The 57,671-nt window shown below is 40.4% G+C and carries 57 protein-coding genes and 1 other annotated feature (1 of these 58 running past the window's edge); of the genes, 14 read left to right on the top strand and 43 right to left on the bottom strand.

The window, feature by feature from the left end; all coding sequences use genetic code 11:
• Positions 1–267 carry the 5' portion of a DNA topoisomerase III gene (locus ACFVSW_RS15220; RefSeq protein WP_387317516.1) on the bottom strand. Its footprint begins 1,923 nt before the window's first position, so 267 of the gene's 2,190 nt are visible here — the first part of the coding sequence; it begins with the start codon at positions 265–267; its stop codon lies beyond the left edge, outside the window.
• 671 nt (positions 268–938) lie between these two features.
• Here ACFVSW_RS15220 and ACFVSW_RS15215 point away from each other — a divergent pair.
• The 4 genes from ACFVSW_RS15215 to ACFVSW_RS15200 all read left to right on the top strand — a co-directional run bounded on the left by ACFVSW_RS15215 (position 939) and on the right by ACFVSW_RS15200 (position 5,074).
• The gene (locus tag ACFVSW_RS15215) at positions 939–2,210 is read left to right on the top strand and encodes an MDR family MFS transporter (RefSeq protein WP_387317515.1); all 1,272 of its coding nucleotides are present in this window, start codon (positions 939–941) and stop codon (positions 2,208–2,210) included.
• A 381-nt stretch (positions 2,211–2,591) separates the two neighbouring features.
• A complete protein-coding gene (locus ACFVSW_RS15210; protein ID WP_387317514.1) occupies positions 2,592–3,824 on the top strand; it encodes an aminopeptidase in 1,233 nt (410 codons plus the stop codon).
• 175 nt (positions 3,825–3,999) lie between these two features.
• Positions 4,000–4,386 (top strand): large-conductance mechanosensitive channel protein MscL, encoded by a 387-nt coding sequence (gene mscL, locus ACFVSW_RS15205; protein ID WP_387317513.1) that lies wholly within the window; start codon positions 4,000–4,002, stop codon positions 4,384–4,386.
• Between the two features lie 49 nt (positions 4,387–4,435).
• Entirely contained in the window at positions 4,436–5,074 is a 639-nt protein-coding gene (locus ACFVSW_RS15200) for a Bax inhibitor-1/YccA family protein (RefSeq protein ID WP_387317512.1), read from the top strand.
• Positions 5,075–5,116: 42 nt separating this feature from the next.
• Here the strand turns inward: ACFVSW_RS15200 and ACFVSW_RS15195 are convergent, their stop codons facing one another.
• From ACFVSW_RS15195 to safA, 12 genes are all read right to left on the bottom strand, one after another.
• Positions 5,117–6,853: an aromatic amino acid hydroxylase gene (locus tag ACFVSW_RS15195; protein WP_387317511.1), complete on the bottom strand. Its 1,737-nt coding sequence runs from the start codon at positions 6,851–6,853 to the stop codon at positions 5,117–5,119.
• Positions 6,854–6,892: 39 nt separating this feature from the next.
• Complete coding sequence (locus ACFVSW_RS15190; protein ID WP_387317510.1) at positions 6,893–7,417, bottom strand: RNA polymerase sigma factor; 525 nt, start codon at positions 7,415–7,417, stop codon at positions 6,893–6,895.
• A gap of 82 nt (positions 7,418–7,499) precedes the next feature.
• Positions 7,500–8,834, bottom strand: a complete 1,335-nt coding sequence (locus ACFVSW_RS15185; protein WP_387317509.1) for a polysaccharide biosynthesis protein — start codon at positions 8,832–8,834, stop codon at positions 7,500–7,502.
• Between the two features lie 109 nt (positions 8,835–8,943).
• Positions 8,944–10,710 carry an FTR1 family iron permease gene (locus ACFVSW_RS15180; protein ID WP_387317508.1) on the bottom strand — a complete coding sequence of 589 codons (1,767 nt, stop codon included), beginning with the start codon at positions 10,708–10,710 and terminating at the stop codon, positions 8,944–8,946.
• Between the two features lie 27 nt (positions 10,711–10,737).
• On the bottom strand, positions 10,738–12,024 hold the full coding sequence (gene efeB, locus ACFVSW_RS15175) for an iron uptake transporter deferrochelatase/peroxidase subunit (RefSeq protein ID WP_387317628.1): 1,287 nt from the start codon (positions 12,022–12,024) through the stop codon (positions 10,738–10,740).
• Positions 12,025–12,030: 6 nt separating this feature from the next.
• Positions 12,031–12,879: an iron uptake system protein EfeO gene (efeO, locus tag ACFVSW_RS15170; protein WP_387317507.1), complete on the bottom strand. Its 849-nt coding sequence runs from the start codon at positions 12,877–12,879 to the stop codon at positions 12,031–12,033.
• Positions 12,880–13,086: 207 nt separating this feature from the next.
• Positions 13,087–13,719, bottom strand: a complete 633-nt coding sequence (locus ACFVSW_RS15165; RefSeq protein ID WP_387317506.1) for a response regulator transcription factor — start codon at positions 13,717–13,719, stop codon at positions 13,087–13,089.
• Positions 13,712–14,758, bottom strand: a complete 1,047-nt coding sequence (locus ACFVSW_RS15160; RefSeq protein WP_387317505.1) for a sensor histidine kinase — start codon at positions 14,756–14,758, stop codon at positions 13,712–13,714. The genes ACFVSW_RS15165 and ACFVSW_RS15160 overlap by 8 nt, the downstream gene beginning before the upstream one ends.
• The gene (gene liaF / locus ACFVSW_RS15155; protein ID WP_387317504.1) at positions 14,755–15,489 is read right to left on the bottom strand and encodes a cell wall-active antibiotics response protein LiaF; all 735 of its coding nucleotides are present in this window, start codon (positions 15,487–15,489) and stop codon (positions 14,755–14,757) included. The genes ACFVSW_RS15160 and liaF overlap by 4 nt, the downstream gene beginning before the upstream one ends.
• 139 nt (positions 15,490–15,628) lie before the next feature.
• Positions 15,629–16,273: a PspA/IM30 family protein gene (locus tag ACFVSW_RS15150; protein WP_387317503.1), complete on the bottom strand. Its 645-nt coding sequence runs from the start codon at positions 16,271–16,273 to the stop codon at positions 15,629–15,631.
• A 20-nt stretch (positions 16,274–16,293) separates the two neighbouring features.
• Complete coding sequence (locus tag ACFVSW_RS15145; RefSeq protein ID WP_387317502.1) at positions 16,294–16,647, bottom strand: lmo0954 family membrane protein; 354 nt, start codon at positions 16,645–16,647, stop codon at positions 16,294–16,296.
• 142 nt (positions 16,648–16,789) lie between these two features.
• Positions 16,790–17,404 carry a SafA/ExsA family spore coat assembly protein gene (safA, locus tag ACFVSW_RS15140; RefSeq protein ID WP_387317501.1) on the bottom strand — a complete coding sequence of 205 codons (615 nt, stop codon included), beginning with the start codon at positions 17,402–17,404 and terminating at the stop codon, positions 16,790–16,792.
• A gap of 106 nt (positions 17,405–17,510) precedes the next feature.
• On the opposite strand from safA, the gene ACFVSW_RS15135 reads away from it, so the two are divergent.
• The 3 genes from ACFVSW_RS15135 to ACFVSW_RS15125 all read left to right on the top strand — a co-directional run bounded on the left by ACFVSW_RS15135 (position 17,511) and on the right by ACFVSW_RS15125 (position 19,779).
• On the top strand, positions 17,511–17,885 hold the full coding sequence (locus ACFVSW_RS15135; RefSeq protein ID WP_387317500.1) for a DUF1360 domain-containing protein: 375 nt from the start codon (positions 17,511–17,513) through the stop codon (positions 17,883–17,885).
• Between the two features lie 83 nt (positions 17,886–17,968).
• The gene (locus ACFVSW_RS15130; RefSeq protein WP_387317498.1) at positions 17,969–18,115 is read left to right on the top strand and encodes a hypothetical protein; all 147 of its coding nucleotides are present in this window, start codon (positions 17,969–17,971) and stop codon (positions 18,113–18,115) included.
• A gap of 134 nt (positions 18,116–18,249) precedes the next feature.
• Positions 18,250–19,779: an FAD-dependent oxidoreductase gene (locus ACFVSW_RS15125; protein ID WP_387317496.1), complete on the top strand. Its 1,530-nt coding sequence runs from the start codon at positions 18,250–18,252 to the stop codon at positions 19,777–19,779.
• A 69-nt stretch (positions 19,780–19,848) separates the two neighbouring features.
• Here the strand turns inward: ACFVSW_RS15125 and ACFVSW_RS15120 are convergent, their stop codons facing one another.
• The 4 genes from ACFVSW_RS15120 to ACFVSW_RS15105 all read right to left on the bottom strand — a co-directional run bounded on the left by ACFVSW_RS15120 (position 19,849) and on the right by ACFVSW_RS15105 (position 23,204).
• A complete protein-coding gene (locus tag ACFVSW_RS15120; protein ID WP_268874914.1) occupies positions 19,849–19,983 on the bottom strand; it encodes a hypothetical protein in 135 nt (44 codons plus the stop codon).
• 58 nt (positions 19,984–20,041) lie between these two features.
• Positions 20,042–21,505, bottom strand: a complete 1,464-nt coding sequence (locus ACFVSW_RS15115) for an amidase family protein (RefSeq protein WP_387317495.1) — start codon at positions 21,503–21,505, stop codon at positions 20,042–20,044.
• A gap of 143 nt (positions 21,506–21,648) precedes the next feature.
• Complete coding sequence (locus tag ACFVSW_RS15110) at positions 21,649–22,794, bottom strand: DEAD/DEAH box helicase (protein ID WP_387317493.1); 1,146 nt, start codon at positions 22,792–22,794, stop codon at positions 21,649–21,651.
• Positions 22,795–22,904: 110 nt separating this feature from the next.
• The gene (locus ACFVSW_RS15105; protein ID WP_387317491.1) at positions 22,905–23,204 is read right to left on the bottom strand and encodes a DUF5658 family protein; all 300 of its coding nucleotides are present in this window, start codon (positions 23,202–23,204) and stop codon (positions 22,905–22,907) included.
• Positions 23,205–23,643: 439 nt separating this feature from the next.
• Between ACFVSW_RS15105 and ACFVSW_RS15100 the strand changes: the two genes are divergently transcribed.
• The gene (locus ACFVSW_RS15100) at positions 23,644–23,874 is read left to right on the top strand and encodes a hypothetical protein (RefSeq protein ID WP_387317489.1); all 231 of its coding nucleotides are present in this window, start codon (positions 23,644–23,646) and stop codon (positions 23,872–23,874) included.
• Between the two features lie 159 nt (positions 23,875–24,033).
• Here ACFVSW_RS15100 and kynB read toward each other — a convergent pair whose 3' ends face one another.
• From kynB to ACFVSW_RS15060, 8 genes are all read right to left on the bottom strand, one after another.
• Positions 24,034–24,657 (bottom strand): arylformamidase, encoded by a 624-nt coding sequence (gene kynB / locus ACFVSW_RS15095; protein WP_387317487.1) that lies wholly within the window; start codon positions 24,655–24,657, stop codon positions 24,034–24,036.
• Positions 24,658–24,743: 86 nt separating this feature from the next.
• Positions 24,744–25,709: an ABC transporter ATP-binding protein gene (locus tag ACFVSW_RS15090; RefSeq protein ID WP_387317485.1), complete on the bottom strand. Its 966-nt coding sequence runs from the start codon at positions 25,707–25,709 to the stop codon at positions 24,744–24,746.
• Positions 25,706–26,686, bottom strand: coding sequence for an ABC transporter ATP-binding protein (locus tag ACFVSW_RS15085; RefSeq protein ID WP_387317483.1), 981 nt, complete (start codon positions 26,684–26,686; stop codon positions 25,706–25,708). Before ACFVSW_RS15085 ends, ACFVSW_RS15090 begins: the two co-directional genes overlap by 4 nt.
• A 9-nt stretch (positions 26,687–26,695) precedes the next feature.
• Complete coding sequence (opp4C, locus tag ACFVSW_RS15080; protein ID WP_066083580.1) at positions 26,696–27,616, bottom strand: oligopeptide ABC transporter permease; 921 nt, start codon at positions 27,614–27,616, stop codon at positions 26,696–26,698.
• 13 nt (positions 27,617–27,629) lie between these two features.
• The gene (locus tag ACFVSW_RS15075; protein WP_387317481.1) at positions 27,630–28,586 is read right to left on the bottom strand and encodes an ABC transporter permease; all 957 of its coding nucleotides are present in this window, start codon (positions 28,584–28,586) and stop codon (positions 27,630–27,632) included.
• Positions 28,587–28,644: 58 nt separating this feature from the next.
• Entirely contained in the window at positions 28,645–30,324 is a 1,680-nt protein-coding gene (locus ACFVSW_RS15070) for an ABC transporter substrate-binding protein (protein ID WP_387317627.1), read from the bottom strand.
• Between the two features lie 284 nt (positions 30,325–30,608).
• Positions 30,609–30,974, bottom strand: coding sequence for an SCP2 sterol-binding domain-containing protein (locus ACFVSW_RS15065; RefSeq protein WP_387317479.1), 366 nt, complete (start codon positions 30,972–30,974; stop codon positions 30,609–30,611).
• 99 nt (positions 30,975–31,073) lie between these two features.
• A complete protein-coding gene (locus ACFVSW_RS15060; RefSeq protein WP_387317477.1) occupies positions 31,074–32,090 on the bottom strand; it encodes a 4Fe-4S binding protein in 1,017 nt (338 codons plus the stop codon).
• Positions 32,091–32,330: 240 nt separating this feature from the next.
• Positions 32,331–32,619, top strand: a binding site (T-box leader).
• 51 nt (positions 32,620–32,670) lie between these two features.
• Here ACFVSW_RS15060 and brnQ point away from each other — a divergent pair.
• A complete protein-coding gene (gene brnQ / locus ACFVSW_RS15055) occupies positions 32,671–34,011 on the top strand; it encodes a branched-chain amino acid transport system II carrier protein (RefSeq protein WP_387317475.1) in 1,341 nt (446 codons plus the stop codon).
• Positions 34,012–34,050: 39 nt separating this feature from the next.
• Here the strand turns inward: brnQ and ACFVSW_RS15050 are convergent, their stop codons facing one another.
• Positions 34,051–35,037: a Gfo/Idh/MocA family protein gene (locus ACFVSW_RS15050; RefSeq protein WP_387317473.1), complete on the bottom strand. Its 987-nt coding sequence runs from the start codon at positions 35,035–35,037 to the stop codon at positions 34,051–34,053.
• A gap of 457 nt (positions 35,038–35,494) precedes the next feature.
• On the opposite strand from ACFVSW_RS15050, the gene ACFVSW_RS15045 reads away from it, so the two are divergent.
• From ACFVSW_RS15045 to ACFVSW_RS15025, 5 genes are all read left to right on the top strand, one after another.
• Positions 35,495–37,153 (top strand): glutamine--tRNA ligase/YqeY domain fusion protein, encoded by a 1,659-nt coding sequence (locus ACFVSW_RS15045; protein ID WP_387317471.1) that lies wholly within the window; start codon positions 35,495–35,497, stop codon positions 37,151–37,153.
• 241 nt (positions 37,154–37,394) lie between these two features.
• On the top strand, positions 37,395–38,429 hold the full coding sequence (locus tag ACFVSW_RS15040; protein WP_387317469.1) for an ABC transporter permease: 1,035 nt from the start codon (positions 37,395–37,397) through the stop codon (positions 38,427–38,429).
• A 1-nt stretch (position 38,430) separates the two neighbouring features.
• Positions 38,431–39,108 (top strand): ABC transporter ATP-binding protein, encoded by a 678-nt coding sequence (locus ACFVSW_RS15035; RefSeq protein ID WP_387317467.1) that lies wholly within the window; start codon positions 38,431–38,433, stop codon positions 39,106–39,108.
• Between the two features lie 34 nt (positions 39,109–39,142).
• Positions 39,143–39,823, top strand: a complete 681-nt coding sequence (locus ACFVSW_RS15030) for a response regulator transcription factor (protein WP_387317465.1) — start codon at positions 39,143–39,145, stop codon at positions 39,821–39,823.
• Positions 39,820–41,199 carry a sensor histidine kinase gene (locus ACFVSW_RS15025; RefSeq protein WP_387317464.1) on the top strand — a complete coding sequence of 460 codons (1,380 nt, stop codon included), beginning with the start codon at positions 39,820–39,822 and terminating at the stop codon, positions 41,197–41,199. Before ACFVSW_RS15030 ends, ACFVSW_RS15025 begins: the two co-directional genes overlap by 4 nt.
• Positions 41,200–41,373: 174 nt before the next feature.
• Here ACFVSW_RS15025 and ACFVSW_RS15020 read toward each other — a convergent pair whose 3' ends face one another.
• The 17 genes from ACFVSW_RS15020 to ACFVSW_RS14940 all read right to left on the bottom strand — a co-directional run bounded on the left by ACFVSW_RS15020 (position 41,374) and on the right by ACFVSW_RS14940 (position 57,420).
• Positions 41,374–42,393: a PAS domain-containing sensor histidine kinase gene (locus tag ACFVSW_RS15020; RefSeq protein ID WP_387317462.1), complete on the bottom strand. Its 1,020-nt coding sequence runs from the start codon at positions 42,391–42,393 to the stop codon at positions 41,374–41,376.
• A 14-nt stretch (positions 42,394–42,407) separates the two neighbouring features.
• On the bottom strand, positions 42,408–42,884 hold the full coding sequence (locus tag ACFVSW_RS15015; protein WP_387317460.1) for a GAF domain-containing protein: 477 nt from the start codon (positions 42,882–42,884) through the stop codon (positions 42,408–42,410).
• Positions 42,874–43,527, bottom strand: a complete 654-nt coding sequence (locus tag ACFVSW_RS15010; protein ID WP_387317458.1) for a response regulator — start codon at positions 43,525–43,527, stop codon at positions 42,874–42,876. The genes ACFVSW_RS15015 and ACFVSW_RS15010 overlap by 11 nt, the downstream gene beginning before the upstream one ends.
• Before the next feature lie 20 nt (positions 43,528–43,547).
• The gene (locus ACFVSW_RS15005; RefSeq protein ID WP_387317456.1) at positions 43,548–44,201 is read right to left on the bottom strand and encodes a sensor histidine kinase; all 654 of its coding nucleotides are present in this window, start codon (positions 44,199–44,201) and stop codon (positions 43,548–43,550) included.
• A gap of 168 nt (positions 44,202–44,369) precedes the next feature.
• Positions 44,370–44,651 (bottom strand): hypothetical protein, encoded by a 282-nt coding sequence (locus ACFVSW_RS15000; RefSeq protein WP_387317454.1) that lies wholly within the window; start codon positions 44,649–44,651, stop codon positions 44,370–44,372.
• The gene (locus ACFVSW_RS14995; protein ID WP_387317453.1) at positions 44,638–44,949 is read right to left on the bottom strand and encodes a hypothetical protein; all 312 of its coding nucleotides are present in this window, start codon (positions 44,947–44,949) and stop codon (positions 44,638–44,640) included. Before ACFVSW_RS14995 ends, ACFVSW_RS15000 begins: the two co-directional genes overlap by 14 nt.
• Complete coding sequence (locus ACFVSW_RS14990; RefSeq protein WP_387317451.1) at positions 44,942–45,133, bottom strand: hypothetical protein; 192 nt, start codon at positions 45,131–45,133, stop codon at positions 44,942–44,944. Before ACFVSW_RS14990 ends, ACFVSW_RS14995 begins: the two co-directional genes overlap by 8 nt.
• A complete protein-coding gene (locus ACFVSW_RS14985; RefSeq protein WP_387317449.1) occupies positions 45,123–45,647 on the bottom strand; it encodes a QcrA and Rieske domain-containing protein in 525 nt (174 codons plus the stop codon). The genes ACFVSW_RS14990 and ACFVSW_RS14985 overlap by 11 nt, the downstream gene beginning before the upstream one ends.
• Positions 45,648–45,658: 11 nt before the next feature.
• Positions 45,659–46,219, bottom strand: coding sequence for a 4Fe-4S dicluster domain-containing protein (locus ACFVSW_RS14980; RefSeq protein ID WP_387317448.1), 561 nt, complete (start codon positions 46,217–46,219; stop codon positions 45,659–45,661).
• Positions 46,220–48,409 (bottom strand): molybdopterin oxidoreductase family protein, encoded by a 2,190-nt coding sequence (locus ACFVSW_RS14975; RefSeq protein WP_387317446.1) that lies wholly within the window; start codon positions 48,407–48,409, stop codon positions 46,220–46,222.
• Positions 48,396–49,478, bottom strand: coding sequence for a hypothetical protein (locus tag ACFVSW_RS14970; RefSeq protein ID WP_387317444.1), 1,083 nt, complete (start codon positions 49,476–49,478; stop codon positions 48,396–48,398). The genes ACFVSW_RS14975 and ACFVSW_RS14970 overlap by 14 nt, the downstream gene beginning before the upstream one ends.
• Positions 49,479–49,629: 151 nt before the next feature.
• Positions 49,630–50,811, bottom strand: a complete 1,182-nt coding sequence (locus ACFVSW_RS14965) for a hypothetical protein (RefSeq protein WP_387317442.1) — start codon at positions 50,809–50,811, stop codon at positions 49,630–49,632.
• A 144-nt stretch (positions 50,812–50,955) separates the two neighbouring features.
• The gene (locus ACFVSW_RS14960; protein WP_387317440.1) at positions 50,956–52,119 is read right to left on the bottom strand and encodes an HD-GYP domain-containing protein; all 1,164 of its coding nucleotides are present in this window, start codon (positions 52,117–52,119) and stop codon (positions 50,956–50,958) included.
• Positions 52,120–52,342: 223 nt separating this feature from the next.
• Positions 52,343–53,587: an ATP-binding protein gene (locus ACFVSW_RS14955; RefSeq protein ID WP_387317438.1), complete on the bottom strand. Its 1,245-nt coding sequence runs from the start codon at positions 53,585–53,587 to the stop codon at positions 52,343–52,345.
• 186 nt (positions 53,588–53,773) lie between these two features.
• Entirely contained in the window at positions 53,774–55,045 is a 1,272-nt protein-coding gene (locus tag ACFVSW_RS14950) for an ATP-binding protein (protein ID WP_387317436.1), read from the bottom strand.
• Between the two features lie 152 nt (positions 55,046–55,197).
• On the bottom strand, positions 55,198–56,016 hold the full coding sequence (locus ACFVSW_RS14945; protein ID WP_387317434.1) for a DODA-type extradiol aromatic ring-opening family dioxygenase: 819 nt from the start codon (positions 56,014–56,016) through the stop codon (positions 55,198–55,200).
• 642 nt (positions 56,017–56,658) lie between these two features.
• A complete protein-coding gene (locus ACFVSW_RS14940) occupies positions 56,659–57,420 on the bottom strand; it encodes a C39 family peptidase (protein WP_387317431.1) in 762 nt (253 codons plus the stop codon).
• Positions 57,421–57,671 lie beyond the last annotated feature (251 nt).

The raw sequence follows: 57,671 nt of genomic DNA, 5'->3' as shown, positions 1-57,671 counted from the left end.
TTTAACAGTATTAAACTGTTTTCCAGTCTGCTTAATGACGGTCAATTTCAAACGCTCAGGCAGCATAGGGAGATCTTCTAAATTCCATGTTTTATATTTCGCATCGTAACTTTCTGGGTCAGCAAGCGTGACTAGGTGGCCAAGTGCCCACGTAACGATATATTTATCGCCTTCAAGATAGCCATTTCCTTTTTTATTACAATTCAATACTCGTGCTATATCTCGAGCGACAGAAGGTTTTTCGGCTATAACTACACTTTTTTTCACTGTATTTAAACATCCTTTCAGTAAACCATTGAACTATAATATAGCATGAATATCCCCATAGCTAAAGCAAGTGTTTTCGAAAGAATAGGCTAAAAAGTCCCATTGTCTTTACGTGGGCTACCACAGGTCCCGCTAATACATCTGGCCGTAGCCTTCAGCTTTGCTTTTTTCTTCTGTTTTGCTTTTTATCACGAACTTATGTTCTTGTTATATCAAATAGGTTGAAAGAATACAAAGTATTTTCCCATATCAAAATGAGTTTCTCTTGGATTTTTGAGATAAAACTCACTCACTTTTAAATAAGATGTCTTGTCCTTAATCGAGTAACCAGCAAAAGTAAAATAAGCGGAGATTTTCCGGTTTAATGCTGAATGGAGCTCGTTTCGGGGTAAATAAGGGGAGATTTTCCGATTATGTCAAGCAAAATCCCCCCTTTTTGAATTTTTCAAGTCAATAGGCGGAATCTCTCCGTCTATTTAAGCTCTTTTTTATAATAATTACTCATTAAGCGGAATTTTTCCGTCTATTTATCAGCTCGGGTGCATAGCCTGATCCCCCAACCGATAAGTGAACCCTTTAAAATAAGGTGAGTCTGCTTTTTTCCTTGTTTTTTTTTCCATTAGGATAGTATGATAAAAAAGCATGAAAATAGAGAAACGGAGATTTTTTACATGAGGATAAGGGATTGGGATTCAAATTTAAAGGTTCGCTTGTTTGGGGAAGCGATGATGAATATTACCTTTTGGATGTTTTTTCCGTTCTTAACGATTTATTTTGCGGAAGAGTTCGGTAAAAATAAAGCAGGGTTGTTATTAGTTTTTTCACAGGTTTTTTCCGTGATTGCTAACCTGATGGGCGGATATTGTGCCGATCGTTTTGGGCGAAAACGGATGATGGTTCTTTCTTCCATCGGGCAAGGACTTTCCTTCTTAGCCTTTGCCATCGCCAGTTCACCATGGCTTCAATCCCCTTGGATGGGCTTTGTTTCGTTTGCATTTGCCGGTGTGTTCGGTTCTTTTTACTGGCCTGCGAGCCAAGCAATGGTAGCCGATGTTGTGCCCGAAAAGGAACGAAGCAATGTGTTTGCCATTTTTTATACATCTATCAATATTGCGGTGGTAGTCGGACCAATACTAGGGGCGATTTTTTATGTTCACTATCGCTTTCAGCTGTTGCTGGTAGCAGGTGCAGTGTGCATATTACTGGGTCTAATCCTGGCGAAATGGACGCGGGAAACCGCACCCATTCAAAAAACAGCTACAGTTTCCAACGGCGGAAGGTGGTATTACTTCTTAGTAAACCAGCTGCGAGATTATGGGCTCATTATTAAGGATAAAACCTTCCTGTTGTTTATCCTAGCGGGGGTTTTAGCAGGACAGACATTTATGCAATTGGACTTATTAATTCCAGTTTATATTAAGGATTTTGTAAAAAATCAAACCCTCTTTTCCATTGGGAATTGGTCGTTCACGCTAAAGGGTGAGCAGGCATTTGGAATTGTCCTTGCTGAAAATGGCTTCCTTGTTGCCCTATTTACTGTTTTTGTAACGAAGTGGATGGGAAAATATTATGAAAGAAACGTGTTTGTTCTCTCCTCGGTCGTCTACGCGATTTCAATTGTCATTTTCAGTCAAACGCATTGGATTTGGGGGTTAATAATCGCGATGGCGGTATTCACGTTTGCTGAATTAATGGGGGCAGGGCTGCAGCAAAGCTTCGTTTCTAGGCTTGCTCCTGAACATATGAGGGGACAATATTTTGCAGCCGCAAGCTTGCGCTATACACTGGGGCGCACAATTGCCCCACTTTCCATCCCAATGACGGTTTGGATTGGCTATGGCTGGACATTTTTCGTCCTCACCGTTCTTGCTCTGGTCAGTGCGGGATTATATTGGGTAATGTTTTATTCATTTGAAAAACAAAAAGTAGGAACGCAAATGTAAAAAAGCACTCAAAGTGCTTTTTTATTTTTCTTTAAAGATATTTTTCAGGTCAATTTGAAAATTGTCAAAAAATTGTACTAATTTATTCACATTTACCCCTTTTAATATTATAATTACCTTGTAAAGGTTTCTATTATAAGGACGGTGGAATTAATGGAATTATCACAGTTCATGACTCCAACTTCATTGTCAGGCATTATTACATTTTTAGTTCTATTTTCAGCAGGTGTTTATTTTAATATAAAAGTATATGGAAGTAAGCTACGGTAGAGATGAAAATCTTTACTTTTTTTTATCTCTTTTAAGACATTAGCTCCCTGTTTCTTTTTCCAATTAAAAACGCTACAATATAGGAAGATTCTGAAAAAGGAGATTATACATATGAGTGAATTTCAAAAAAACCTTGAAAAATATGCTGAGCTGGCCGTAAAGGTAGGCGTTAATGTTCAGCCAGGTCAAACGTTAGCCATCAATGCCTCCATCGATGCTGCAGAATTTGTCCGTTTAATTGTAAAAAAAGCCTATGAAACAGGGGCGCAGAATGTCGTTGTCAACTGGAACGACGATACGGTTACAAGAACAAAATATGATTTAGCACCAGATGAGGCCTTCCAAGAGTACCCAGTTTGGCGTGCCAAAGAAATGGAAGAGCTTGCTGACAATGGGGCCGCCTTTATGTCAGTCGTATCTTCGAGTCCTGATTTATTAAAAGGCGTCAATCCTGAACGTATTTCAAACTTCAATAAAGCGGCTGGCACGGCGTTAAAAAAATACCGAAAAGCAACGATGTCAGATAAAGTCAGCTGGACCGTTATTGCCGCAGCTTCACCGGCATGGGCTGCTAAGGTATTCCCGGATGAACCTGCTGAAACCCAAGTAAGCAAGCTTTGGGATGCGATTATCAAAGCTACTCGTGTCGACGTTGATAATCCAGTTGAGGCATGGAGAAAACACGATGAAACCCTTCATGCAAAGGTTCACTATTTAAATGAAAAACGCTATCAGAAGCTTCATTATACAGCCCCTGGTACCGACTTAACGATTGAGCTTCCGGAAAAACATCTTTGGGTTGGAGCCGGCAGTGTGAATGAAAAAGGTTTTGAGTTTATGGCCAACATGCCGACTGAGGAAGTCTTCACTGTGCCATTGAAAACAGGTGTAAACGGTACGGTGGCAAGTACAAAACCGTTAAGTTATGGCGGCAATATTATTGACCGCTTTTCAATTACCTTTGAAAATGGAAAAATTGTTGGCGTAAAAGCAGAGGAAGGCGAAGAGATTTTGAAGCGTCTGGTGGACACAGATGAAGGCTCACATTATCTTGGTGAGGTAGCGCTTGTTCCTTTCGACTCACCTATTTCACAGTCCAACGTTCTTTTCTTCAATACCTTGTTTGATGAAAACGCCTCTAACCATTTAGCAATCGGAAGCGCCTATGCCTTCTGTATTGAGGGCGGCAAGACAATGTCAGCTGAAGAATTGGAGAAGAATGGTCTTAACGAAAGTCTCACCCATGTTGATTTCATGATTGGATCAGCGGATATGAACATCGACGGAATTACCGCTGATGGAAAGATTGAACCCGTATTTAGAGCAGGTAATTGGGCGTTTTAGTTCGCAGTCTCATTAAGAGCAGTGCAAATGGTCGTTTCAGTTTACAGCCTAATAAAAGAGCAGGAATTCTGCTCTTTTTTCTATTGTTGGAAAAACATAGCGCTTGTATTTTTATCTCGGTTAAAGCTACAATATACTTTTAAGAAAATAAGAACAATTTTGGGGGGATTCCTTCTTGTGGAATGAATTTAAACAATTTGCCATGAAAGGCAATGTCATCGATTTAGCGGTCGGGGTTGTTATTGGCGGCGCATTTGGCAAAATCGTTTCTTCCCTTGTCGCCGATGTTATTATGCCGTTGGTTGGAATGATCATCGGGGTCGTAGATTTTAGTGATCTAGCCTATGGGAAATTAAAATACGGCCAATTTATCCAAACGGTTGTTGATTTCTTAATTATTTCTTTCTCCATTTTCCTTTTTGTGAAGTTTCTTAATCGTTTTAAGAAGAAAGAGGAACCTGCTCAATCCGATGCAAAAGTGGATCGTAGTGAAGAGCTTTTAGCCGAGATTCGCGATTTATTAAAAGAAGGAGATATTTTAAGAAAAAATGAAACATCTTGACCACTTCTTCGTATAACTTATATAAGAAAATATTTTTGAGGTGAGTAAATTGTATTCACAAACAACATCGACTCAATTTTTACCTTCTGTTTTACGGACGTTTGCTCTATCCCTTGCGATTGCCTTCTTGGGCACAATGATAGGCACGAAGGTACCTGAAGGTTTATTTATGCCGTTAGCTATCCTAGAATTTGTCATGCTATTAACTGCTTTTTTCTTTAGACGTAAAAAAGCAATGTCCTATTCATTCCTTTACATTTTCACGTTTATCTCAGGGATTACCTTGTATCCGATTGTAGCTTATTACTCAGCTACGGCAGGTGCCAATATAGTTGCCATGGCCTTTGCCAGTACGACAGTTGTCTTTTCGGGTATTGCCATTTACGCAACAAAATCAAAGCATAATTTCTCATTTTTAAGTGGATTCCTGCTTGCAGCCCTGCTTGCTATGGTGGCGATTGGGATTTTCAACTTTTTCTCTCCACTAGGATCTACAGCCATGCTTGCATACTCCTTTATCGGTGTATTAGTTTTTAGCGGCTATGTTCTCTTCGATTTTAGCCGGATGAAACACTATGGAGTTAGAGCTGAAGATGTTCCATTAATGGCTTTAAACTTATATTTAGATTTTATTAATCTATTCATCAGCATCCTGCGTATATTTGGGATTCTTAATAGCAGAGATTAATTATTAAAAGGAGCTTGGACATTTCCCAAGCTCCTTTTATTTTTAATAATAAAATAAGGTTAATCCGCGCTGAATCATTTGTTGGACTGAAGGATCCCAGTCGGTGTTTTGCAGCCTTTCTACTAGCTGGGTAATAGTAGGATGACTTGGATTGTGCTGTTGATAAATTTCTAGCAGTTCCAGCCGCAATAGCCATTCGCGTTGATATTTTTCCTCGAGGACGGCTAAAATTCTATTAACCTGGGATACACTTTGTTCATTCCAATTCGATCCCTCACGTATGTTGCGTACTTCTTCATACAACTTCTCTAATTCATTCCAACTTCTCTGAACCGCCCTGTCTTCAATTTCTTCAGCAGGCTCGAACTCATAATAAGCGTCTGGATCTGAAGCGCCTGCGAATACAGATGGAATGCCGGCACCAACAGCCATATCAAACGTACCCCAAGCTGGCTCAAAAAGAACTTGATCCTTATAGGTCACGGTACAATCCTTAAATGAGATTAAGATTGGCTTCGCTGAGCCGGACAAAATGCCAGTGACTGTGCCCTTAACAATGACACCGCTTTCAAAATGAAGCAAAGCTGCCTTTCCTTCGTTAATTCCTAACTCTCGTAATTGTTCCTTCGTGCAATCTTCAAGCACGATACCAGTTTCTAAGCGGCCAATCGGCGTTCCAAAGCCCTTTTGATGGGTTTCTGTACCGTGCCCCGGCAATTGCTTATTCTCGACTGATAATGCGGTCGGTCCTTTTGTCCGCAAATAAACAGCTTCCCCTTCATCGTCCTTCAAAATCGTCGCTAACGTACCGGTTACCTGTAAGCCAGAAGAAAAACAAATCGTTGCGACACTATCGGACTGCAGTGCTTTCTCCAGACTTTCCGTTCCTCCTTTGCGAAATGCCATGGTGGCGGCAAATTGATCGATAGCCGAAACTAGCTCATCAAAGTTTTTACAAACAAATAACTGTGGCTGTGGTTTGGTGACATCATATGGGGTCCTCACGCATTCTTCTACGGTAAATGGGATTTTTCGGACATCCTCCGCTAAACAGCTTTGGCTCTCGCCTACCGATGAAAGCAAACCTGCCCCGTAAATTTTTGGATCAATGAGCTCGCCAATTAAGCCGTATTCAACTGTCCACCAAAACAGCCGTGACACTTGATCGGCTTCAGATAAACCCTTTACCTTTGCGCGTGCTACTGCCACCTGACGTTCTGCCTCTTTCACCCGCTCTTCGGTCGAATGAGGATCCTCAGCGACAATTGTTAAATGACGAACCGCTTTAAATACTTCCAGCTTTTCCTTACTTGAAATCGCTTTGGAACCCATTTCGCCAATTTTTTTCACAAATTTACTGTAGGATTCATCTAATAAAATCGGAGCGTGACCTGCTGCTTCATGAATCATATCCGGTGCCGGTGTGTAGGCAATGTTTTCTATCTTTCGTATTTCTGTCGCAATCGGTAGGATGCCATTTGCTAAAAAGCCATAAAAAGCGGAGCCGGGAATTAACCCATCGATTGTCACAGCCCCCCAGCCGACTTTTTCCAGACTCGTATTCATGTCAGCTACCTTTGGAATTGATTCCGTTTTGATACCCGAATCCTTTAACCCATTTACATAATAAGGATGGGCGATTCCCTTTAAAAAATAATGGTTTTGCTTCATTACAAACCGCCAGACCGCATGATCAATGGGAGAATAGCTTTCATAATATTGATTAGAAATAAATTGCTTTAGTTGCACAGGAATCTTTTTTGTAACATTTCCATTCATCGTGAACCTTCCCCTCTTCAAAGAATATTTTGGAAGCCATTAAGCAAGTGACAGCATTTTCGGCCGCAGCCGGTCTTTCGCCCTTTTCATTCTTGTTTTTACAGTCGACATGGGCAGATTGCTTTTCCTAGCTATCTCTACTAAAGATAGATCTTGATAGTAATAAAGATAGATAGGATTGCGGTAAATTTCGGGCAATAGGTTGATCTTTTCAGCCATTTGTTCCGCTGAAAATTTATGTAAGACTTCCTCTTCCGGAATAAATGCAGGTTCGAATGCAGCGGAATAGGAATATACTTCTTCCCTCCAAAAATGTTTTGACTTATTTTCTTTCCGCCAATAATCACGGCACTTATTAATTGCGATGGTAAAAAGCCAGCTTTTATATTTACTTTTCTCCTTAATGGAGGGGTAAGCCAAATAGGCAGAGAGTAAAACCTCCTGATAAAGATCCTCCGCAAGTTCTTTATGTTTTACTAACGAAAAAATATATTTAAAAATGGCTTTCCCATGTTCCTTTACTAATTCTTCAAAAGATTGTGTAAATCCTTCAAGCATTTTCATCCTACCTTTCCTTCTGTAAAATGTTGTTCATTCTATTAGACGGAAAGGACCTTGCTTACCCCTACACATGATGGGAAAATTTTTATCGATTCGCTGCCTTTTGAACCAATCCTTTCATAAATATCGAAACACCAATCTTCTTACAAATTGTTAAATAATGCATCAGCGCTAATAAAACAGACCCTGTATTCATCCCAATAATAACCCCATTCATTCTCCAGTCCGATGATGAACCAAGCCAGAGAATAAGCGCAAAGGAAATGACAGTCGACCAAACGATATGAATAAATGCCTCTTTTATCATGTCGAGACCAATCATGAAGGCCTGCAGAGGCATAATAAAGAAATGAAATAAGAAAAACGGCCATAGCAATTGCAGAAAAACAGCAGGGGTTGCCGATTTAAAAAACAAGGACGTTAATTCTGGAGCAAAAAAATAGAAAAGGGTCACAGCTGCGACTCCGTATACTACCGTGAGTTTCATCACCTGCTGAAGCATTTTTTGCAAGGTTGAATAATCCTTTTGAGAATGAGTCTTCGACACAGCCGGTATGAGAACAATCAATAACGAATGGGCAATAAAAGCCGGGAAGAACCCAATGGACATGGCCACCCCCATCAGCATGCCGAATTGCTCTGTAGCCAATATATCGGTCATACCCGAGCGTACCAATGCCGCCTTAATGATGAAGGGCTGAATCGCTCCAGTAAAGGCCGAAAACAAACGCAAACCTGTTGTTGGAATCGATACCGCCATTAAATTTTTCCGAACCACTTTCCTGTTTAAATTGGAAAAAGGCTGCCGTTTTAGCTGTTGAAATTGTGCAATAAAAAGGTAGATTAAATAAAGAAACACAATAATTTCACTGCCGATCAGTGTGCCAATGGCGACCAGCAATGCTGCTTCTGGGTCAAAGGCAAAGAAGCGAAACAGAACAAACAAACCTCCGAGTTGAATGATTTTCCTTAGAAAATTAGAGACGGCGATTTTTCCCATCTGCTGCATGCCCATGAAATAGCCTCTGGCAACCGAAGTGAACGAAATGACGGGGATGAGAATCATCACAAGCCATCTGACATAGGGGTGATAGGTATTAAATACCGGAATAAACGGCAGTATCGCCGCAGCCACTAAAAAGAGAATACTGGTAAAGATGATGGTAATCGTTAGCGCGTGATAAAGAATATTTCGATGGAAACGTTCCTCCCGTTCGGCAACGAATTTGGAAATCGACACCTGCAGTTCAAAGCTCGATAGCAGGACAATCAAAAAGATGGTAGGCAGAATCGACATATACAGCCCTAACCCATGTGAACCCAACTCCCGGGCAAGAATCATATTCACCAGGACTTCAATGCCTTCACCTAAGAAAGCAGACGCCGCTAAAAAAAATATCCCTCTGTAATAAATAGCCACTTTCAAATTCCCTCTTTCCTATCTCACTTCTATAAACTTATGAGACAAGTACTTTGATTAGTAGGGAATTTTTTCTACAATACAAAAAAGGGCAATTAATATGCCCTTTTTAAACATTTGTGCTAATGAGTTGTTTACCGTCATTTTTTTTAACCAAGTAGGTCATGACCACAATCACGGCCAATAAAAGCAGTTGTGTTCCAGTAGTTTCCCAAGTTGGGTAAAGTCCCAGCCAATCAATAAATGGCAGTTTTTCAACCGTTGTCGTCGAAACCACCTTGGAAACCTGCAAGGCATGAATACTGATGCCAAGAATTTTAAAGGCTAAAAAGTAAATGAGAATGGTTGCCGCTTTAAAAAATAAGCGAATCGGAATTTTTACACTGTATTTAATAATCGCGAAGCCGCTGACTGCTAAAATGACAACCGCGAGAATGATTCCAGTGACAAGCTGTGCTATACCTATATATGGAGTAATGCCGGCATAGAAAATAATCGTTTCTGCCCCTTCACGGAATACCGAAAGAAAACTAATAAATGTAAACGAAATAAGGCTTCCTTTTGCAATGGCTTGCTGCATTTGCTGATTAATATACTTATTCCACTGACCGATACTCGACTTATTATGAAGCCAAGCCCCGATTGTCAGCATCATCACAACTGCGACAACACCGGTTAGTCCCTCAATATATTCCCGGCTTGAAGCCGCAATAATTTGTGAAAAAACAATGTTGATAATAATCGCCAGAATCGCACTAGCGAAAATTCCAGCGGCAACACCGGACCAAATCCACTTTTGTTTTGAGGATTGATCCATCTTTTTCAAAAAGGCCAATAATGTTGCCACAATTAATAAAGCCTCTAAACCTTCACGTAATAAAATCAGAGCAGCATCCCAAATCGAATAATTCGTTTTGCTCAGTAATGGAGCTATCCGTGTGTTTAATTCCCTAACGATTTCGGAGGCCTTTTCGGCATTCACCACTTTTGAATTTAACAGACTTATCGCGGTAGGAATTTTCGTTTCTATATCACTGTATAATTTAGCATTCCTTGTCTGAACGTCGCCCTCCACCATCGGCCAAATGGTCAGGGTTTCATTTAAATTGGCGCTTGCACCTTTGTAATCATTTTGTGCAATCTGTTTTTCCGCTTTCGTGAATAACGTGGAAAGGTCTGAAAGCGTATAATTTCCCTCAAGCTGTTTCGACCCATTTCCAGCTAAGTAGGTTTCAACTTCACTTGTCAATTGGACTATATTCGTTTCCGCCTTTTTCCAATCGGCAGGTTCCTGTGTGATGGCAATTCGAATAAGAGCCATGTTTTTTTCAATGTTCCCGTAGGAGGCAATACTCTCATCATGGACAGCTTTTTCTGAAGCAGTCCACTGGTTTAATATCGCTTGATACTTTGCTGTTATCCCAGTAACATTCTCATCGATGATGGCGCTTTTAAGATTGTTTATCAGTGGCAGCAATTGTTTTACTTGTTCTTTTCCTTTTACCTTATCCTTAGGATTTTGTTCTTGATCATACAGAACTACAGCACTTGATAAAGATGAGAGGCTTTCTGACAGGGTCTTTGTTTCTTCCTTACTATCAGCTAGTAATCTTTGAACCTTCTTTAGCTCTTGGTCTACCTTTTTTGCCTGTTTGCTGTCAGCACGCTTCATTGCTTCCCATTCATTTGCAAACAGTTCCATATTTTTTGTAACAGCTGTATAATCCCCATCCTTCACTTTCATTAAGCTATCGCCAATTAGCACAAATAGCTCGTCATGATTTTCAGCCGCTGCGACCGGATGGATTGTTTGAAAAGATACAAAAAGGATTATTAATAAAAGTGCAGAATTCCAAATCGTCCTACATCGTTGCATTACTCTCTCTCCTCACAAAGGAAACCATTAGTTGAAAAGTGTTTCCCCTAGATAACCGCCCTGTTTGACTCCAGGCAAACAAGCAAAAATAGCACTGCCACGGTGGGAAATATATTCGTTCAATTTATCCATTGTTGCTAAACGTTCTTGGATGGGGATAAATTGTTTACTTGGTTGACGCTGGAAACATAAGAATAGCAGACCTGCATCAAAGCTCCCTGTCTTAGCATCCATACCATCCGAGTAGGAGTACGCCCGACGAAGAATTCGCTGTGACCCATCCCCATGTGATAGCCTTGTGTGTGAATCAACCGGTATGTTAAATTCTCCCTGATCATTCTTCTGCTTCAAGTTTAGTGATTCAAATTCATCTTTTTGTCCAAGCGGTGCTCCGTTGTCACGATAGCGTCCAAACGTCTTTTCCTGCTCTTTTAATGTGGTCCGGTCCCACACTTCTATAAACATTTGAATACGGCGGACAACGAGATAACTGCCGTTTACAAGCCAATTCGGTCCATCTCCAGGTTGGACCCATACATGTTCATTCAACTGCTTTTCGCTTTTTACATCTGGATTGACCGTCCCGTCCTTGAAACCAAATAAATTCCTCGGTGTTTCTTGGCCCGGGTCAGCTTGTTTCGTGCGTTGAAAGCCCGTCTGTGCCCAGCGTAATATCGCTTTACCCCGTGCAATCCGAATCAAATTCCTCACAGCGTGGAAGGCCACCTGCAAATCATCAGCACAAGCTTGGATACAAAGGTCGCCGCCAGTCCATGCCTCTTCCAACGCATCTAGCGGGAATTTAGGGAGATCGACTAATTCTTTGGGCTGCTTTTGTTTTAATCCAAATCGGTCCTGATTGTCTCTCACAAATAGACTTGGTCCAACTCCAAAGGTGATGGTTAAATTTGAAGCTGATAAACCTTCTGCTTCCCCAGTATCCTTGGGCGGGAGAAATTCATTGCTGGAAAGATCCCCGACTGGCTTCCCCTCAGACAATAATGCTGCCGCGATGGTCCAATCCTTGAAAAGCTTTACTACCTCTTCTTTTTTCGATGTCGTTACATCTAAGGAAACAAAATATACATGGTTTTGCGTTTCCGTGGTTATCCCGCCTTGGTGATTACCGTAAAAAGGGATGATTTCCTTTTTACCGGTGCTGTTTGCTTTCCCTTCTGTTATCGTAAGCAAGCCACCCAGTCCTGTTGCACCGAGGAGAACGCCAACACCACCCACACCAGCTGTTTTAAGCATATTTCTTCGCGAAATCTTTGCCTGATGGAGTACAGCTTCCTCTTTGCTGTTCGTATTCATTGTCAATTAAGACGCCTCCGTAACAATTCCTATTTGTGAAAGCGGTTCGGCAAGAGCATCAACGGCTTGGCTTAATTCTTTCACTTGTGCTTCTGTCAATTCGGTATAAAGCTTATAGCCATCACCAATTTTTTGCTGGTTTAGTAAACGATAGACCTCATCAAAACGTGTCTGAATTTCGTTCGAAAGTTCTTTATCTTTTTTCTTTAATGCCGGATTGAGAAGCTGATAAATCTTTTCTGCGCCTTGTACATTCGCAGCAAAGTCATATATATCGGTATGGGAATATCGGTCCTCTTCCCCTGTTACCTTTGAGGTTGACACCTCATTTAAGAGATCAACCGCACCTGTAATTAATATGTCTGGTGTGACTTCGACGGTTTCTACCTTAGCGCGGAGCAGGTTCACATCCTTCATTAGCTGCTCTGCGTATTGTTCATAGCCTTTTGTAGTGTTTTCCAGCCATAATCCTTTTTCAATTCGGTGATATCCGGTCCATTCAGCCTCAGGGACATCGCCCTCACGTGCATCGATTTTTGGATCCAGGTCGCCAAACACTTCAGCAATCGGTTCAGCGCGTTCATAATACATCCGCGCCGGTCCGTAAAGTTCCTTTGCTTTAGCTAATTCCCCGTTTTTAACAGCGGTTGTAAATGCTTCCGTTGCCATAACAAATTCTTCAATTTCCCCTATGGCATACTTTCGGTATTCATCAGTTACCCCTTTTAGAGCTTCTGATGCCGCATTCTTTGTTTCTTTCACCTTATCAGTGGATGTAGCTTTGTCCGTAGTTGCACACCCAAATAGAAGACTGCTAGATAGCAATAATATTCCTGATACTTTTAATAATTTCATATGTAATTCGTTCCCCCAATTTCGTTAATAATGATAATCATTTTCATTACCAATAATAACAGCAAATGAGAAGTATTTTCAATTGTTTTTTTATTTTTGATTATGTAAAAGGGGGATGGGATATCCAAAATATCAAAAAAAGTAATAGTGCTCCACAAAATATGAGCGAAAAAAAAAGGCTATTACGAGATAGCCTTGGTTTCGGGTTTATTTTATTAATGAATGTTTAAACGCATAGATGACGGCTTGGGTGCGGTCTTGGACGCTTAATTTGCTTAAAATATTGCTAACATGGGTTTTGACGGTCTTCAGGGCGATAAATAATTCATCAGCAATGTCCTGATTGGCTTTGCCTTCTGCCATTAGCAGTAATATTTCTAGTTCACGGCTGGTGAGGTCTTCGTGTGGCAGGTGTGTGTTCTTTTGGCGCATTTTCACCATCATTTTCCCAGTTACTTCCGGTTCAAGTACCGATTGCCCATGATAGGTTGCCCTGACGGCATTGGCAATTTCTCCAGCCTTCGAGGTCTTCAGCATATAGCTGGTTGCCCCGGCTTCAAGTGCCGGGTAGACCTTTTCATCATCTAGGAAACTTGTAACGATTATCACCTTTGCTTCAGGCCACTGTTCAATAATTTGTCTTGTCGCTTCAATCCCGTCCATTTCTTTCATCACTAAATCCATTAAGATGATATCTGGGCGGAGTTCGAGCGCAAGTTCCACCCCTTTTTTTCCATCGTCCGCTTCCCCTACGACTTCAATGTCCGGCTGCGCCGATAAATAAGAGGAAACACCAATTCGCACCATTTCATGATCATCAACAAATACGACCCTAATCATTCACACCACCTCCATTAATCATCACCGGAACCTTCACTTCCAGCCTTGTTCCTTTATTTTTCACACTTATCACCTTTAACGTGCCGCCGACCTCAACTGCTCGCTCATGCATGTTTTGCATTCCGTAGGACCCTGCTTTCATTTCGTTTACTTCAAAACCAATTCCGTCATCAACAATCCTTAAGATGACAAGGTCATCCCGTTTAATCATCAGGACCTCGAGCTTGTTCGCTTTCGAATGCCTAAGGGTGTTTGATACAGATTCTTGAAGGATGCGGAAAAGATGATCCTCTACACCTTTGTCTAACGGAAAAGCCTCCACTTTCCAGTTAATATCCATTGTTACCTTTTGAGATAATTCGATTAACAGCTCTTCAATTCCTTCTTGAAGCGTTTTATTCTTTAAGGCTACTGGACGCAGGTGTAAAAGCAGTGCACGCATCTCGAGCTGTGATTGGTGAATCATTTCTTCAACAAGTTTCAATTGCTTCGCTTCCCGGTCAGTTTCTGAAAGTGGCTTTGTCTCATTAATCGCCGACATCATCATCGATGCGGCAAACAGCTGCTGGCTGACGGAGTCATGTAATTCACGGGCTAGACGGTTCCGTTCCTGTTCAATGATCTCCTGAATCCTTGCTTCCTGGTCTTCTACTTTTTCGGTTGCTAATCGCTGCGAAAGCTTAGCCTGTTCTGTCATTTGTTTGCCGATTTTCTCAATCCGCTCAGCAATGGATTGCATTTCCGTGATTGCAGGCTTCCCTTTCTCCTCCGTCTGTCTGCCTTCCTCCAATTGGTGCAAGGAGTGTTCAATCGCAAGAAACTGCTTTCGCCAAAAAAGACCTGAAGCTCCGCCTAGCAGAATCCCAACGGCAATACTAAAGGCAGGAACAAAAATAACAATTGGAATATCCATAAAATGGCGATCCCATAATTCGGACCATCCTATCGGGAACACAAAAAAGCAAACAGCCCCGACAATGATGGCGATAAGGAAGGAGAAGCCGACATTCCAGACAATTTGGCGCTGGGTTGTACTCATATCCGGCTCACCTCTAAATTCCCGACAACGAGCGTGGTAACTATTTTTACTTTATGCTCAGATTTTTCATAGCCCGGTGTTTTCAGCTGAAAAACTTGATTAAAAATTTTCGAGTGATGATTTCCGAATACCGTCGCCGACCCTGCCACACATGAATGGTGAATACTAACATCAATTTCATATGGTACAAGGATTTGAATATTTCCAATGAAATTGCGAATAAATATAACCGTTTCTCCTTTCGGAAGCATTGTGTAACTAAGATCGATCGTTGTATCGCCAATGCCGGTCTGGATGTTTACATCATTCCACTCATAAACACCAAAAGGAGTTTTTTGCTGCCCAAAAAAGATATTTTCAAACAGCGGCTTTGATTGAATCATTGTTTCCTCTTGTTGAGCAGGTTCATCTTTTATGATATCTGGGGTGATTTTCTTAGGATTCTTTTTAGAATTTAAAAATTGAATAAAAAAATGCAGTAAAATCGCTAACAATAAAAACTTAAATGTCATCATATTTAAAATACTAATAATAAAAAAGATAATTCCACCGAAGAAAAGGATTTTCCCGAGCTTCTTACCTGCCTTTTTTCGGCCAAGATAGATCATCCCGCCAGAAATGAAAAGGGAGAATATAAGTCCGCTGTTGAAAAATAAAATCTCCAATAGCAGGATAACAATGCCGATTAAGAACAGCCATCCAATATAATCATTTTTTGCATTTTTAAACATTGGAGCACCCTCCCTTTTTTCTTAGTTGCGGAAATGACGGTTTTATTTGCGAATTGAGCCGTTTTATTTGCGAATCCGTTTTTTTATATAGGTAAAAGGCGCAGAGACTCTACGCCTTTTTAGAATACCATATTTACAATTAAATGGACTTGCTTTCTTCTAATTTTGCTTCTTTTTCTAGTTGAGCAATTCTTGCATCGATTGTATTCCGGTAAAAGGAACTGTTCACTTGATGCTCTAAGCGGTCCAAATAGTTTTCAATGTCTTTAAACTTCGAGTAAGATTTATCCGAGTACGTATTGGAATCAAGCACCTGGTTGATGCGAACGTTGGCGCGTGTTACATTTTCTCGGCCCATTAATTCCATTCGGCGAAGATTCATATCCTTTAGCTTGTGCTTCATTTCTTCATATTTTCTTTCTAAATCGCCAAGCTGGCCTTTGACCTGTTCAAGTGAAGCACTGAGACGCTGTGCGCGGTCTGCATATTGCTGATGCTCAGCAGCAGCAAATTGATAAAGCTCTGTTTCCCCTGCTTTCGAAGCAATTTCCGCTTGGTATTTTCTTTTTTCTGCTAACTCAGCTGCCTGGTGATATTCTCTTGTGAACTCATCCTTTAACGTATATTGACGTTCCAACAGCTTTCTAACCTTTTCTGTTTCCTGCTCACATTGGCGAAGATATTGATTGAGCAAGACAATTGGATTTTGTTTTTCTTTTTGATCAAGTGCCTCGTGTAAATCGGCAGTAATGGTGTTTTTAATTCTCGTAAATAAGTTTGTCATGGTTATTCTCTCCTTTAAGCTTAATAATTTTTGATTTCATTCCATTGTTTTTCAAAATTGGCAAATGGGTCAGAGTCTTCTTTGATCTTCGTGTGCTTGTGCTTGTTCTCGTTCCATTTTTTATAAACGAGGTAAAGCACGTATGCTGCTGCGACACCAATAATGGCTGGTGCATTGTGTATAGAGGCAATCAGGACGATGAAGCCGATGAAGCCAAGACCAATCTTTGCACCAGTTGATTCAGTCTTTAAAAATTGCTTGAAGATGAAGTATAGAAGCACCACGCTTACGGCTAACCCCACCATCGGACCAATTGTTGAAAGCAAGATGAGAGCAGCTATCCCGCCCGCTACCAGTAAACCAAATTTTTTCATTTTGTCATTCACTCCTTTCATTTCTTGATTTCATCTTACCTTTTTCCAATGCTTTTCATAATTGCGCTAGAGCTTGATTTTTATATCGGTCTAGAGACGTAGAAAGGGTCAGCCTCCTAATGGAAACTGACCCTTTGTCACTTCATTTTGAGATAAACATCTGTACCCAGTAGTATCTTTGGGAGCCGCCTTTTGCATAGCCGACGCCGATACGGGTAGACTGGGAACTTAAAATATTGGCGCGATGACCGGAACTATTCATCCACGCTTGAACAACAGATGCTGCTGTCGTTTGCCCGGCGGCAATATTTTCAGCTGCTGAACGATAGGTAATCCCAAAGTTCTTCATCATATCAAAGGGACTGCCATAGGTAGGGCTCGTATGACTAAAATAATTTTTGTCGCGCATATCCATTGCCTTATAGCGGGCCACCCGTGAGAGTTCCCAATCAGCTGTTAATGGCTTTAGACCATTCTTCGCACGTTCCTGGTTGGTTAACTGGATGACCTGACTTTCAATAGATTTTACACCGCCTAAATCAGGGATGTTTACCTTTTGACCCGGATAGATCAAATTAGGATTTTTAAATTGCGGGTTTGCTTGAATAATCTCCGTTATCCCAACCTGGTACCTGACGGCAATTTTCCAAAGTGAGTCCCCCGGCTGAACCGTGTATATTTGCTGGGCCAACGAGACGCTTGGAATACAGAAAAGAGATAGTAAAAACAGAAAACAAAGCCAAAAAGATTTTTTCATTTTTTCGCCTCCTCCGAATATATATTTTTGATTTCAGGCTCAAAATATACAAGGAACTGAAAAATATATTTAGCTTGCCATTAGCGAGCTTTCGGAGGAGCAAAATGTGAGCGATATTTCATGGATGACCTATATTATGTTAATTTTAGCAAGCTACCGTTTAACCCATTTAATTGTTTTTGATAAAATAACCGAATTTATCCGTAAGCCATTTGTGAAAAAAGTCAAAGTAGAAACGGATACTGGCACTGAAACAAAGGAAGTCCCGACATCGATGTTTGGTTATCTCTTGAAATGTTATTGGTGTGCCGGTGTTTGGAGTGCCGTTTTACTAGGAGGTGCCTATTTACTTTTCCCGAGGGTTACTTTCGTGGTTATTTTAATTTTTTCAATCGCCGGCGGTCAGTCGATCATTGAAACCTTTGTCGGCGTCAATATTAAAAAGGTGGATTATTATTCGGAACTAAAGAAAAAAGATTGACAAAACCCGATAATAAAGCAAGATACTTCCCCTCACTGCATATATCTTTAGAAGAGCTTAAGCAGGAAGAAGGGGGAACTGGAATGACTGCTATATGGTTGACTACGACCATTGGTTTTATCCTTTGCCTTGGTTTAGTGGGCGGAATGATCTTTCATTTTTTAGGCAGAGCTCTTAATTCAGAAGATGCCGTTCGAATCGATAAAATAGACAGTGATGAGGAAGAATGATTTTTTTCTAACAGATTAAGGATGAACCTTGAAGAATCAGGGTCCATCCTTTTTTATTTTTACCTTTTTTACATGATTTTCTCACTTTAGGAAAAATTAAACACGAGTTCATTATAAAGCTGGAGGAGTTATGTATGAGTTCTTCTGAAAAAATCCCACAATTCCCAAAAACTTATTGGCGTGAAATCGATTTACCTGCTTTTCGGAAATTAAATGAAGATTTATCTGTCGATGTAGCAATTGTTGGCGCCGGAATAACTGGTATTACAGCCGCTTATTTACTTTCAAAGGAAGGAAAGAAGGTTGCCTTACTTGATGCAGGCAGTGTTTTAAATGGGACTACCGGACATACAACGGCAAAAGTAACAGCGCAGCATGGCCTAGTTTACGATGAATTTATCCAACATTTTGGTGAAGAAAAGGCCCGCCTCTACTTCGAATCCCATATGAATGCCATCCAATTCGTTGAAAGTAATGTGAAGGAAAAGGGAATAGATTGTGATTTCAGCAATGAAGATGCCTATATGTATGCAACGACCGAGGAATATGCTGAAAAGCTTAAAACGGAATGGGAAGCCTATAAAACACTTGGAATCGATGGTGCCTTAAAGGATACCATTCCCTTTCCTATCCCAGTTAAAGCGGCCTTGCTTATGCGGAAACAGGGTCAGTTTCATCCCCTTAAATTTTTGAAATTTCTTTTGGATGAGGCTGTTAAGAGCGGCTGCACAGTATTTGAAAATACTGTTGCTTCCGACATTGAGGACGATAAGAACCAGCCAAAAGTGGTTACCAAATCTGGTCATAAAGTCACCTGTAATCATGTGATTATCGCCTCACACTTTCCATTTTACGATTTACCTGGCCTTTATTTTGCAAGGATGCACGCGGATAGGTCCTACGCAATCGGAATAAAAACGGATAAAGACTATCCTGGAGGCATGTATATCAGCGCTGATAGCCCGACACGTTCGATTCGCTATACACCGATTGACGGAGAAAAGTTGATTATCATTGGCGGAGAAAATCACAAAACGGGACAAGGCATTGATACAATGAAGCATTATGAAGCACTCGAAGACTTTGCGGAAGATGTTTTTGGCATTAAGGAATACGATTACCGCTGGTCGGCGCAGGATTTAGTTACCCTTGATAAACTTCCCTATATTGGTCCAATCACAGCAGAGCGTGAGCAAATATTGGTGGCAACGGGCTATAAAAAGTGGGGCATGACCACTGGCATCCTCGCCGGACACTTATTGACCGATTATGTCATCGACCGGGATAACCCCTACAAGGAGCTCTATTCACCATCGCGATTCCAGGCTGACCCGGATTTAAAAAGCGTGGTAACAACCAATGCCGATGTCGCTAAGCATCTCATTAAAGGCAAGCTTGAGTATACGGACAAGCATCCGGAGGATTTACAGGTTGGTGAAGGATCAGTTGTCATGTTTAACGGAAAAAGAGCGGGTGCATACAAGGATGAAAATGGTAAACTATATGTTGTCGACACCACTTGTCAGCATCTTGGCTGTGAATGTGAATGGAATCGAGCTGAAAAAACGTGGGATTGCCCATGCCACGGTTCACGGTATGCCTATTCTGGCGATGTCATCGAAGGTCCAACCAAAAAACCGCTGCCATTGTTTTCCGAAGAGTAGGGCTGCCATTGGTATATATGGATATAACACAAAAACAACGCCTCCCGTATCGCAGGAGGCGTTTCGTTGTTATTTACTGTTTGGCCGGTTTCGTTTTAAATCTTCCCCAGTTGTAAATTCGACCAGCTCTGAGCTTGTTTTCATTGGCTTTTTCGTGTTGTTGTTCCGCTGGGCATTGGCATTGCCTAGTTTCGTTCTTCCCACAGCTACCATCTCCTTTCCTAAGAAATTCATTTGATAGTATGGATGAAAACAGGCAAACCTATTCGAGGACGGGTGCCTTACGAAAGGCTGTCATTTGCTCAAACGCATAGGCAGTTTGAATTAACAGTGGTTCACTGAAAGCCGTTCCAGCAAAGGTAATGCCAACCGGCTCCCCTGCCGCCGTGTAACCTGCAGGGACAGCTACCGTGGGATAGCCTGCTTTAGCACTGATATGCGAGCCTTCGTCACTTGGAAAAACAATCACATCCAGATTATATTTTTCTAAAGCAAAATCAATCCCTTGCTCGGTTGCATGATAGAGGTCAAATTCCAATGCTTCCACATAGGCAGCTTCGGTTAATGTTCCGCTCGTCTTTTCTGATCTAAGGAGCACGGCCTGCCCGTACTTTAGCATTTTTTCTTCATCCTTATTATTAAACTCAATTAGGTCCGCTAATGTTCTTACAGGTATGGACGGGTGCAATTGACTCAAATAGGCATTTAAGTCTGGTTTAAATTCATACGATAGCACATCATATTTCCAAGCTGCTTTAGCAGAAGGAATTTCAATGTTTTCGATAATTTCAGCACCTGAAGTTTTCAACATTTCCAATGCCGCAGCCACCACTGTTTGCTTTTCCTTACTTAAAAGCTCGATAAATCCTTCCGCAGCGATACCGATTCGTTTTCCTTTAAGACCATCTTTCAAAAGAAATTCAGTAAAGTCGAATCCATTGAACGGATTTGTATTGGTGATAGGGTCGCGCCCGTCTTTTCCACATAGTGCATTCAAAAGGAGCGCGGCATCTTCAACGGTTCTAGCCATCGGCCCTGCAGTATCCTGAGTATGGGCGATAGGAATGATACCTCGTCTACTAATAAGGCCCACTGTTGGCTTGATTCCAACTAACGAATTCTGGCAGGATGGATTTAAAATCGATCCGGATGTTTCCGTTCCAACTGCGGCAGCGGCAAAGTTTGCCGCAATCGCAGCGCCCGATCCTGAGCTTGAGCCGCCGACATCAAACGCACCAGGTCCATACGGATTTAATACCTGACCGCCGCGTGAACTATAGCCGCTTTTCATTCCAATGGCCATGAAATTTGCCCACTCGGTCATATTTGTTTTTCCGAGAATAACAGCTCCAACATTGCGTAATTGCTCGGCTACAAAAGAATCCTGGAGCGAAATTGAATCCTTTAAGGCAAGGGATCCGGCACTTGTATGCATTTTATCATGGGTATCAATATTATCTTTTATTAAAATTGGAATCCCGTGGAGCCGGCTTCGTGGTCCTGATTCTTTCCGTTCAACATCAAGTGCTTCAGCAATATGCAAGGCGTCAGGATTCACTTCCAGAACGGAATGAAGACCGCTGTCGTAAACGGAAATTCTATGTAGATACATTAGGACCAGTTCTTTCGCGGTAAGTTCACCACGCTCCATTTTTTCTTGAAGCTGGCTGATTGTGGCTTCCTCAAGCCACTCATCAAGCCATTTTTTTAATTTTGGATTTTCCATTGTTTCCCCTCCATTTCTCTTTTTTACTATTCAAGATGAGCGGCGGAAATCCTCTTTTTTTATAGGGCGTTTCACAATCTAGATTTATAGCTCCGCGCCGCCCCTTTTACATACAAAAAAAACAGTGGGATCCCCCACTGCCTTTATCTTCTAAGCTTTTGATTTCTTTGTCCTTCTTCAACAATTTTCCCTTGATAAAAAACTCTTTTATGGAGCGGGACCTTTAGCTCGCGGCAATAGAGCTTCAGTTCTCTTTCTTCCCTTTCGGTCACAAGCGAGATGACAATTCCATCTGCCCCCATCCGTCCTGTTCTGCCGGCACGGTGAACATATTGCGAAATATCCTTCGGAAGGTCAATTTGGACCACATGGGTGACCCCTTGAATATCAAGACCTCTGGCCGCGACATCTGTAGCAATAAGCATGTTCATTTTTCCATCCCGGAAAGCCTTTAACGCAGCTTGGCGCTCGAGCTTTTTCATGTCGCTATGGAGAATTCCGGTTGAAAGCTCTTTAAAGCGAAACTTTTCTTTAAACACTTCGATTTCACCAATGTCATTAATAAACGCAAGCGATTTACTATCGTCTAGACGAGTAATTTTTTCTAAGAGCTTGATTTTATCCCTTGGTTCACACAGAAAATAGATATGTTCTACGTCTCCGGAAGAGGCTGCCTCATCCTTTTCAATCCGGATAATCTCTGGAGACTTTGTGATCGCGATTGCCTGCTGTTCAATCCCGGGTTTCATCGTTGCCGAGAATAACACTACTTGGCGGTCACTCATCGTAGATTTAACGATGCTTTGGACCGTGTTAAGGTGTTCAGAGATTAGAAGCTGGTCTCCCTCATCCAAAACAATCATTTTTACTTCATGCATTTTTACTTTTTTCTGTTTGATTAACTCAAGGAGCCTGCCCGGTGTCGCGAAAATAACTTGGGGACGTTTTTTTAATTTTTCCAACTGCCGTTTGACGTTGGCGCCGCCAATAATGGAAGTGCCTCTGATGCCGCTTCCCTCTGACCATTTTTGAAATTCTTGATACACCTGCATGATTAGCTCTTGCGAGGAGGCGAGGACCACTGCTTGTAAGGATGGCAGATTGGCATCGATCGAATTTAACAATGGAAGTAAATAAGCGAGCGTCTTTCCGGTCCCTGTCGGTGACTCGGCAATCATGTCTTTTCCTTCAAGAATCATCGGGACTGCAGCTGCTTGAATCGAAGTAGGCTGCTCGAATCCTGCCTTTTGCCATGCTTCCTGTAAGAAAGGCTTTAAATTATCTAACATAATGTACTCCTTTATGTATAGTCATTTTACTTATTATTTGTATATTTATATCTTATTGATACTAACTTAATAACCGCGGAGTGTCTAGTTATCAACGAAAGATTGGTGGCTCATGATGAGGTATTTAAATAGAGGACAATCCAGACCATATGATACACTAGGACTGAGAAATAAAGGACACAGGTAGAAATCAAAAGCGTCCTAATCCACCCTTTTAATGGTCGAAGGTAAAATAAGCCTAGCAGCGTTAGCGGTAAGAAGATTTTAATCAGATAGAAATAGGACCAGCCTTTAGCAATGAAAAACTGCATTACCGGGTTCCCTTCCTCTATAAAACCTGAAACAATCCCAAGATGGGACATGACCGCATCCACCACACCGGCAATAAGCAGGAATAAACAGAATCTCATCGTTCAACCTCCATTAAAATGATCAGTATTCATTATTTCTATCCTTCCGAGCAATTATTCGTGCTTAATAAAGAACTTTTAGAATGTATAAAGGCTGACTGTGAGAGTGTGCACTATTTTATTTTATAAAAGTTTTACATTAAAATGTACGTTTTTGTTCTTAATTGAGGTATGTTTTTATAAAAAACTGCCCATGATGAGCAGCACTTGTTAAGCAAATGTTCGTAATGCTAATTTATCAAGTCAACCCGTTCAGTTTCAAACCTTGCAAAAGCAGCGCAAACTGTTGAAATTACTGGGTTAGCACTAAAAGCTGGTAATTATTTTGACAAATGAAATTTCGAAAGATTTGTGAACATTAATGTCAAATTGATATTAGCTTGTGGGATTGGTGATAAAATGAACAACAATAAGATAACAATATAACGGGGTTGAAAATATGTTTAAGAAGATTTCTCTTATCGCTTCGCTGTTGTTTTTTCTAATAGGGACGAGTGCTTTTGCAACTGAACAGTCAGATAAGGGGATAAACAATGCATCCTCGATAACAAAAAAGACCGTCGCGGAAGAGCCCTCTTTTAAAGATTATGTTGTACCAGGTACAGTTGGTTTATTGATAGTTGTCGGCTTCGGAAGCTATTGGCTAATTTACAGAAGAAAACGAGCATGACCGGCAATATATAATGGTATTTATCCCACTTTTTTAGCCCGCCGCCTATCTCGGCGGGCTATTTTGCATGTAAATTTACAAGGGTGTCAGGCACCATTTTACTTTATTTGTAAAATGGTGCCTTAAAATAGTGCCTGACACCCATTTTTTTCTCCTTCTCTACAACTGACGGAGGATGGCGCGGACGGGGCTGCCGTCTCCTTCGACTAGCGGAAGGGGTAAGGCAATCAGTTCGTAATCTCCAGGGACAATTTCATCTAGGATTAGTGATTCTAAAATGTGAATTCCGTTTTCATTCAAACTGTGGTGCGCAGGAAGCTCTTTGCTGTCAATCGGGTCAACAGAAGGAACATCTAGTCCGATTAATCGGATGCCCTTCTTAGCTAAAAATGGAGCTAGGTCTGGTTCAATATGAGGAATTTTCTCTGGAAAGACGGTACTGTTTTTCCAAGCTCGTGTTCGAAACAAAACTCTTGTGACCCCGGCCAAGTCAAATTCGTTTAATTCCTCAATGCCGATGCTCTCAATTTCCTGCGGCAAATCAATAACTCTTGCGGGGCCGATGTAAAGAGTAAGGTCCAACTCATAGATTCTTTTTCCGTCGTTATCAAAATGAAATGGTGCGTCGACATGTGTGCCTGTGTGGGTACTTAATTCCAGTCTGCCAACATTAACCGAGCCGCTTTCCTCCATTGGCCATGAGACCTCGTATTGAAAAGCGGTATCCCCCGGCCAAACGGGCATCCCATTGACCAGCTTTCTTGAGATATCGAAAATCCTCATTTTGTTTCTCCCCTTTCCTCATCCTATTGCACTTCTCCACTTATTATTTCATATTGTCCTAATCCTTTTCCATTATTTATTATTAATTATACATAATGACAGGCGACAAAATGACCGGCGCCCGCGTCACGGTAGTCTGGCACTTTTTCGGCACAAAGGTCTGTCGCCATTGGGCAGCGCGTCCGGAACTTACAGCCTGAAGGTGGATTGATTGGACTTGGAATATCGCCTGTTAATATAATTCGTTCTCTTTTAGCCGTTGGATCTGGAATCGGAATTGCTGAAAGAAGCGCTTTTGTATATGGGTGCAAGGGATGATCAAATAACTCTTCCTTTGGAGCTAATTCGACAATATTACCTAAATACATAATCGCAATTTTCGTACATAGGTGTTCCACTACACTTAAATCATGAGAAATAAACAGATAGGATAAGCCGTTTTCCCGTTGCAGGTCACTAAATAGATTAATAATTTGCGCCTGTATCGACACATCCAGTGCAGCAACAGGTTCATCCATTACAATAAACTCCGGATTAAGAGCCATCGCACGGGCAATAACGATACGCTGGCGCTGGCCTCCGGAAAATTCATGCGGATAGCGGTCAATATGAAATGGGGAAAGACCACACTTGTCCATGACCTCCAACACCCGCTCGCGGACTTCCTTTTTAGAAACAAGACCATGCTCAACCATCGCTTCGCCGATTGCGTCACCAACCCTTAGTCGTGGATTTAATGAACTGAATGGATCTTGAAAAACAAGCTGCGTTTGGACACGAAGCTGACGAAGCTCCTTTTTGGATAATGAAAAGACGTCTTTTCCCTTAAACTTCACATCACCGTCTGTCTTCTCATGGAGGCGTAAGATTGTTTTACCAATCGTCGATTTGCCGCTGCCTGATTCACCGACAAGCCCAAATACGTCGCCTTTTTCAATCGTAAAACTAACCCCGTCAACTGCCTTAACAGAGTCGCCAAATTTCTTAAACATTCCTTTAGAGGCAGAATAATATTTTTTTAGATTCTGTACTTCTAATAGTGCTTCGCTCATCGATTTTCACCGTCCTCGTATAACCAGCATGCTGCTTTTTGTCCTTTAGCTATTTCCGTTAAAACAGGCTGCTTCATCCGGCAAATATCCATTGCATGCTCGCAGCGGTCCGCGAAATAACAAGCCTCATGCAAATCTACTAAATTAGGAACCTGTCCAGCAATCGTATAGAGCCGGTCTTTCCTCTCACCAATAACAGGTTTGGCCTTCAACAATCCTTTTGTATACGGATGCTGCGGATTCTTAAACAGCTCAAGTACCGGACCTTCTTCGACCACTTTCCCGGCATACATGACGACAACATAATCAGCCATTTCCGCTACGACACCGAGATCATGAGTAATCAGCAGCATCGATGTGTTAAATTCCTTTTTGATATCACGTAACAGATCTAGAATTTGCGCCTGAATGGTCACATCCAGCGCAGTCGTTGGTTCATCGGCAATAATGAGCTTCGGATTACAGCTAAGAGCAATCGCAATCATAATCCGCTGCAGCATCCCGCCGCTTAATTCATGGGGATAAAGATTGACAATTTTTTCAGCATTAGGAATTCCCAGCATCGTAATCAGTTCCATTGCCTTTTTATAAGCATCCTTTTTGCTCAGTAATAAATGCTCTTGTATCGGTTCAATCATTTGTTCTCCAATGGTAAAAACCGGATTTAAAGAAGTCATTGGCTCTTGAAAGATCATGCCAATCTCATTACCTCTTAAACGGCGGATATCCTTTTTAGTTAAATCCAGCAGATTTTTCCCAGAAAAGATAATTTCGCCGCCTTCCACCTTTCCGTTTTCCGGAATTAACTGCATTAAAGATAAAGCAGTAATACTTTTTCCACAGCCAGACTCGCCAACAATGCAAACCGTTTCCCCTTCACGGATTGCAAAGCTGACGTCATTTACTGCCTTAACGACGCCGTTTTCCGTGTAAAAGTTTGTCTGCAGGTGCTTTACTTGAAGCAGCGTCTCATTCATTCGTAATCCCTACCTTCTCATTTTCGGATCAAGCGCGTCCCTCAGTCCGTCTCCTAGTAAATTGATCGAAACAACCGTTAGAAAAATAGCAGTTCCCGGCGGGATCCATAACCATGGCCGTTTTCTAAAATCCATGAAGTTATTGGCCGCATCCATCATATTCCCCCATGATGGTGTTGGCGGAACCACGCCAAGCCCGAGAAAGCTAAGGGCCGACTCACTCAAAATTGAGCCCGCAACGTTCAAGGTTGCCACAACCAAGAGCAGCGGAACCGTGTTTGGGATAAGATGATGTAAAATTTTTCGCCGATCGCTTAAACCAAGAACTTCTGTTGCCTGCATAAATGGCTGCTCTTTCAATGATAAGATCTGTCCTCGCACTAGCCGCGCAAGTCCCGGCCAGCCAACAAAGCTAAGCATAATCATAATAATATAAAGACGGTATTCAGCCGGAACTTTCCATTCTGATAAAATGGCTGCTAGTATTAAGAGCAGCGGCAAGCCCGGAATGGACATCAGAATATCAGCTATCCGCATTATGACCATATCAACAACACCACGGTAAAAACCGGAAATCGCCCCTAATAAGGAACCAATCATAACCGACAATACCATTGCGGCAATTCCGATGGTTAACGAGATTTGCCCCGCCATCATGAGCCTAGTTAGAACATCCCGCCCGTAATTATCTGTGCCAAGCCAATGTGCTGCACTCGGAGGCTGATTCATATTCGCTACATTCGTCCTGTCGAGAATGTACGGGGAAAAGTACGGCCCGATGAAGCTAAGCAAAAACATAAATAGTAAAAAGAACAAGCTGATCATCGCTAATTTATTCTTTTTTAGGCGACGAAAGGTTTGCTTCCAGATCGAAGGTGATTTCACAACTGTTTTCACCTGTTTATTTACAATCGGATTTGGAGTGTCCAATCTGCTTCCCTCCTTATTTCAATCTAATTCTTGGATCTACAGCAGCGTAGGTTACATCCGCTAAAAAGTTCCCGATAATCGTGAGACACGACAAAAACATCGTAAAGGCCATCAAGACAGGATAGTCGCGGAAACTAACTGATTCCAGCTGAATTCTGCCGACACCAGGCCAATTGAAGATTTGTTCCATAATAATCGCTCCGGAAAACAAACCCGGCAATTCAAAGGCAAGCAGTGTGATTGCTGGTAGAATCGCATTTTTCAGCGCATGTTTAAAAATAACCACACGTTCCTTCAAGCCTTTCGCACGAGCTGTTCGAATATAGTCCTGGCGAATAACCTCGAGCATCCCTGTTCGAAAATAACGCGTTAATGAGCCAATGCTAAGCAGGGTTAAAATGGTCACTGGCAGAATCATATGCTTGCCTACTTCAAGAAGGTGAGCAAACCCCGTGCTATCACTCCCCGTATCAATCATTCCGCCGATTGGCAAGATTTGCAGATCAACACCGAACCATTTTATAAAAAGTAAACTAATAAAAAACGACGGAAATGACATAGCTGCAAACACAAAAAATGTCACGAAACCATCAAACCAAGAGTACTGCTTGATGGCAGAAATAACACCCGATACTAGAGCAATGGACCACGTTAAAAATAGTGCGAAAATCGCAACAAAAAAGGAATTCCATACATACTTATTTAACAGCGATAAAACCTTTTCCTGATGCTTTAATGAGTAGCCAAAATCACCGTGCAAGGCATTTCCAAGCCATGTAAAGTACCTTTGTAACACAGGCTGGTCTAACCCATAAAGGGCCTTTAATTCTTGCGCTCTTTGCGGGGTTAAAGATATGTTTGAATCAATGTAATCCCCTGGCAGCATCGCAAACAAGAAAAAAATGATAAATGAGGTCCCGAATAAAATGACAATCATTTGTATAAATCGTTGTAATACATACTGTTTCATAAACTCTCCACCTCCACATAACAAAGTGCCTAGCTTAATCCGCTAGGCACTTTATTGGTTACTTTTTAATCGAAATGTTTGGCAAGCTAGCGCTGATGCCTGTAAAGTTGTCAGGATGTAAGCCTTCGATTTGGCCGCTGATTGCTTTTGCACTTTGACGATAGTGAATTAGAATGACAGGTGGATCATCATTTAATTCTTTGTAGAGATCATGGTAAATAACTTTACGTTTTTCAATATCTAACGTATTTAATCCCTTTTTAATTAACTCATCTACCTTTGGATTCGAATAGCCTGCCGCGTTATTTGCGTTACCTGTTGCAAACTCCTCAACCGGATCACTTGGATCTAAAATTTGTGACGTGGACACGGCAGCAAAGTCATAATCCTTCGTGCCTAATTTGGCAACAATCGCATTAAAGTCCATAATTTCCGGTTCAAATTTTATTCCGATATCCTGATAGTTTTCTTTTGCAATCGGGATGATTGGATCGTCAGCAGTTCTCGTTAAGTAACGAATAACAAATTTTTTGCCATCCTTTTCACGAATGCCGTCTGAACCAACCTTCCAGCCTGCCTGATCAAGTAATTCTTTCGCTTTATTAGCATTAAATTCATACTTGTTAATACCATCATCATTATAGGCCCATGAAACCTTAGAAACTGGGACATTCGCAACCTGACCGTAGCCTTTAAATTTCACATCAACAATTTTTTGGCGGTCCAAACCATAAACCAGCGCTTGCCTTACTGCTTTATCCTTGAACTGTGGACGTGAATTGTTGACATAAATAAAACCATAATCATTAACCGGTCCTACTTGAAGATTCGCAAATCCTAAACTTTTCAATTGCTCTACTGTATCATCATCTGCAGAGAAACCGGCATAATCAAGTTCACCAGTTTCAAACAATTGAAGAGAAGTTGAAGTATCAATTACTTTAAAGATTAAATTCTTTGTTTTTGGTGTACCAGCATAGTAATGTTCATTGGCAACATAACGAATTTCTTGGCCTGGTACATACTTAACAAATTTGTAAGGTCCAGCACCAAGCGGTTTCGGATAAAGTTCTTTTAAATAATCCAGTTTGCCAAATTGATAGTCTTTTCCGTAATAGGCTTTCGATAATACCTGCCCGCCTAAAATCAGAAGAGATTTTGCATTCACTTCTTCAGTTGTAATTTCAATTGTCTCTTTATCTATTACTTTAATTCCTTCAATCGATTTCGCTTTGCCTTCTTTATATTCCTTACCGCCTTTAATAGCAGTAAGCGAAATATCTTGTTCCCCTGCATATGCCGGGTCATGTAATAACGTTAAGGTAAAAGCGACATCATCTGCTGTTAATGGCGAACCATCACTGAATTTCAAGCCTTTTCTCAAATGGAATGTATATGTAAGCTTATCATCTGAGACATCCCATTTTTCTGCTAAAATCCCCACAGGTTTCCCAGTCGGATCTAAGTTTACCAACGGCGCAAACATTGGGTCGGTGGCGTTTCCATCCCAGCCATTTTCATAGAAATACGGCAAAAATACTCCACCTGGAGCTGATATACCCGCGATGAATGTATCTTTTCTTGCTTTTGTCTTATTTGGAAGTGCATCCAAGTTTGTTGCTTTGTATTCTTTTACTTCAGTGCTCGTTGCACTGGAGCTTTCCGTGTTCCCTTTCTTGTCCGATGCTGATGATTCTTTTGTGCTTGAACTATCCAAAGCACATGCAGATAGAATCATAGAAAGGATGATTACACTAAATAAACCTTTCAAACTCTTTTTCACTTTATTCCCCCCTGTTTACTTGGTTTTAAATTAAAATGTAAAACCAACCGCTTGACCATCAGCAAATTTTCAAAAACCGATAAATCCGATTGGTTTTGTTAACACAAATTAAAGATTACTTTTTTAAAGCAAAATTGTCAATTATTATTTTACTATTTCATTCTATATTTCTGTTTATTATTTATTTTCACACAATAAAAAAATAGCACAATCATAAGAATGTACTATTTTTCAAAAGATTAGAATGGTTCTTTTATATTATATTTTCGAAGAATCGTTTCGATTTTCATTCCCTTGCCAATATCGCCTTTGGCTTTAACCTTCCCTGTCAATAACGCCATCGTGCCGCTTTGCTTACCTAATAGGAATTTTTTGAAGTTATCATACGATAATGCCATCGTTACGTTTGGAGTTGCTTCCACTCCTTCTTTAATCGTCAGCTTTCCATCATGGAAAAAATGCTGATAGGTTGCTTCAGCCTCACCGTGAATGTCATATTGAACAACTGCTTCGAATCCTTGAATCGGTCCCGGGTTTTCATTAAAAATTTCTTCAATTCTTATCATCAGCTCTGTCAAAGAATAGTCATCAACTTTTTTTGCCACCTGTCAATTCCCCCTCGAAGGTAGAAATACCAAAATATTCCCTATATAACCATAATACTAAGACATCCCCGTTACAACAATGGATATTTTATGAATGTTCTAATGACCGATATAGCGTGCATCTGGAATCAATTCTTTCCATTCTTGATAAGAAATGATTGTATCCCAATGTCCTGTCATTTTGGCAATTCCAATGATAATGAAGAACAGAACGAAGAAGGCAACTGGAACGAACCATTTGTTTACCTTTTTATTCGCCACCGTCATATTAAGTGTATCCTTCACTGGGCAGGCTTCCACACAGGACATACAGGCGGAACAACTAAGTGAATTTACTTTTTCAATCTTATGAACTTGTAATCTTTGCGGGCAAACCTTTGTGCACATTTCGCAGTTTGTACAGGTATCTTCATTCCGTTGTATTTTTGTAATTCGAAAGATGGAGCCAAGACCGATCAATGCACCGTACGGGCAAAGGAACCGGCACCAAAAGTTTCTGAAGAATAACGAGAGAATAAAGACGACAATGAAAAATTTCAACGTAAAGCCGCCAATATTAAGGAATAACAATAACATTTTCACGTCGGAAACCTTATTATACGGGTCCACAAGGAAACTTTTGGCGCTGAAGGTATCCATTTGTATAACCATTGCCACAAAGAATAACAGCAAGACATATTTTATTGGTGTTAAAAACCACACCAGCCATTGCGGCATATCAAAGTTCCTTCTAAAAATTTTCCTGCCGAGCCACGCGATTAGTTCATTCGCCGTCCCAACAGGGCAAATCCAGCTGCAGAATGATTTCCGAAAAATGATACCGGCGCCGACAAAGAATGCCAGTAAGGTTAGCCCTGCCGGGTGAATCACATCGAAGTCACCACTTGTCAGCCAAACCTTCAGGGCAACCAAGGCGCTGATTGGCAAAAACCCTTCCACCGCAGACGGCCTTTCAACAAAAGGTGTTTTTCCGAGTGTTTCAAAATGCTGATAAAATTGATAAAACAGCAGGCCTACATATAATAAAAACAACAGAAACAAAGCCTGAACAGTATATCTAGTGATTTGAACCGGCTTCCGCTTCAATTGTTTCCTGTACCACGCTTTTGACTTCATCACGATTCCTCCATTCTTCCTTACTTTTACTATAAAGAAGCAAAAAAACAGGGGATGTGATATAAATCATTGCTAAGATTCAATTCAAAAAAATGTCATATTGGCGACTTAAATCTGTCATAATATTTTTTATTATTGTCATGGCAACGATGGAAACGATTACTCTTAATTTCTCGAAAATTTGCTGTTGCAAAACTATTTAAATATAATATAATTGCTTTAATAGAATTTTTGAAAAAATCAAAATCAATGACGAGAAGAGTAGCTTGTTCATTTTGACTTTAGAGAGCCGGCGGTTGGTGGAAGGCGGTGTCAGGACACAAGTGAAAATCATCTCCGAGATGCAAGGCCGAAAATAGGAAGCGGAAGTGTACCCTCATTGCCGGGAGCATACGCTAGACATCTAAGTAAGCCTTTGCCGGACCGCCCGCCGTTAACATGGGACACGTATGATGGTACGTTGATCGAGAGCCGCAATTGTTTTTTGTTGCGGAAGTAGGGTGGTAACGCGAGCTAGCTCGTCCCTATCCATAGGGGCGGGCTTTTTGTATTGAAAAAATTTGAAAAGGGAGCGAGAAGAATGAAAAAGAAGGATACGCTTTTTGTTGGATTAATGCTATTTTCGATGTTTTTTGGAGCAGGGAACTTAATTTTCCCGCCGTTTTTAGGAATGGGTTCAGGGACTTCCTTTTGGCCGGCCATCACTGGATTTATCATTACCGCTGTCGGACTGCCATTACTTGTTCTAATGGCTACTGCCCTGGTGAAGGACGGAGTAAACACACTTGGCAGCCGGGTTCATCCCTGGTTTGGCACTATTTTCACTATTGTTGTCTACTTATCAATCGGACCATTTCTCGCCATTCCGAGGAATGCCAATGTAGCTTTTGAAATGGGCATCAAACCTTTTCTTGGAACCACATCAGTTAGCGGCCAAGTGCCTTTAATCAGTTTTTCAGTAGTGTTTTTCTTACTCGTCTATCTATTAAGCTTAAACCCATCTAAAGTGGTCGATTACATGGGGCGTTTTATTACTCCCGTTCTTTTATTATCAATCGTAATCTTGTGTGTGACAGGATTCATGAAATTGGACCAACCGTTAAAAGCACCGACAGAAACCTATCAAACCGCTTCCTTGTTTAAAGGTTTTATCGATGGCTACTCGACAATGGATGCTCTTGCGGCACTTGCATTTGGAATTGTTATTATCACTGCCCTGAAACAAAAAGGAATTTCAGACAAAAAGCAAGTAACTCTTTATACCCTTAAGACAGGTGTCATCGCCGGGGCAGCTCTTGCGTTAGTCTATATCGGGATTGGCTTATTAGGGGCAAAGATGGCTGGTTACGGAATCTTTGAAAACGGGACAGACGTGTTATCATCCGCTGCAACGATTCTCCTTGGATTCGGCGGGAAAATCCTGCTAGGCGTTATTTTTACCCTTGCCTGCTTCACTACTTGTGTCGGCTTGACGATTGCTTGCGGACAGTACTTTTCAAAAATTGCTTCGATATTAAGTTATCGTATGGTTGTCACACTTGTTACCGTTGTAAGCTTTTCACTTGCAACCCTTGGCTTGAACCAGATTCTTAAAGCATCAGTTCCATTCCTGGTAATGACCTACCCGCTTACGATTGTGCTTGTATCACTCGCATTTTTACACCGTTTTTTCAGCGGTTCGCAAAAGGTTTATGTATGTTCAATGGTTCTATCAGGCATTGTCAGCTTGTATGATGGGTTGAAATTGTTTGGCCTAAAGTGGGACTTGTTAGAATCATGGATGGGCACTCTTCCGCTTGCTTCAGTCGGCTTAGGCTGGGTCGTGCCGGCCGTGGTTGGCTGCTTAGCGGGAGTCTTCTGGGAGAAATTAAGCCGATTATCATCAAGCAACAAAGCAGTAGAATTGAAAAAAGCTTCTTAATAAACAGCCAGTGGATCGACATCGCCACTGGCTGTTTCATTATTTCTCCAACGCAAAAATAATGTCATTTTGCTTTCTTGCCTCTTCTGTAATGCGCAGGACAATTTTGCTCCATTTTTTTAAGCGCTCGTATTCCTGAACATTTTTCGTCTCAATGATCTTGGCGATATTGATACATTCATAGACCATGTCTTGTTCTTCTTGCTCGACACTCAATATTGAACTTTCTTTTGTATGGCTGTCTATGAATTTTATTTTCGAAATAGGGGCGGCATCCTCAAGGACGAAGGTTCCGGCCTCTCCATGAATTTCACATGGAAGTTCGGAATGAGATATCTTTGAACAAAGAATTGTACAGACAAATTCTTCATATTCCAGCACGAGTGTGCCGCTGCCATCCACACCGCTCGTTAAGACCACAGGATGGTAGGTAACCTTTTTTGGCTCACCAAACAGGCAAACTGCTAAGTACAAAGGATAAACGCCTATATCAACGAGTGCACCTCCAGAGTATTTGGCAGAGAAGATATTCGGCTCCTCTCCTTGTAAAAATAAATCATACCGGGAGGAATATTGGATATACGGGAGCAGTGCGCTTCGCAATTTGCCTGCTAAATGAAGCTTTTCCATTAATATAGTGAAATTAGGTGTATGGATATTGCGAATCGCTTCAAATAAATAGACGCCATTCTCCTCCGCAGTCTGGTAGGCCTCTGTTAATTCTGCAGTATTTGAAAAAATTGGCTTTTCACAGATGACATGTTTCTTATTTTTCAAAAAGGTCAGTGCTTGTTCAAAATGAACAGAGTTGGGCGAAGCAATATAGACTGCCTCGAACTCCGGGCTTTTCGCCATCATCTCTAAATCCGTCCAAAAATATGGAGCGTTATATGTATTAGCAACTCGTTTCGCCTTCTCCTCAGTGCGGGAATAAACTCCGGTTAGCTGCAGCTGCTTGCTTGCGATTGCTGCCTTAATAAAGCTTTCTGTAATCCAACTGCTTCCAACTGTGGCAAATTTAAGCATAGAATTTCCCCTTCCTACGATTTACTTATCCCAATTTTAACTTTAATATGTGAAATATGCTAATGATAGGAGACCTATGTATCGCCGCGATTCCAGAACAATTCCCAATTAATATCCAGGGAATGTCGTAAGTTCCGGATTATATGTCGTATGTCTCTGAAAATATGTGGTAAGTGTCCGAATTTATGTCGTAAGCCCAATAAAATAGGTAGTTAGTGGCCAAATTAAAATCATACGTCCCAAAAATATGTTCTTCGCCCATTCTCCCTTGTATCCAACCACAAATTTTTCAAAAAAATTCTCTCTTAATGCTGTTTTTCCGTTGATTTGTTGGGAACAATGGAAAAATATCAATATTTATGGTATTTATAAGTAGTAGACATGAGGAAAACGTAAGGCGCCGGCTTATGACTCGAGCCGATGGCGCCCGGAGCTAGATAAATGAAAGAGGTTGAAAATGGTGGACAATTACACATCAAATTTTATTAAAGATATTATGATAAAAGATTTGGAATCAGGTAAGCACAAGGAAATTGTGACGCGCTTTCCGCCAGAGCCAAATGGTTATTTACATATTGGCCACGCTAAATCGATTATCATCAACTTTGGCTTGGCAGATGAATTTAAGGGGCAAACCAATTTACGCTTTGACGACACGAATCCATTAAAGGAAGACATCGAATATGTTAATTCGATTAAGGAAGACGTCAAATGGCTTGGATTCGAATGGGATAACTTATTATTTGCCTCCGATTATTTTGAAGAAATGTACAAAAGAGCTGTACTGTTAATTAATAAAGGACTTGCCTATGTTGATGACCTTTCGGCTGATGAAATCCGTGAATACCGCGGCACGCTGACAGAGCCTGGCAAGAACAGCCCTTACCGCGAGCGCTCCATTGAGGAAAACCTTGATTTATTTGCACGGATGCGGAATGGTGAGTTTGAGAACGGTCAAAAGGTGCTCCGAGCAAAAATTGACATGTCATCACCAAATATTAATTTGCGTGACCCTGTTATTTACCGGATTTCGCATGCGACACATCATAACACAGGCGATAAGTGGTGCATTTATCCGTTGTATGCCTTTGCCCATCCGCTTGAAGATGCGATTGAAGGTGTCACCCATTCCATCTGTACCATTGAATTCGAGGATCAGCGTCCCCTTTATAATTGGATTGTGGAACAATGTGAAATGGAGAACACGCCGCAGCAAATTGAGTTTGGCCGCTTGAATGTGACGAATACAGTTATGAGTAAACGGAAGCTTAAGCAGCTCGTCGATGAAGGGTTCGTGGATGGCTGGGATGACCCGCGGATGCCGACGATTTCTGGGATGAGAAGAAAAGGGTTTACCCCTGAATCGATTCGTAACTTTGTTAGCGAAACGGCTATTTCAAAGAACAACAGTATGGTTGATTCACAAATGCTTGAACACTTTGTCCGTGAAGATTTGAAAATGAAAGCGCCGCGGACCATGGGTGTGATTAATCCCTTAAAAGTAGTTATTACGAATTATCCGGAAGGCCAAATTGAATTGCTTGATGCGGAAATAAATCCAGAAAACCCGGAAATGGGTTCGCGGAAAATCCCATTCTCGCGCGAAATTTATATCGAACAGGACGACTTCATGGAAGAACCGCCGAAGAAATATTTCCGTCTGTTCCCTGGAAATGAAGTCCGTCTAAAGAACGCCTATTTCATTAAATGCGAAGAGATTGTTAAGGATGCGAGCGGTAATGTTGTCGAGTTACGCTGCACTTACGATCCTGAAACCAAGAGTGGTACTGGCTTCACAGGCAGGAAGGTAAAAGGAACAATTCATTGGGTAGAAGCAGCTCATGCCGTTCCAGCCGAATTCCGCCTATACGAACCGCTTATTTTGGACGAAGAAGAGGGAACTAGTGACGAGGGGAAAACATTCCTTGATAACGTAAATCCCCATTCACTTGAAGTCTTACAGGGCTTTGTCGAGCCAAACATGAAAGAAAGCCGGCCGCAGGAAAAATTCCAATTCTTTAGACACGGTTATTTCAACGTCGATCCGAAAGATACGACTGTTGATAAGCTTGTGTTTAATCGCATAGTATCCCTAAAGAGCTCGTTTAAACTGTAAACAAAATGAATTAGGCATTCAGAAACGCTTGGCATACAGCCGAGCGTTTCTTTCCTGTTAATATGAGCTGTTCTCTCCTCCCCCCTTCTATTCATTTTTTGCTCTTTTATTCTTTCTTCAATAAAACAATCTTCAGTATTAGTACAAAATTTCATTACCCCTAAATGTCATTTTCCGTTCATCGTCCGTTCATAAACCGATTATAAACTAAGGATGTCAAAATGAATTAGGAGGAATGAAGATGAACATGGCTTGGAAGGAAATAAGAAAACATAAAGGCAGGTTTTTAATTTTAGGGTCGATTGTTTTTCTCGTTAGTTTATTAACGTTTATTATATCTGGTTTAGCAAATGGACTATCACAAGATAATGCTGCCTTAATTAAAGATTTACCAAACGGACAATTTTTCATGGCGAAGGAGGCAGATCAAGCCTACAACCTGTCAAGAATAGATAGCAGCATCCAAGATCAAATATTACACAAACAAAAAGACGCAGTAGCATTTTCCATTCAAATGGGATTCCTTAATGACAGTGCTAAAAAGCAACGAAGCGTTGCGTTTGTGACAGCAACCGATTCAAAGTTGTTCAAAAATGTAAATAAAGGTGAAATAGTACTAGACCGTTCAATGAAAGATGCGGGAATTAAAATTGGTGATACGTTTACAAATAACCAATACAATGGCAACTTTATTGTAAAAGGTTTTGTTGAAAATAATAAATTTAGTCATGCACCGGTCGCGTATATCAATATGGATGACTATAAAGAAATGTACCGAGTCAATGAAATGCAATTGATTTTCATACCTAAAGGGGATTCTACACAAGAATTCACTGGCCTACAATCATTTTCGAAAAATCAGTTCCTAAATACGATTTCGAGTTATAAAGCTGAACAGATGTCTCTCAATATGATTATCTGGTTTTTAGTTGTCATCAGTGGCATGTTGTTTGCAATCTTTTTCTACATGATGAATGTTCAGAAAATAGGCTTATACGGAATTCTTAAGGCAATCGGGGTAAAAACAAGTACGTTATTTAAAATGATGTGGACACAAATGGTTTTGATCACAGTCATCGCCCTTAGTTTGTCGATTGCGCTCAGTCAAATTTTTAACACGATTGCACCGAAAGGAATGCCATTTGAATTAATCCCGGAAACAATCGGGCAACTGTCCGCTATCTTCTTAATCATTGGATTTATTGGAGCTACACTTTCAGGTTTGCAAATTAAAAAAATTGAACCATTACACGCGATTCAACAAGGAGAGGTTTAATATGACTATGTTTACAATAGATGAAGTGAGAAAAACCTTCACGAATGGTCAAGCCGAGGAAGAAATCTTAAAAGGGGTTACACTTTCTCTTAAAGAAGGGGAGGTCACAGCATTAGTAGGTGCGTCAGGCTCCGGAAAAAGTACACTCCTTACAATAGCAGCTGGACTTCAAACCGCATCAGATGGCCAAGTCATGTTTGAAGGCAAAAATATAACAGCTATGAGTGCAGAGCAAATTCGAAAAATCCGGGCACAAAAATTTGGCTTCGTGTTTCAATTTGCCCATCTAGTTCCTTTTCTTACGGTAGAAGAGCAACTAATGCTGATGTTGGATGTATCAGAGTCAAAATTAAATAAACGTGAACAAAAAAAGGAAGTTAATGAAATACTAAAATTAGTTGAAATGGACCATAGGAAAAATGCCTATCCTGCTTCCTTATCCGGCGGGGAAAAACAGCGGGTAGCCATTGCTCGTGCTATTATTCATAAACCAAAAGTCCTTTTCGCAGATGAACCAACGGCAAGTTTAGACTCGAAAAGATCTAAAGATGTGATGAACTTAATTCAACATTTAACGAAGACGCTAAATATTATGACGTTAATGGTTACACATGACGAAGAAATGCTTTCTTTTGCAGATCACATCATTAAAATGAGTGATGGAAAGGTTTTAGTGTAGAATAAAGAAAAGTGTTTTTTAGGAGAAAGCAGTTATGATCAATATTTTAGTTGTTGATGACGATGTCAATATAGTAAAGCTTGTAGAGATTCACTTAACCAAGGAAGGCTATAACGTCTTACAAGCCAAAAACGGAATGGAAGCTTTGAAAATTCTTAAGAAGGAAGCTTGCGATTTAGCCATCGTGGATGTGATGATGCCATTCATGGACGGCTATTCATTAACGAAAGAGATTCGAAAACAATACGATATTCCAGTCATCCTTTTAACAGCCAAAAACCAAATCGAAGATAAGGAACAAGGATTTCAAGCTGGAACGGATGATTATTTAGTCAAACCATTTGAACCAAAGGAATTAAGCTTTCGAATAAAAGCGTTGCTGCGTCGATATGATCTTCAAAAGGATGACTCCATTCTTCGTGTTGGCAGCACAACAATAAACAAAAAGAGTTATGAAGTACAGATTGGAAATCGAGTATTTCTTTTACCCTTAAAAGAATTTGAATTACTCTATTATCTGCTTTCGAATCCGAAACAAGTTTTTTCTAGAGAACACCTCATTGAACAAATTTGGGGGCTGGATTATGAAGGAGACTCACGGACAGTTGATGTTCACATAAAAAGGCTAAGGGAACGGTTTTCAAAATTGACGGATGACTTCCAAATCAACACAGTCCGCGGGGTTGGCTATCTATTGGAGGTCACGCGTTCATGAAAACACTTTATGTGAAATTTATTGTTATAACGATTGGCATGATGCTGATAAGCTTTATCTTGGCTTTCATTATTTCTAATGCCTATTATCAACAAAAACTAAAGCCGTTTAATGATGCAAAGAACACAAAAATTGCCCGAAACATTGCTGCTTTTGTGGAACGGCATCCTCAAATCAGCTTGACGGATTATTTGGACAGCCTATCTGATGTTGGATACCAAATTTGTCTAGTAGACACTAACGGAAAAACAACATTTTTTGGCGAATCATTCAGGGACAATTCTCTTTCTGTTTCAACAAAAGAGGATGTACTAAACGGACATATTTATCATGGAATTCTTAATTTTCCACAGCAATCATTTGTTACTGGTTTTTTTGCAGATGAACTAAGGAATACGATTGGCATGCCAATAACATTTAATGGTGAGAAATTCGCTCTTTTTATTAGACCAAACATTAAATTTCTTTTTAATGAAATGCACATTTTATTTGGTTGGATTCTAGCACTGGCGATTACGTTGACCATCGTGATGGTCGTTATTAATACAAAATATTTGGTCAAACCTATTTCCAAACTCACGAAAGCGACAACATTACTGGCCAATGGTGATTTTAATGTAAAGTTAGACATTACCCGTCATGATGAGTTAGGGGAACTTTCCCATAGCTTTTTACGGATGGCTGGAAAATTAGAACAAATAGAGGATATGAGGAAGGAATTTATTTCTAATATTTCTCATGATATCCAATCCCCTCTTTCTAATATAAAAGGATATACAAACCTATTAGAAAATGACTCAATTAGCAATGAAGAGAGAAACCAATACATCTCGATTATTAATGCTGAAATTAAGCGACTTTCTACTTTAACGAAACAGTTGCTGCTTCTGGCCTCATTGGATCGTAATGAGGATCTGTTGAAGAAAAAGCCATTCAATGTTGGTCAACAAATGAAAGAATTGATTAGAAATTACCAATGGGCAATCAGTGAAAAAGGTATTATGCTCAGCTACTCCACACCAGATATAGAGATAATTGGCGATCCATCATTGCTGAATACAGTTTGGGATAACCTTTTATCAAATGCCATCAAATATAATAAACCAAATGGCAGTATTGAAATATCGATTGAAGAAAAACAGCAATCCATTTATTTCATCTTCAAGGATACTGGAATTGGGATGAAAAATACGGAGGTTGAAAGGATTTTTGATCGTTTTTATCGAGCTGACATGGCACGCACCCGAACAATCGAAGGCACCGGACTCGGCTTATCCATCACCAAAACCATTGTCGCCCTGCACGGCGGCCACATCGATGTAAAAAGTAAAGAAAATGAAGGAACGACGATAATTGTAGAATTACCGGATAGATAGATACGTGGAACGGCTGCTGCTTCGGGCATAAATAACTATTTTTACTCCAAGTTTCGTCTCTAACAACCCTTATTGGAGACACTTTGCCATTTTCTACTCCGAGTGTGTCTCCAATAGCGCCGATTGGAGACACTTTCTCTTTTCTCCGAGTTTTGTATCCAATTGTCCCGGTATTTATTTTTCCGCAACAACCGGGACTTCTAAAATAATTTTCGTCCCCTTTCCTAGGGAGGTATTCATCGTCAGGTCTCCGCCAACGGAACGGGCTCGTTCATCCATGCTGAAAAGGCCAACACCAGGAGAATATGCCCGCAAATCAAAACCTTTCCCTTTGTCTTCAATCAGTACTCTTACCCCATCATCCATTTCCCTGACAGTAACTGCAGCCTCTTCAACTTCTGCATACTTACGGACATTCGTTAATGCCTCCTGAATAATCCGGTAAATCGTCAATTCAATACTGATTGGAAGCCGGCGATTTAACACACAATCAAAATAAACATCAATATTATAATTATCGGAATATCTTGTTAGATAGGAGCGAATGGCCGGAACAAGCCCAAGGTCATCTAAGACAGCCGGGCGCAGCTCCCATGATATCTCCCGAATTTCCTCAATTAATTGTGTTGCTTCCTGCTGCATTTGTTGAAGCAATGGATGGTCCGTTTCCGAAAGCAATCGATTGATGGTAATTAAATGACTATATAGATTTTGCCCTAACCCATCATGGAGATTTCTTGATAAGCGTTTGCGCTCTTCCTCCTGAACATCGATAATTCTTGTCATCATGTTTTGCAATTCCTGCTCGACCCGTTTTCGCTCGGTGATCTCATAGCGAATCGCCAAGTATTGATAAGGCTCCCCATTTTCATTTAAAAACGGGACAATCGTCGTATCCACCCAATAATATGTACCGTCTTTGGCGCGATTGCGGATTTCGCCTTTCCATACCTTTCCCGAACCAATTGTACTCCACATGTCTTGGAAAAATTCTTTTGAATGATATCCTGAATTGACAATCCGATGGTCTTTTCCAACTAGCTCTTCTCGTGTAAATTTCGAGATATGGCAAAATTGCTCGTTAACATAGGTAATCGTTCCGCGGGAATCGGTGATGGCAACAATCGAGGACGCATCAAGGGCGAATTTAAAATCCAATAGTTCATTTTTCATCTGCTGTAAATTTTTGTCCATTTCCAACCCCCGTATTAAAATACAATCTCCTTTAATAACTGTTCCAAGCTTTCAGCAGATTCCTTTACCTTCTCCTGTTCGTCTTCAATAAAGGAATACTTTTCCCGCTTCCCTACAAGCAAGACCCCTTTTGGAGCGGCGTTAAATTGGATGGGAACCGCATATGTAGAGACAAGTTTTTCAGCCAGCGCAATTGGGTAATCGGTCATTTTCCCAAGAATATGATTAGGGAAATCAGTCATCATCATGGGACTTCCACTTGAAATCACTTTACCGGCAATCCCTTTTCCAAACCGGACCGTAATTCTTTTATATTTCTCATTTAAATTACCCACAGCATAATGCCATCTAACGTCCGGGCCAATTTCATTTTGAATAGCAAGACCGACAAAATCACATTGAAGCTCTTCTTTTAACTGGTTACATAGCTGAATGACTGGCGGCCATTCACCTAAATCTATCAGCCTCCGGTGTTCTTCCTTAAATTCCATAGCCTAATAACCCCTTCTTAACGGCATATTCCACCAGCTCCGGACGGGTTTTCATTTGCAGCTTTTCCATTAGGTTGCCTTTATGGGTTTCGACTGTTTTCACACTAATGATCAGCTGCTCGGCAATTTCTTTATTCGAGTAACCTTTCGCGACGAGCGTTAAGACTTCTTTTTCCCGACCAGATAAAAGATTGAACGTATCGCTCGCATCATGCTTCATACCGGTTAAATATTCTTCCATTAGCCGCTTCTGTGCTGCTGGATGGAGATAGGCATCTCCTATAGCAACAGATTCAATCGCTGCCATTAGTTCATTGTGTGGAGCGCTTTTCAAAATACAGCCGGAGGCCCCGCCTTGAATGGCTCGGAATAGGTATTCCTCATCGTCGTGCATTGTTAAAATAAGGATATTCACATCCGGCATCAGCTTTTTTAATTCTGTTGTTGCCGACAGTCCATCTTTTCCATGTGGCATGCTTAAATCCATAACGACAACATTAGGCTTTAGCTTCAATGCTTTTTTAATTCCTTCATTACCTTCCGAGGCTTCCCCGACTACTTCGATTTCGGGATTGGTGTTTAGCAGCATTTTTAAGCCACTTCGCACAACAGCATGGTCATCAACTAATAGGATTTTGATCAAAATAAAATCTCCTTTTAAACCTACTTTAATGGAAGAGAAATTTCTATAGATGTTCCTACTCCTATTTTAGAGGAAATCCTTGCCTCCCCGCCAGTTAAAAGCATTCTTTCCTTCATGCCCGCAAGCCCTAAGGAGCGGCTGCCTTCCTCATCTTCCTCCGGGTTAAATCCTTTGCCGAAATCTTGAATGATTATGTTCAAGACCGTTTCTTGCCAGTTAAAGTTTATTTTCACATGAGAGGTATCGGCATATTTTGCAATGTTAGCAAGTGCTTCCTGGCACACCCGGAATACAGCTATCCTATTACGTTCCACTATGGCGGTTTCTCTTCCGGTTGATTCTATATCCACTAGAATGCCAAATGTCGAGGTATATAACTTAATATAACTTTTCATAGCCGGGAGTAATCCAAGCGTTATCAGGGCTGGCGGATGCAATTCTACAGAGAGAAGCCGGATTTCTTGAATGGTCTTTTCAATCAACGATTCCATTTCACGGACATAATTTTTCATATGAGGTTCTTCTGCTGTTGATTCAACAAATTGCAATCCTGTTAAAATACTATAGAGGTTTTGGCCAATCCCTTCGTGGAGCTCGAGGGCAATTCTTTTGATTTCTGCTTCCTGTGAGTCAATAATATACGAGCTGATCTGCTGCTTTGATTGGAGCACCATCTGCAACCCCCCTTTTATAATGAAATCTCGTCGATTGGCATGCCGTTAGGCGAAGACAGTGCAGTAGTTCGTTGAAATCCACAGCTTTTTAACTGCGAAGCATAGGCACACGGAGCTTTCCCTAGTGAACTAATGCCTGATGGAAAATTTACTAAAAAAGGCAGGTATTTAAAAGACCTGCACTTTTTTGAAAGTATATGTTAAACCGCTCTCTGGGTCAGTTGCCGACCACTGTCCTTCTGATTCCGTTACATGGCTAGCCAATGGTACGGCAAGAAAATAAATATCATCAAAATAAAATCGAATATGAGTGCTGTCAGGACAAAGCTGCACCTTTTTCACTGTTTTCCTAACAGCCGGTACCTGGTCCCCGCCTTCCGCATCATGAATCACAATTTCCACAGGCCCGCCAACAAAACGGTTCACAGCTTCTAACTTAATGTGTTCCACAGCTATTGCATCCTTTCACGACAGGATAGATAAACATTTTGTAGCCTTGAAGATACTCCCAAAACTTCTCCTCTGCATGCTCTTCAAGAAACTGAATCGTTTCTTCTTCAGAAGCCCAATCGCTCATTCCTTTAACTTCAGCAACAACCATTTCGGCACCATCAAGTGATTTCTCTTCAAGAAACCAGTTCAAGCGTTTTTTGGCAAAAGTGCTTTTTAATAACTCATCGATTTCTGCTGTGAAACCACCAGATTCGGTGCGGACAAAACATAAATCAATATACGTCTCACTAGTCATGGACCTTCACGCCTTTTTTATAGATAAGGATTGCGACTGGAAATAAAATCACGTTGATGACTGCAGCAATGATAGTATTGGTATAGTGTTCATAAAAATATTGATGAACCATATATTGCGTGAAAATTATGTTTAACATCAACACGGCAAGAAGAAGGGCGACAGGCAGGTAACTACGCTTCATAACGTTTCACCCCCACGGCATATACAGCGCCGTTTTCAACTTTTACATGAATTTCTGGAAGCGGACGTCTTGGCGGCCCCGCAGTCGGTTCTCCGGAATTGACATCAAATTTCCCATGATGACAAGGGCAAATCATTTCTCCTTCATCCTTTTTCCAAAAAACCGGGCAGCGCAGATGGGTACAGGCATTTTGGTAGGCCACGTATTTATTTTCTGAAAGCCGGATTAATATTGCGCTATCGTGCTCGCCTGGAAAAGCAAAATCTACAGCATCACCGATTGGTAAGGCACTAACATCAGTGATTTTCTGTTTCGGATATTTCTTGTCTCCAAGTCCGGTTAATTCTTTTGCTGCAAGCACTCCCCATGGCAGGGAGGAAACAGCGAACACACCTGCTGCCCCCACCAATGTTTTCATAAACCCCCGGCGGTCCAGTTTTCGTTCATTATTGCGGTTGATATTATGTGTATAGTTATCTTCATTGAACGGGATTTTATTATTTTTATCGCTCATGTTAATCCCTCCTAGAACAATTTAGTGACGCCCTGCAGGATACCAGGAAGATTCACTTTTACGTTTGTTTCGCCTTCTAAGTAAGGCATGCTTGTTACCCATTTACCATTATCTAAATTATATTGCTTTTGTTTCGCTTCAATTTCTTCATCAGTTAGCCATTGTAATGTGTTTGTTGGACATACACTAGCACACATCGGCGGAATGCCATCATTTGACCGGTCGATACATAAATCACACTTATACATGAGATTTTGTTCTGTATCAAACTTTGGTATACCATACGGGCATGCAATCGTACAGTTTTGGCAGCCAATACATTTTTCTACAAGAGCGGAAAGGACGGCTCCAGTTTCGTGTATTTGGATTGCCTGAGCCGGACAGCTTCTCGCACATGCCGGATTCACGCAGTGAAGGCACATAAGAGGCATCGTTTGACGGTTAACAAGCGGGTTTACGTCGTAAACATAGTTACGGTTCCGTTCCTCATGCCCTCCGCACTGTGTACAAGCCGCTAAACAAGAGCGGCACCCTATACAGTTTTCAAGTTCTAAATATAGCCTCTTCTTCATTTACTGCACCTTCTTTATTTTCAGTTTTTCAATCTGCGCGGCACATGCCTTGAATTCCGGCATCCGTGATATTGGATCAAGCGCACCTATTGTCAATAGATTAATAGATTTTTCATGGCCCCAGTGATACGGAACAAACACGGTATCCTTCCGAATGGCCTCTGTGATTTTAACTTTATAGGTTGTTTCTCCTCTACGTGTATAGAGACGGACAAGTTCTTCGTGATCAATATTGTATTTTGCTGCTGTTTCTGGATGTACTTCTACAAATGGTTCAGGACACATATCACGAAGGAATTGAATTCTTCTCGTCTGATTCCCTGATAAATAATGGTAGACAACACGTCCTGTTGTTAATCGCAATGGGTATTCTTCATCCGGTTCTTCTGCGGAAGGTCTGTATGGCAAGGCAAAAATTTTAGCTCTTCCATCTGGATGATTAAACTTTTTATCTAAAAATAAACGTGGTGTTCCAGGATCATTTTCATCTTTACATGGCCAGAATACGCCATCTTGCTTGTCGATCTTTTCCCATGTAACACCATAGTAGTCAGCCGTTCCACCTTTAGAAGCAACCCGAAGTTCATTAAATATGTCTGCAGGGGTTTTTAAGTGAGAAAAATATTTACCACGGCCCATTCGCTCAGTAATTTCTACTTGAATCTGCCAGTCTGGCTTTGATTCGCCTACCGGCATTTGTGCCTGATTAATCTTAATGATCCGACCTTCAACATTTGTTGTTGTTCCTTCATCCTCTGCCCAAGTTGTTGTAGGTAACACGACATCAGCAAATTCAGCAGATTCTGATAGGTAAAAGTCAACGCATACCATAAAGTCCAAGTTTTTCATCTGTTCCCGAACATAATTTTGATCTGGTGCAGAAACGGCAGGATTTGAACATAATAGGTATAAAGCACGTATAGTTTTCTGTTCCATTAAGCCAAACATTTCAAATGCGGATACTCCCTCTTTCGGCATTTCTTCAGGTTCAATCCCCCACACCTTTGAAATATATTTGACGTGATCTGGATTGGCAATTTTTCGATAGCCAGGCAGTGCATCGGCTTTTTGCCCATGTTCACGTCCACCTTGGCCATTTCCTTGTCCTGTAATGGTTGCAACACCTGATTTGGCACGACCAATTTTCCCGGTTACAAGGGCCATATTCGTATAGCCAGAAACATTATCTACCCCTTTAATTTGTTGCTCAATCCCTCTGGCAAACATGACAATCGCGTTTGGAGCTTTACCGTATATTTCTGCCGCGCGAATAATTTTCTCAGGAGCTACCCCTGTTATTGCGCTTGTATATTCCGGTGTGAATTGTTTAACAAGTTCTTTTGTGTCTTCAAAGCCATTTGTATGATTTTTGATAAACTCTTCGTCAATATGACCATTTTGGATTAATAAATTGACAATTCCATTAGCTAGTGCAAGGTCTGTACCTGGTCTTAAATCAAGATGAAGATCTGCTCTTCTGGCAACCGGTGTTTCCCTTGGATCTGCAACAATCACATAGCCGCCCCGTTCTTGAATTGCCCAAACCCGGAACATCATCGTCGGATGACATTCAGCGGTATTACTGCCGGCAAGAAATATACAATCGGTATCCTGTACATCCGTCCAGGGAATTGTTGAACCTCTATCAATACCCAATGAACGATTTAAACCACCTGCAGCACTAGCCATACAGAATCGGCCATTATAATCAATATAGCGTGTTTGAAGTCCGACACGAGCAAATTTTCCGGTTAAATAACACTTTTCATTTGTCATAGAAACACCGCTATACACAGAGAGTGAATCTTTTCCATAATTCTCTTGTAGCTCGGTGAATTTTTTTACGATAAGATCATATGCCTCATCCCAGCTTGCTTCACGGAAGCCATTTTTCGTCCCTTTTAATGATTGATCATCACGAATTAATGGTTTTAATAAACGATCTTTATTGTTTACTTGCTGGTAAGCCGTAACTCCTTTCGGGCACATCTTTCCTAAAGTTACCGGCCAATCATATCGAGGCTCAACCCCAACGATCTTGTTTGTTTTTGTATTTACCCTTAAGTTCATCCCACACTGCATCGCGCAATAGCTGCAATGTGTCTTGACTAATGTTTCATTTGGATGGTTTAAGTTGTCGATTTCTTTAAAATATTGATCCCGTTCATTTCTAAAGTTATCCATTTGCATTCTGGTTTGCCTCCTTGACCTTCACTTGATGCGTTGCGAAACCTGAGAATTTCGCAATTCGATATTTCCTGCGGCATGGCAGGCATAGTTCAGCAAGATTAAAGCCGTCATTCATATTGAAATCAATTTCATTTACGCCTAACACTTGAATGACATCATTTGATTGTTCAACCGATACAAACTGATCGCTACACACTTTACACTCTTTCATATGTTGTTCCCCATAATGCTCACGGTAGTTTCTTGCAAAAACGCTCACTGGACGGAAAGGAATGTGGGCCAGCTTTCCGAATGGCAGATAGATTAACGTTACGATAACGGAAAATTGGTGGATCAGCGACATTTGCGGCTGCATCCAGCCATGTAGAAAAACGTTTTGGAACGTTAGTGAAAGTCCCGTAATCGAAATAAATAGTAATAAGTAAAGCGGTAAGAAGTCGTATATAAATTTTTGCTCTGCTCTCGCCTGCATATTTTTCAAGCGGCGGTATAGCGCCATACATACTCCAGCCGTCACCATGATGGCTGCAATGTTCAGGGCATTGTAGGATAACCAAGCGATGATTCCATCAGCTTTTACGTTCATGATGTTCATTCCGAATAACACAATCGTATAATAGCCATTGTCTTCCATCGTAAAATACATCCAGCTAAACACGAGAGGAAAGGTAACTAGGCAGGCAAGGACGCAGCCCCAGCCCATTAAGATATGCTGAACCCAGCGGTAAACGCCGCGATTGCGGATGAAATCGAAAATTGCTAAATGATTTACAGCCGTTTTCGGTGTGCTTTTTCTAAACAGCAGCTTTAAGCCTTTTTTTATAAAAAATTTGGTCGGCGGCCTTTCACCCCAAGCGATAAACCTATAGAAGAATCCTCCGATAAAAACGATGGTTCCGACCATATATCCGTATAAATTCAAGTCGACGTGGGTGAACATTCTTGTGCCGATAAAAGTTAAGATCAATAGTCCGACGATCGATAGAAACATTGATTTCGCAAAATGTGAAGCAAAGGCATCATTGACTGAGCTTCCCGGTTTTTTAGTTGTTGAAGTATTCGCCTGCATTTCATGTTCCTCCTTAGAAACAAAATAACACTTCCGTTTTCTTACCTTTATTGTAAGAAAAACAGAAGTGCTATCTATATCGGGGAACTCCCCCATCATCGGGGGAAAAAACCCTTAGATATTCATTATTAGACAAAGTTCTGTCACAAAGCTATCCGCGAATATATTTTTTTCTCCAAGCGTAAAGGAGGAGTCCAAAAGCAATTACTATTTGCAAGGTGAAAAGCATGGCATCCCAGAACGGAAGTGCTGCTGGACTGGCTGCAAAACCTGGCAAGACCTTTTTCCAGGCAAACAATAGTTGAGGAATATAATAAATGAAAAATAAGCCAAGGGTCACAAATACACCAACGAAATAGAAAATGGAATAGATGGTTACAACTCTTCTTTCTTCAGCAAAAACAACTTCACTATTAGAAGCTGATTGTTGAAACGGAAGCCATTTCCTAATCAGTTGCTGGGCATTTTCCATCAAGTTATAACAGCCGGATACATTTTCAAAAACATAATATAAATCAGTCTTCATATAAACACAGCATTGGTACACCATGCGAATAAATGTGTCTAAAACCACCACATGCATGATACTCAGGAAAATCGCTGACCCGTTTGCGAAGATTAGCTGACTTACTAAGGCAAGCGTCAGGATCACTGTATCAAAACAAAGCCCGGCAAGAAATAAAACATTGCGATTCCCTGAAGGCAGTTTCCATACTGATGACATATCAGTTTCAAGGACGACAAGAAATAAACGATGGCCGATTTCCAACTTAGTCGGCAAATTTTGCGCCCTCATCGCTAAAATATGGCCAAATTCATGGATTAAGACAAGAATAAACGTCAAAAGCATCCATGCTGGAATATTGAGAACCATTAAATCAAAGATAAACAAGTCCTTATAGTGTGGAAATAATGTCGGCTTTGCGATGAAAAGGAAGGCATTGCTGATGAATAACACCGCATACAGAAAAAGGGAGAGCTTATTAAAAAAGAATTTTCCTATTTGTGGTGAAAGCCACAAAAAGCCTAAAGTTTCCTTTTTTACTTTATTAACTTCAACTTTGACACCATCAATTTCAGCAACAAGATGCATCTCTAGCAGTTGCTCTGCAAAATCAATCAGGCAAACTTCTTCCGCAGGGTACTTCTCTTTCAGTTGTTGTTCGATTTCCCCCAATGTTTCGCCTTTGTTAATTGAATGGATGGCATCGATACAAACCTCGGGCATTTCGAAGAACTCACCGGAAGTCTTATCTTCAACGATGTAATGTTTTTTATCCTCGCGAATCTCGATAGGAACCAATAATAAACGTGAATCGAGTGTAAGGTTCATTTCAACACCCTTTGATTTGTAATTTTAGCAAAAAAGAAGGATGCATAGCTTATTCTGCCAGCATCCCTTTCTATCATCCTTTCCATCCTGGTACGTAAGGACACCACCAGCACGTAGTTTTAACTTTCTTCAGCTTACGAATTTTCATAATTCCACCTCCTTTGGTAATTCCCATTGTTTCGTCCATGGATATTTTTCATGAAATTTAATCCATGCCGGGTAAACCTTTTTAAATTCTTCCACTAGCATTGGATCAAATTGGGAACCCTTACCTTCAATAATACGTTGATAGGCTTCTTCAACGGGCATTGCTGCTCGATAAGAACGTGAGGATGTCATGGCATCAAAAGCATCCGCCACAGTTGCCACTCTAGCAAGGAAAGGTATCCCTTCTCCACTTAATTGATCAGGATAGCCTTTTCCATCCCAGCGCTCATGATGGGAACGAATAACACAAATACAATCCTTTATTCCTTCAACATTCTTTACTGCTTCTGCACCAACACCTGGATGTGACTTAATAATTTCAAATTCTTCCTTTGTCAATTTCCCTGGCTTCATTAATATTGAATCGGGAATATGAACTTTCCCGATATCATGTAGTAAACAGGCATAATAAAATGATTTTTGTTCTTCTTTCGAAAATTTACCTATTTCTTTTGCCAATAACAATGCGTAAGTTGCAACACGTTCACTATGGCCTCTAGTGTACGGATCCTTAAGCTCCAATGTTGCAATAACTCCTTTTACCATTCCTTCTAACTGTTTATCATATGAAAAGCTAATAGCTTGTACGTATCCTTGAAAGCGAACTAATAAAAAGAAAGACACAATAGACAATATAATAATAAATATTATTGGAACAATTACATACGAGGAATTTAAAATAATTCCAATTAATGCATATTTTGTTAAGTAACCCAAACTTACTAACCAAAAATATCTTGAATTTAAGAACAGAGGCAATGTTAAAATCAAAAATACCTCTACCACATTCCCACTGAAATACTCTGCACCGCTTCCATAATAGTTTAATATATCAACAGTAAAACTTGTCGGTAAATAGCTAATAATAAACACATACTTAATCCAAGATTGCTTATTCACCTTATTTAAGTAAAAAGCAACTATTAACAAAATTGTTAATACAAAATAAGTTAAATAAAAGAACTTGTTTTTAGGACCAATATCTTTATGTGATATAAAGGTAGGATATAGATAATAATAAAATAAATCATAACTTATTAAAATAATATAAGAAAATAAGAGAAACCATTTGATGGTCCGCTGTTCTTCGTGTGGTATCATATAATCCTCCAAGCGCATCATTACAATTGCCTTATTTCTACATTGTGTCGAAATATAAGGTTTATGTAATATTAACATAATTATGAATATTTCGTAACAAGATTATCAATTATTGCTTACAAAATCTATTAAAATTCCATATTCTTCTCCATTATATATCATTCGTTGTACCCTTGATAGATATTATTTTGAAGAATTTTGTATAAATATAGAACTATTTTTTTCAATAATTTCCCTGCTTTATAGGTAATGTTACATTGACCTTCGTTCCTTTACCAATCGTGCTTTCTATTTTTGTATTTCCATGGTGATCTTGAATAATTTGATTTGTCACCATTAGACCTAATCCAGTACCATCTTTTTTCGTTGTATAAAAAGGTTCTCCCAGGTTAAGAATGTCTTCATCCTCAATTCCGCAACCTTCATCTTGGATTTCGATGAGCATTTTTTTCTGCTCATGAACCTTTACATGAACCCTTATCTCTCCCCCATTAGGCATGGATTCAATCGCATTCTTGATTAGGTTTATAAACACTTGCTTTAATTGTTTCTCATCACAATCGATAGGCGGCAGCGGTCCGGCCATTATCGTTTCCACTGTTACCCCTTGTCGTTCAGCTTGTTGCTGCGTAATCGACAACGTATAGGCAATAATTTCTTCAAGACTAGCCTTTTCAAATTTGATTTCCTTCGGTTTCCCAAGGTACATCAAATCGTTAACAATGGAATTAATCCGGTCAATTTCCTGAATCATAATTGGATAATACTCGTTACTATTTGGATGGCGTTCCTGCTGTAACTGTGTAAAACCCTTTAATGATGACAAGGGGTTACGAATTTCATGGCCAATCGCTGCAGCCATTTGACCGATGACAGCCAGCTTTTCTTTTTGGCGGAGATCTTCATGAACTTCAGTTAATGAATTAATATACGAAAAAAATCTTATTAGGATAATAAAAGCGATTGCAGCGATAATGACAATAACAAATGCAGCAGGTAACACCTCCGGATTTTGGAGAACTATTCCTAAAAAGAGATATTTCCCAATAATCCCTAATGAGGCAGTCCAAAAATATTTTCTATTCACGAATATTGGCGAAAAAAATATAAATAATAACTCAACAACATTTCCCGACGCAAATTTTAGTGGGGATCCAAAATACCTAATAAGATTATCAATAATATCTATAAAGATATAGCTGATTAAAATTATATATTTAACATGATAGGGTTTACCCTTTCTAATTAAATAAACGGAAACAGGCAGCAATCCAAAGACTAAGATAAAAATCCAGTATCCAAGTCCTTCTTCAAGAAATTCTTTATCACCAAATTTTGAAAAATGAGGCAAAATAAAATACCAAAATAAATCAAAGGTAATAAAAAAGACATAAAACAACCACAAAAATAGTTTTATCGCCTTTTTCTCTTCAAATATCAATTTAGGACTATTGTTGCTTTCTTTCATGTTAGTTGCTCCCTTGACCTAGTTATCGCGATGAATTTTTCTGAAAATATTAAAAAGTATTTTCCACTACTATCTTACCATCTTTTTTCAAAAATAATGACAAAAAAATAAAAAAAAACGGTAACTTTCGACATAATTCGATAAAAATGCCACAAAAAAAGCTAACCACTTATCAAAATGGTTAGCTTAACCTATCATTAATTCTTCTTTTTTACTTACCGGCAGGACCATCGTAACTTCTGTACCTAATCCAGGTTCACTCTGGTAAGACACCTTTCCCTTCATGGTTTCGATAATTCTTAAGGAAACAGATGTACCAAGCCCTGTTCCTTTATCTTTAGTCGTATAAAATAAGGTGCCAATCCGCGCTATTTGTTCCTTCGTCATCCCCTTGCCTGTATCAGAGATTTGAATAGCCGCCTGATTATTGTCAATCTTTGAATGAATGGTTACTATCCCGCCATCCGTAGTCGCTTCAATTCCATTTTTTATTAAGTTAACTAAGGCTTGTTTTAACTGATTCCGATCGGTAACTAGCGAGAATTCAGATGCGTCCAATTCACTTTTCAGCTCTACCCCCTGCTTTACTGCAAGCGGCTCCAATAGCATAACTACTTCTGAGAGCACTTCCTTTAATTGAAATGTTTCTATTTTTTCAAATTTAGGTTTGGCAAAATTCAAATAGTCACTAATAATCGATTCCGCACGACCTAATTCACTTAAAACAAGGGAAAGATATTCGTAATTCTTTCCGTTCTCCTGTTGCTGCATCAACTGAAGAAACCCTTTTACAACCGTCAATGGATTGCGGACTTCATGGGCAATCGAAGCGGCGAGCTCTCCAAGTGTATTCAGCTTTTCTGCCCGCTGAATCTCTTCTTTCATCCTTTTCCTATCGATTATCCCCTCATTCAGCTTAGCTCCTAAGACAATAGCCAGCGTTTCAATCAGACCGACAAGGAGGACGTCAGGAATATTAAAATCTAATTTTAAGAAACCTCCGGTAAAATAGCGGTAAAAGATAAAGGATAAATAGCAAAGGATTAGCGACCAGCCGCCAATAACCGTTGCGATAAGAACTCTTATATTTGCGGTAAAATTCCAAAACTTCTTCCTCAAGAGGAAGGAGACAAGCGCGATTAAAAAGATATTCACTAATTCAAAAACTACTGTGTCACCGCCAATGATGACACGCGCTCCAAAAATCATGCCAAAAACGATTCCGCCCACTGCCGGACCCTCATAAAGGATCGAGATAATAAGAGGAACATAACCCAAGTCCCAATGGAAACCGTAGTTTGAATAGGAAAAAAGCATACACGAAACCGCGGCAGCACTATGTGCCAGGCCACACATTAAGCGAGAATTAATTTTTCGCTTATCATCAATAAGAATGCTATAAAGCAGGACTGGTGCTAATGTAATTAATAAATTCAAAAGAAGTTTTTCTGCCAACATTGCAATTCCCCCAGGACAACCAACTAGATAGATAAACAATACGACAAAAGTCCCCAATTTCCTTCAACTCAAAAAAACTTTCATAAAATTTACTTTATTTTCACATAAAAAATAGAAGGTCATCGTACTGACCTTCGTTTTGTAAAATATATCTATTTTCTTTTGGAATAATAGGCCGCACAAATTAAGCCAAAGTAGGTTGGCGCTTCGTAGGATAGAAATTCGACATGGCGTTCTTCAGCAGGGATCGCCCCGGCAAGAATTAACGTCTGCCAGATTCCATCTGGCTTTGCTGCCTCAATAAAACCTTCTTCGAATTCCGCCATTTTCTCGAGTTGATTAGTTTTAATTAAATCTACTACTTGTTTATCGAAAAGCTTGGCCGCCGGGTCGAAGCCGTATGGACCATCCTCGTCATGGGCATGGGCCCAATCACAGCTGGCAATGAGACCAACGCGCTTTTGAGATTGTTTGACAGCTTTTCCGAGTGCCTTTCCAAATTCCAAATGCTGGTCAAAAGAAAGTTCTCTTGCCGGGTTAATGACAACAATTGGCACATCCGGCATAAACCTTAGCGGAACAATTACGCCCCAATCGAGTGGCAGGCAAGAAATTGGACCAGCAGCAGTTCCAAAATTAATCGTGGCAGATGGAATTCCTTCCTCCTGTGCACATTTGTTAATCATCCGAGCTAGTTTTCTGTCTACCAGTTTTTCCATAGCATACGACGCCTGGTTTTCTTCAACGGTCCCAGCTATTCTCTCTGAATCCGTGATTGCGAATTGACCATGAATTCTTGTTCCATGCGGTGTAAGAATGATGAGACAATCCGGATTCGCTTCAGTCATCAGAGTCGTTAATTTTTCCATACTTTTCCGTGTTATCGACATTCTTTCTGGAAAAGCACCTTGTAGTTCTGGAATAATTTCCCCGCCATGCGGCGTCATACAAGCAAATATAAATGGGCTCATATAAAGTTCCACCTTTTTTCTTTTATATAGGCTGTGTTAAGCCACATTGTTGATTTTGAGCACAATGTTGATCTTCGTTTCAGGCCCGAGACTCCTGCGGGAGCAGCGACTGGAACGGAAATCAACATTCACTTTTAACACAGCCTTTATATAAGGTAATTAGAGAAATGGATGGAAAATCCTCCTTTTTACAAATAGAATTAATAAATATTGACAAAACTACAAGTATCCTGTAATATTAGTGTTTGTGCTTTACAATAAAGTAACTTGTAATTAATGAGATAACGCAATGTAAGAATTTTTTCTGGCATTCTGCTTATGTTTAAAATAAAAACTTATTCACACTGGATCGGCTTCGGAGCCGTTAGGATGTAAGAGAGGTAGGGCTTACGTCGTTTAGGTATAAAACCATCAGGTGGAAGAATAACCGCGGCAAACTTGTTTTTATAACAATTACAATATATAAGTTTTTACCTTGCGATGGCAAAAAGAAAAGCGCAAGTGCCTTGATCAGGCGCTTAAGCTGGACATTAACAATACAACCATTCACAAGTTACGATATGGATTCTAAAAAATTGAATCAGAAGCGAAGAAGGCAGAGGGATAAATCATTCCTCTGCCTTCGCCCATTTCAGGTCATTTTTATTTTTTAATCACAATTGCTTGTTTGCCCATTTTCTCCCAAGCTTTGATAAAACTGTCTTTGTTTATTTTCTTATTTTTCTCCCCATAAGGATCGTTTATGTAAATATAATTTTCATCGTATCCGGTAATTGCGACACTATGTTCACTAAATGTAATATCAATTTTCCCCTGCGGTGTATCCCACGTTTGAAAGACAGAGACAGGTGTGAAGTTGGACGTTGTAATGACCCAAACCGGAAGCCCTTGACCCACTTCAGTTAATAAATCACTAAACGGTTGATTCGTTAAATTGACCGCTCTATCCCCAACATATTTCTGTGCCAGTTCGAATACCGGACCATTGTATACACCAAGACCTGGTCCGTTTGCCATATCCCCTACAAAGCCAGCATTTGGATTCCCCTTTTTGCCATTACTATAAGTTAACGGGACTGTTTTGATTTTTTCAGCTAATTCATTCTTTGTCACTTTTATACCATGATAGTTAAGAATCATGGCCAAACTGGTAACCTCACACCCGTTGTAGAGCTTGGGTTTATCCATTTGATTTAATAACGGAACATCGAGAAGGATACTATCTGGTAAACTGGGAACCTCTTTTTGCAGAATATTTACTTCACGCATTTTTAATTGAGCAGCCTCTTTGAGAGAGGCGAATACCGATTGGTTGGATTTGGACTTGGATTTCACAGCAAATATCGTCTTCGTACTAATAAATGATATGACAAGAATAATAATGACTATTAGTAATTTTTTCATAGAAGATTATACCATTCCTTATAAGATAATTTACCTATAAACAACGACTATCGTAATATACTATTATATAACATACCAAATAATACTAAAAGGATAAAGGAATATTATTTCCAAATATATTCTATACGTCTTTTCTTAAGAATTTCTTAAAGAAAAGCTGTGTTAAAAGGGAATGTTGATTTCCGTTCCAGGCGCTTCGCTTTCCGCGGGGCGGGCGGTGAGCCTCCTCGGCGCTAAAGCGCCTGCGGGGT

The sequence above is a fragment of the Neobacillus sp. NPDC058068 genome, from assembly GCF_042885335.1.
Classification (GTDB): domain Bacteria; phylum Bacillota; class Bacilli; order Bacillales; family Cytobacillaceae; genus Neobacillus.
The sequence above is the reverse complement of the archived record's forward strand: the minus strand, read 5'-3'. Positions and strand labels throughout refer to the sequence as shown.

Excerpts from the sequence above, each read along its gene's own strand:
- ACFVSW_RS15160 (WP_387317505.1), bottom strand. The coding sequence starts at position 14,758 with ATGAGTACAACCCAGCGCCAAATTGTCTGGAATGTCGGCTTCTCCTTC.
- ACFVSW_RS14955 (WP_387317438.1), bottom strand. The coding sequence starts at position 53,587 with ATGAAAGAAAGCAACAATAGTCCTAAATTGATATTTGAAGAGAAAAAG.
- ACFVSW_RS15090 (WP_387317485.1), bottom strand. The coding sequence starts at position 25,709 with ATGAGCGAAGCACTATTAGAAGTACAGAATCTAAAAAAATATTATTCT.
- ACFVSW_RS15150 (WP_387317503.1), bottom strand. The coding sequence starts at position 16,273 with ATGACAAACTTATTTACGAGAATTAAAAACACCATTACTGCCGATTTA.
- ACFVSW_RS15115 (WP_387317495.1), bottom strand. The coding sequence starts at position 21,505 with ATGGAAAATCCAAAATTAAAAAAATGGCTTGATGAGTGGCTTGAGGAA.
- ACFVSW_RS15210 (WP_387317514.1), top strand. The coding sequence starts at position 2,592 with ATGAGTGAATTTCAAAAAAACCTTGAAAAATATGCTGAGCTGGCCGTA.
- safA (WP_387317501.1), bottom strand. The coding sequence starts at position 17,404 with ATGAAAAAATCTTTTTGGCTTTGTTTTCTGTTTTTACTATCTCTTTTC.
- ACFVSW_RS15075 (WP_387317481.1), bottom strand. The coding sequence starts at position 28,586 with ATGAAACAGTATGTATTACAACGATTTATACAAATGATTGTCATTTTA.
- ACFVSW_RS15215 (WP_387317515.1), top strand. The coding sequence starts at position 939 with ATGAGGATAAGGGATTGGGATTCAAATTTAAAGGTTCGCTTGTTTGGG.
- ACFVSW_RS15195 (WP_387317511.1), bottom strand. The coding sequence starts at position 6,853 with ATGAATGGAAATGTTACAAAAAAGATTCCTGTGCAACTAAAGCAATTT.
- ACFVSW_RS15045 (WP_387317471.1), top strand. The coding sequence starts at position 35,495 with ATGGTGGACAATTACACATCAAATTTTATTAAAGATATTATGATAAAA.
- ACFVSW_RS14980 (WP_387317448.1), bottom strand. The coding sequence starts at position 46,219 with ATGAAGAAGAGGCTATATTTAGAACTTGAAAACTGTATAGGGTGCCGC.
- ACFVSW_RS14940 (WP_387317431.1), bottom strand. The coding sequence starts at position 57,420 with ATGAAAAAATTACTAATAGTCATTATTATTCTTGTCATATCATTTATT.
- ACFVSW_RS15110 (WP_387317493.1), bottom strand. The coding sequence starts at position 22,794 with ATGTTAGATAATTTAAAGCCTTTCTTACAGGAAGCATGGCAAAAGGCA.
- ACFVSW_RS14965 (WP_387317442.1), bottom strand. The coding sequence starts at position 50,811 with ATGAACCTTACACTCGATTCACGTTTATTATTGGTTCCTATCGAGATT.
- ACFVSW_RS15085 (WP_387317483.1), bottom strand. The coding sequence starts at position 26,686 with ATGAATGAGACGCTGCTTCAAGTAAAGCACCTGCAGACAAACTTTTAC.
- ACFVSW_RS15005 (WP_387317456.1), bottom strand. The coding sequence starts at position 44,201 with ATGGTGCTCCAATCAAAGCAGCAGATCAGCTCGTATATTATTGACTCA.
- ACFVSW_RS14990 (WP_387317451.1), bottom strand. The coding sequence starts at position 45,133 with ATGAAGCGTAGTTACCTGCCTGTCGCCCTTCTTCTTGCCGTGTTGATG.
- ACFVSW_RS15190 (WP_387317510.1), bottom strand. The coding sequence starts at position 7,417 with ATGAAAATGCTTGAAGGATTTACACAATCTTTTGAAGAATTAGTAAAG.
- ACFVSW_RS14995 (WP_387317453.1), bottom strand. The coding sequence starts at position 44,949 with ATGACTAGTGAGACGTATATTGATTTATGTTTTGTCCGCACCGAATCT.
- ACFVSW_RS14970 (WP_387317444.1), bottom strand. The coding sequence starts at position 49,478 with ATGCAGGCGAATACTTCAACAACTAAAAAACCGGGAAGCTCAGTCAAT.
- ACFVSW_RS15035 (WP_387317467.1), top strand. The coding sequence starts at position 38,431 with ATGACTATGTTTACAATAGATGAAGTGAGAAAAACCTTCACGAATGGT.
- ACFVSW_RS15025 (WP_387317464.1), top strand. The coding sequence starts at position 39,820 with ATGAAAACACTTTATGTGAAATTTATTGTTATAACGATTGGCATGATG.
- ACFVSW_RS15180 (WP_387317508.1), bottom strand. The coding sequence starts at position 10,710 with ATGCAACGATGTAGGACGATTTGGAATTCTGCACTTTTATTAATAATC.
- ACFVSW_RS14945 (WP_387317434.1), bottom strand. The coding sequence starts at position 56,016 with ATGAGCCCATTTATATTTGCTTGTATGACGCCGCATGGCGGGGAAATT.
- liaF (WP_387317504.1), bottom strand. The coding sequence starts at position 15,489 with ATGTTTAAAAATGCAAAAAATGATTATATTGGATGGCTGTTCTTAATC.
- ACFVSW_RS15060 (WP_387317477.1), bottom strand. The coding sequence starts at position 32,090 with ATGAAGTCAAAAGCGTGGTACAGGAAACAATTGAAGCGGAAGCCGGTT.
- ACFVSW_RS15105 (WP_387317491.1), bottom strand. The coding sequence starts at position 23,204 with ATGAGATTCTGTTTATTCCTGCTTATTGCCGGTGTGGTGGATGCGGTC.
- ACFVSW_RS15145 (WP_387317502.1), bottom strand. The coding sequence starts at position 16,647 with ATGAAAAAATTTGGTTTACTGGTAGCGGGCGGGATAGCTGCTCTCATC.
- kynB (WP_387317487.1), bottom strand. The coding sequence starts at position 24,657 with ATGAGGATTTTCGATATCTCAAGAAAGCTGGTCAATGGGATGCCCGTT.
- ACFVSW_RS14950 (WP_387317436.1), bottom strand. The coding sequence starts at position 55,045 with ATGTTGGCAGAAAAACTTCTTTTGAATTTATTAATTACATTAGCACCA.
- efeB (WP_387317628.1), bottom strand. The coding sequence starts at position 12,024 with ATGAATACGAACAGCAAAGAGGAAGCTGTACTCCATCAGGCAAAGATT.
- ACFVSW_RS15100 (WP_387317489.1), top strand. The coding sequence starts at position 23,644 with ATGTTTAAGAAGATTTCTCTTATCGCTTCGCTGTTGTTTTTTCTAATA.
- ACFVSW_RS15015 (WP_387317460.1), bottom strand. The coding sequence starts at position 42,884 with ATGGAATTTAAGGAAGAACACCGGAGGCTGATAGATTTAGGTGAATGG.
- ACFVSW_RS15020 (WP_387317462.1), bottom strand. The coding sequence starts at position 42,393 with ATGGACAAAAATTTACAGCAGATGAAAAATGAACTATTGGATTTTAAA.
- brnQ (WP_387317475.1), top strand. The coding sequence starts at position 32,671 with ATGAAAAAGAAGGATACGCTTTTTGTTGGATTAATGCTATTTTCGATG.
- ACFVSW_RS14985 (WP_387317449.1), bottom strand. The coding sequence starts at position 45,647 with ATGAGCGATAAAAATAATAAAATCCCGTTCAATGAAGATAACTATACA.
- ACFVSW_RS14975 (WP_387317446.1), bottom strand. The coding sequence starts at position 48,409 with ATGCAAATGGATAACTTTAGAAATGAACGGGATCAATATTTTAAAGAA.
- ACFVSW_RS15030 (WP_387317465.1), top strand. The coding sequence starts at position 39,143 with ATGATCAATATTTTAGTTGTTGATGACGATGTCAATATAGTAAAGCTT.
- ACFVSW_RS15070 (WP_387317627.1), bottom strand. The coding sequence starts at position 30,324 with ATGATTCTATCTGCATGTGCTTTGGATAGTTCAAGCACAAAAGAATCA.
- ACFVSW_RS15125 (WP_387317496.1), top strand. The coding sequence starts at position 18,250 with ATGAGTTCTTCTGAAAAAATCCCACAATTCCCAAAAACTTATTGGCGT.
- ACFVSW_RS15165 (WP_387317506.1), bottom strand. The coding sequence starts at position 13,719 with ATGATTAGGGTCGTATTTGTTGATGATCATGAAATGGTGCGAATTGGT.
- ACFVSW_RS15040 (WP_387317469.1), top strand. The coding sequence starts at position 37,395 with ATGAACATGGCTTGGAAGGAAATAAGAAAACATAAAGGCAGGTTTTTA.
- ACFVSW_RS15130 (WP_387317498.1), top strand. The coding sequence starts at position 17,969 with ATGACTGCTATATGGTTGACTACGACCATTGGTTTTATCCTTTGCCTT.
- efeO (WP_387317507.1), bottom strand. The coding sequence starts at position 12,879 with ATGAAATTATTAAAAGTATCAGGAATATTATTGCTATCTAGCAGTCTT.
- ACFVSW_RS14960 (WP_387317440.1), bottom strand. The coding sequence starts at position 52,119 with ATGATACCACACGAAGAACAGCGGACCATCAAATGGTTTCTCTTATTT.
- ACFVSW_RS15050 (WP_387317473.1), bottom strand. The coding sequence starts at position 35,037 with ATGCTTAAATTTGCCACAGTTGGAAGCAGTTGGATTACAGAAAGCTTT.